The organism is Lysinibacillus sp. FJAT-14745 (assembly GCF_001275675.1).
Classification (GTDB): domain Bacteria; phylum Bacillota; class Bacilli; order Bacillales_A; family Planococcaceae; genus Lysinibacillus.
In genome coordinates, this window is sequence record NZ_LITM01000001.1 from 159,715 (window position 1) to 216,572 (window position 56,858).

The window sequence follows — 56,858 nt, forward strand, 5'->3', positions numbered from 1 at the left end:
ATGTTAAAGATAATTTGCCTCATGCAGTATGGGCATCAGAGAGATGGGCCTACGATTTAGTAATGGAACCATATAGTATTAATAGTGAAAGTAATGAGGATTACGGAATATGGAATAAAGAAATTTACTCACCTGTTTCTGGAGTTGTTATTGCTGTTTCAAATAATGAAGCTGACATTACACCAGGGACGGAAGATTTTAAGTCGATAGAAGGAAATTACGTGTACATAAAAATAAAGGAAACAGGTACGTATCTTTTACTTAATCATTTAAAAAAAGGTAGCGTATCTGTTGAAGTTGGAGATACTGTAGAACCTGGAGATTTCATAGGACGTGTTGGAAATAGCGGTTCATCCTCGGAACCTCACTTGCATATTCACCATCAAAGACAAGATCCAACGAAAGTTATACATCCTATCTTAGCGGAAGGACTGCCTCTATTTTTTCAAGATATAGATGGTGATGTCATGCCAAAAAAAGATACTATTATAAAACCACACCCTTTATCAAAGTAACTATTTCCCTGGTTACTCGTTCTATACATTAAAAGAAGAAAATGACGTATTTTGTTATACTAGCAGTATTAGGAAGTAGCATCGGAGGTGACGCTGTTGATTTTTTTGAAATTTTTAATCCAAATCATTGTTGTGTCAGGGCTTATTTATTTTGTAAGTGGTCGATTAATTGGTTCAAACATTAATTTTATACGTAGGGTTCTTTCTGTAGTCATTAGTGTGACGCTAACGTCCTTTGTTTACTGGTATACCTATTTACGTCATACAGACTTATTGTACGAACCAATGATGCAAACAGTGACAGAGGTTAGTACGCTTGTTTGGATTGGCTGTATGTTACTAATTTCGATGTTGCTCTATCTCGTTTTTGAGCTTTTTGATCCAAGTGGTATGACAGCTAGAGATCGTCGTAATGGCAAAAAAAATTTATTATTGCGCCTTCGTAGCTACTGGCGACAGCAAAAGCGTTTGCGTCAGGTGTTAAAAATAGCGGTGACAAATGGCGTTGTTCAAACGATTAAATACGCAAGACAACGAGAAAATGAAAAGGAGCTTGCCATTGCTTTAAGGGTAACTTTGGAGCAATGTGGTGGGATATTTATTAAATTTGGTCAGGTACTTTCTACTCGTAAGGAACTGTTTTCGCCGATCTTTATTGCCGAGTTAGAGAAGTTACAACATAGTGTGAAGCCACTATCGTCAGAGCAGGTAACACAAATTTTAGAAGAGTCACTTCCGAAGCCTATGAATGAAATATTTGCAAGCTTTCAAATGGAGCCTATTGCGGCAGCATCTATTGGGCAAGTACATAAGGCACGATTGAAAAATTTTGATGAAGTCGTGGTGAAGCTACTACGTCCGGAAGTGAAGGGAATCATGCGAGACGATCTCGATATTTTAGAGGAATTTGCCAATTGGCTTTCAACCAAGTCTACTTGGGCTGAGTCACTTGGTTTTAGAGAGCTTGCTAAAGGATTTGGCGATGGGTTACGCGAGGAAATTCATTTAGATATAGAGGCTCGTAATACAATGCAGGTGACGAATGCTCTTGCCAAAAGCGAATATAAGGTGCGGATTCCTAAAATTTATACAGAATATTGTTGTGAAAATATTATTGTCATGGAATATGTACGGGGGAAAAGTGTTGCAAATGCTGAGGCTGAATTTAATCGATTAGAAAATAGTCGTAGGAAGTTTGCGCAGACTGTTTTATACTCCTTCATTGAACAAATGCTTTTTTCGGGTATATTTCATGCAGATCCACATCCAGGAAATATTCATGTTGATGAGACGGATGGCACACCGATCCTTCTTGATTTTGGGGCTGTTGGCCGTTTGGGAGCTACACAACAAGATGGCTTAAAGCTAATTTTAATGGGGATCCATTTAAATGATTCATGTACTTTATTTGACGGCTTAACATTGTTGGTTGAAAATGCAGATCATGCAGAACGTGCAAAGATAGAGCAAGCAATTGATCAAATTCTCTTGAAAATCTCTTACGTGGATCGAATTCCAACAGAGGAATTAATACATGCGTTATTTAAGGTTGTTCGTGATTTCGGTCTTGTTTTCTATCCAGCAGTAGGTTTAGCGCTGCGTTCATTTGTAACATTGGAGGGGACATTACGAGTAATTGACCCGGATTTTGATATTTTTTCGGAAGCGAAAGATTTTTCATCTGCATATATGCGAGCATCCTTCCTGAAGCCATTTAAAGAACCGATGGCAACAAAGGAACGTTTACAAGAAGAATTAGCAATGCTTATTCCGACATTGCGCAAAATACCAAGACGAGTTGACCAGCTCATTCAACGGGTGGAGGGCGGAAAAATTACCTTACATCACGATGTTTTTTCGGATGAGGATAATGCTCGTTTTATTACACATTTGTTTTCCCGTTTCGTCTTACTTCTCGTAGGTATTACCTTTGGCATTATTTCTGTAGCACTTTTAGCAATTTCACAATTTATTCGTGACGCGTACGCTGTTTACTTAAATACAGCTGCATACTTGGGATTATTTTTATGTGCCATTCTTTTAGTACGCCTTTCTATCCAAGCGCTACGTTCTATGAGGCAATAGGAAGCGCCAACGGAGTGAAAATCATCTTTGTTTATTTTCTATTCTTTTGTCAACAAGCTGAGGTAGGGGAAATGCTCCCTTACCCTTTTTTATTTTAAAAATGCTCTTGAGAAATATTACAAAAACATTACAAAACAAATAATGGGTCTAATGGTAAAGTAGTTAAAAACGTTGTTATGTAGAATAAAACGGTATTTTGTAGAATATACAAGGATATACGTGAATGTTACAAGAATGTTTCGAGTTTTACTAAACGATTAAAAAGACGTGAAATAGTATAAAAGTTATGCTAATAATGCTAAACTTTAAAAGGCTAATAAAATATAAGAATAAACAAAAGAAATCGTTCCAGTGATTACATTAAAATACTAAGAGCGAAATTGACTAGTGAAGGGAAAGAATAACGTGGGTAAGCGCAATAAATGGCGTAAGTCGATGGTGCTAGCATTAGCACTAGCTGGCGGCTTATTATTTAATACGGTTCAACCAACAGTAGTGCATGCAGAAGAAACATCTCAACAAATGATTGATAAGAAAGCTAAAATAGATAAAGAGGTTAAAGAGCTTCAAGACGAATTAACTAAATTACAAAAAGAGATCGATGAAAAAGTAAAAGTATTTAACAAAGTACAAGCAGATATTAAAGAAGTTGACGCAAATATTGTAGATACAAAAAAACGTATTGAGCAACGTTCAGCGATTTTAAGTGATCGTATGGCTGCATACCAAGCTCAAGATAATACTGTGGGTATTTATTTAAGTGCTGTTCTTGAATCAAAAAGCATTGCAGATTTAATGGACCGTGTCGTAGCGGTAAAAACATTAATGGATGCTGACCAAGAATTAGTAGATCAACAAGAAGCAGATAAGACTAACTTAGAGAAACAAAAAACAACATTAGATGAAAAACAAAAAGAGCTTCAAAAGCAATTCCAAGAGCTTCAACAAAAGGAAAGCGAAATGGAAGTAAAAAAAGCTGAAAATGAAGCGAAATCTCTTGCATTAAAAGCACAAATTGCAACGAAACAAGAAGCAGAACGTTTAGAAGCAGAACGTAAAGCAGCAGAGGAAGAAGCAGCTCGTTTACGTGCACTTCAAGCAGCTACTCCAGTTGTACAAGCAACAGACAACAACGGTAACAATAACAATACCGACAATAGCGCTAACAACAGCAGCAATGCGAACAATGGAAAATCACCACAAAAAGTCGTTATCGGTTCTGGAGCAGGCACTGCATCTTCAGGTGATGCTATTTCAACTGCAAAGCAATTCCTAGGCCGTAGCTATGTTTGGGGCGGAAGTAACCCATCAACAGGATTTGACTGTTCAGGTCTTGTACAATGGTCTTACAAACAGGCAGGCGTATCTTTACCACGTACAGCATCACAACAATATTTAGCAACACAACATATTTCAGCAAGTGAAGCAAGTGTAGGTGACCTAGTATTCTTCAGCTATGGTTCAGGCATAGCCCATGTAGGTATTTACTTAGGGAACAACACGATGATCGATGCTCAAAATAAAGGTGTTGTCATTGAATCACTTGATTGGTGGAATCAATATTTAGTAGGCTTCGGTCGTATTCAATAAGCCCTACTATTATATAGACGATTTAAATAGCGAAAAGGTCATCTTTGTGAAAAAATTACAAAGATGACCTTTTTTATTTTGGATGAGTATTAGAGTTTAGCCCATAACCAACTGATTAAAATATTACTTCGTACAATGCTATATTTAAGATCATGAGAGTAAACTCATCACGCAACCGATATGGTAATCCATTAATTTAGGGTCGACTACTCGACGAATAATGAGTAAAATAACATCTAGGATGAATAAATTTACATAAGTAGATATATTTACTACAATAGCCCTAATACTGAAATGACAATAGGGCCGAGAGAAGGAATATCACTAGTTATCCATATAATGATTGCCATCGTAATTGTGTATTTTGGTTGGATTTTAAAAGAAGGCCAATAAGTGTGACACCTCCAATAATAATGCTAACGTGTAAAATGTATCTTTATATAAATGAAAGAAATGTTCCCTTGCATGTTGAGACTCATTTCTGATAATTTTGAAATATACAATACGGGAGCTTGCTTTAAATTAAAATTATTGCGACTTTCATTTCGTAGTAGTGAAGACAACACATATAAGTACACCATTTTTTACGTTCTGAAACAATAAAGGTAGGGATGAATCATGGAAAAAAAGATTTTGCAACTTTTTAGTAATTTAACAGAGCGTGACCTTGATATACAATACAAATCATACGAAGAATTAATGAAAATTATGCAGGAACCAGTTGATTGGACATATTCAGTTTGGGAACAACTTGTTCAGGCTCTTACATACAAAAACGAACATGTGCGTGCAAGTGCTGCGCAATTTTTATGCGCATTGGCAGCAAAAAGTGATCCTGAAGAAAGAGTATTAGAGGACTTCTTAAAGATTTGGGCAGTAACGTATGATGAAAAAACAGTGACTGCGAGGCATACTTTACAGGCAATTTGGAGAATAGGTTTAGCAGGGCAGGTACAAAGAGATTTAGTCGTTTCATATTTGGCGAAAAGATTTCAAATATGCTTAGACGAAAAGCACCCGACATTAATACGCTATGATATTATTGTATCCTTTAAAAAGCTATTCGATGCAACGAATGACCCGAAACTACTAAAAATTGCGGAGCGTTTAATTGAGGAAGAACAAGATGTTAAATGCAAAAGAAAATATATGAAAGCCATCCATTAAAATTCGTGGAATGGCTATTTTTTTGTGAAAATTCTTTCGTTAATAGAGAAATAGTTTATAATATATCCAGGCGTGTTGAGTAGGAAAAAATAGGTTTATTCTTGACCAATAATAGGATTTTTTTGTTGGAATTTCGCTAATGTATGTTGATGCCCTTAGCGGAAAATACTGTCTTCTAAAATGGTTAATAACACACCTGATAATAGTATGAAAAAGGTTCATCACTAAAAGTCGTGGATGACTTTTGATAAAACATATACTATGTAAATAAGTTGATTGGAGTGGAGACTGGGCGACTCCTTGGGGATTAGCGTCACAGATGAGACCCTGGAGCGAGCAGCGCGAGTGAAGCGGCTCATCGGACGCCCCCAGGAAAGCGCCCAGTCGGAACGGAAATCAACCACACGTTTTGGTGATGATCCATGAAAAAGTAAAAGGAGTTAAATAATGAGCATTTATAATTATTTAGTAAAGAAGCCAAATGGTGAAATATTATCAATGGAAACTTATCGAGGGAAAACGCTGTTAATTGTTAATACAGCAAATAAGTGCCGTTTTACATATCAATTCGAAGACTTACAAAAAATGTATGACAAATATGGGAAAGATAATTTTGTCGTATTAGGTTTTCCTTGTGATCAATTTGATCATCAAAATCCTGAAGATGGCGAACAAACTACGCACCTTTGTAAAATCAACTATGGTGTAACATTCCCAATTTTTGAACTGGTGCAGGTAAATGGAAATGCGACACACCCATTATTCAATTATTTAAAGCACGAGATAGATTATCGCGAATTTGGCAAGGCAAGTATGCAGGAAAAAATGTTAGCAGAAGCAATTATCCAAATTGCGCCTAGTTTTTTAGACGGTCGTAATATTCGCTGGAACTTTACGAAATTTTTAATAGATAAAAATGGTAAAACAGTTGCCCGCTATGAACCTACAGATTCACAGCTTGATATTGAGCAAGCTATTGAAAAAATCTTATAAAACCTTGGATCAATGCTAAAATCCGTTTTTGATTAAAAGAGTTGGTTGATAAAAGCATATGGAGGGAGGATTAGACTAAGTTTACGGAAAGCGTCCTCCTATAGTTTATATGTGTAGTCAAGTACATAATTTTGTGAAGAGCAATAACTTTAAAACTCATGAATTCACAAGAAATGGTTTTCTATAGCTATGTAGACAAAGGGCTTACTATTGTTCGTATTCATTTGTCTTCCGTTCATTTCAAAGCTATTTTTTCCTATCAATCTATGTTAAACTGCTTTACAAGTGAATAATTCTTGCAGAATAAGGGTGCTGAACTATAGCATATTCGGGAATTCGGTGAAAAACCGAAGCTGTTTCCGCAACTGTAAGTACAGGAATCATAAAGATATACCACTGTCGAATTATTTGATGGGAAGGTTTTTTTATGACTCACGACGTGATTGAATGAACTGTACAAGCCAGGAGACCGACCTTTGTTTGAACGTATAGATAACTCTTCGGAAGCTAGGAGAATATGCGGCAAATACATAGGCTATGACGTGTCTATACGACACACTATTTATGTTATTTTCGTTGTTTCCTTAGGCGTGGGAACAGCGTTTTTTTATGGGCACCGGATGGGCTATAAAGTAAGAATTTTTCATGAAGGAAAGCGGGGACTTAGATTTGAAAAAAGATGCACGTTATTCTTGTTATCCATTTATGCATGAAAAGGCATCAACGGTAGATTTTGAAATTCGAACGGATAGCCTTACAACACATATTGGCGTCGCTGTGGCAGCGGTAAAAAAGGAAATGGTAGAGGTAGTAGCAGATGATTTACTTGCCATTTTACCAATGGCTTATCATGTAAATGGCTCAGTACGAGGTAAATTAGCGGTAAACGAAGATGATTTGGCTTGGCTAAGTGATCGCTATGATTTCTATGTTAGTCATGTTAAGGATGAAATACAAAACTTTGTCTTACCTCATGGAACAGAGGTCGCTACTGCATTACACTTATGCCGTAGTGAAGCGAAAAAATCATATCGCGTATTGCATAAAGTATCTGAAGAACGCGAAGTACCGGCTATTCTCTTTGATTATTTAGGATTGCTAGCCAATGTATTTTTTGTAATGGCTGTCTATATGAATCAGCATGCTGGTATTGCTGAAATACCGTTTATTAGTAAGTCATACCCGATGAAAAAGAAAAAGGAGAATCAATGAAATGAAGAAAATGTTTAAGCTACAATGGCTTTCTGTGCTGATGCTGGCACTCGTATTAGTTGGCTGTGGCGCAAAAGAAGATACGAATAAAGAGACTACTTCAAAAGAAGATCAACAAGTTGAGAAAACTAGTTATAAAGTTAAAGATGACCGTGGTGTAGAAGTAGAGTTTGCAGCAGTACCTAAAACTATTGTTTCCTTACAACCGAGTAATACAGAAGTTCTATTTGCTCTAGGTGTGGGTGATAAAATTGTTGGTGCAACTGAGTATGATACGTATCCAGAAGAAGCGCAAAAAATTGAGCGCGTTTCTGATTCTGTAAAATTCAATAGTGAGCGTATTTTAGCGTTAAAGCCAGATGTCGTTATTGCCTATACAACTGGAGGCGATGAAGAAAATTTAAATGCCTTAAAAGGTCTCGAAGATGCAGGTATTAAAGTGTTTGCCATTCAATCAGCTAAATCATTTGATGATGTTTATGGGGATATCCAACAAATCGCAACAGTTATGGGAATCAAAGATAAAGGCGACAAGTTAAATGAAGATATTAAAGGTAAAATTGCAGAAGTCCAAGCGAAAGTCAAAGATGTGAAAGAACCAAAAAAAGTCTATTTAGAAATTGGTCCAAAGCCAGACATATATACAGCTGGTTCGGGTACATTCCAACAAGAGATTTTAAATGCTGCAAATGTTAAGAACGTCTTTGCTGACCTCAAAAGCTGGGCAAAGGTATCTGAGGAAGATATTATTGCGAAAAATCCAGATGTCATTTTAACAACAGTAAACTATGTGAAAAACCCAACGGCAGAAATCCTTTCTCGTGACGGATGGAATTCAATCACGGCCATTCAAAATAAAGCGGTTTATTCTATAGATACTGATATTTCAAACCGTCCAGGTCCGCGTATTGGCGAAGCTGTTGAGTTAATAGCAAAAGCAGTATATCCTGAATTATTTAAATAGTTTATATCGAAAAATAGTATTTTGGAGCTGCCCTTTATATCGAGGGCAGTTTTTTTTTGGATAAGAAGGAGACTTACTCCGCTTTGATGAAAAAGTGATCGGGTAAAGCGGAAAACTGCTCGGGTAAACGCTCACCCGCTCCGCCTAGATAAAGAAATGCTCAAATAAATCCCCTTATCGCTCTCTAAGTAGTGTATGACATTACCTAGTGTGAAAATTGGTATTATATCGAATTGTTCTATAAAATAGAAATAAGAATGCTTGCTAACAGAGGGAGGTGCAGTGAGTGAAACAGTTTGATATGAAGATTACTCCATTTGAGGCAGTCTATAATTTTCGGGATATGGGTGGTTATAAGTCGAGAGATGGGCGTGTTATTAAGAATGGTTTGATTTATCGTTCAGCAGCACTTGGTAAAATGACGAAAGCAGATAAGGAGCTATTTGAAACGCTAGGTGTGAAAACAATTTTTGATTATCGAGACAACCATGAGGCTCAAAATAATCCTAATCCGGTATTCCCGTATGCCAAGTATATTCAAATACCAGCAAAGGGAAATCACGCTTTTGAGATGCCTACAAATACTGGTGGAAAAGATTTTTATAAGGTTGTAAGCACGGAGATGTTCAGAGAATTTTATGCACAAATGCCTTTTAATAATGCCTCGTTCAAGGAGTTAATAGTAACGATTCAACATCCTGAAAATTTAGGGCTTGTTCATCATTGTGCAGTCGGGAAGGATCGAACAGGTATTGGCAGTGCACTTATTTTACTTGCTTTAGATGTACCTGAGGAAACGATAATGGAGGACTATCTAGATACAAATGTACATCTACGTCCCTTAGTAGAACGAATGGCTCAGACGATTCAGCAAGATTATAGCGATCGAGAATTACAGCAATTTTATGCCTTAATGTCTGCCCGTGAGGACTATTTACAAGCAGCATTTGACGCAATGGATAACCGATATGGCTCTAAGTCGGCTTTTTTAGAGCAAGAATTTGGCTTAACAACAGAAAAACGTAAGCAATTGCAGGACCATTGCTTACTATGATAAGAAACCAGAAACCCTTTCACATAAATTTGTGAGAGGGATTTTTTTTGCGTATTATACTAGCTTTACGCAATCTTTACTTTACACCCTAAAAATCTATGATAAGATACTATATATTTTCATCCCGTGTTAACAGGCCGTAATTTAACTGCCCGTAAAATCTATCTTTATGAAGCGTAAAGGAGAAGTGAAAAGTATTGGCAGATACATTAAAAGAAAGTGATATACAAGAGACAAATAAGTTAAGTTTGTTCCAATTAACGTGGCCGATATTCTTAGAAGTATTTTTATTTATGTTAATGGGACTAGCCGATACATTTATGCTCAGTGCTTTATCAGACAATGCTGTATCAGGAGTTGGTGCAGCCAATCAATATATTCATATTGCAATTTTAATACTTGAAGTAGTTGGTAATGGTGCTTCCATTGTTGTATCTCAATATTTAGGTTCAAGGCGCATTTTTGAAGCTGCGAAGATTTCCGCTTTAGCAGTAACGATGAATTTGGTCGTTGGACTTATGATGAGTGTCTTATTTTTCTTCTTTTCAAGTCATTTAATGACCATGATGAACTTACAGGGGGAAGTGCTTAAATACGCTCAAAGCTATTTAATAATTATAGGAAGCTTTATTTTTTTACAGGCAATTATAAATTCATTAGCAGCGATTATCCGTGTACATGGATGGACAAAACAAACGATGTATGTATCACTAGGTATGAATGTGCTACACGTTGTATTAAACTACGGTTTAATCTTCGGTAATTTAGGATTACCAGAGTTAGGTGTAAAAGGGGCGGCTATTTCCTCAGTTATAAGTCGTGGATTAGCAATTCTCGTGTTTTTCTGGCTGTTTTATCAAGTCATGGAAGTAAGAGTGAAGCTAGAATATTATTTCGAGTATTCAAAGGAATATGTTCGGAAAATATTAAATATAGGCTTACCGTCAGCATTTGAGCAGGTGCTTTATCAGTTTTGTCAGATTGTTTTCCTTTATTATGCAACGTATTTGGGCTCAGAGACACTTGCTGCAAGACAGTATGCCATGAATATTTCGATGTTTACGTATTTATTTGCGATTGCAATCGGGACAGGCACAGCTATAATCATTGGGCGAAATGTCGGCGCTGGTAAAAAAGATCGAGCTTATCATCAGCTTTGGTCAAGTGTACGAGCCGCTTTCGCTTTTACGATAACTATGGTTGCTGTTGTGACGATATTCCGTAAGCAACTTATGCACGTTTTTACTGATGATCCAGAGGTCATAGCCATCGGAGCATCTGTCCTAGCATTAAGCATTCTGCTTGAAACAGGGCGTACGATGAATATTGTAGTTATTAACTCATTACGTGCCTCAGGGGATGCAAGATTCCCGGTGAAAATCGGTTTCTTATCAATGGTATGTATGAGCCTCCCGCTCGGCTACTTGTTTGTATTTGTTTTACATTGGGGTTTAGTAGGTATTTGGCTAGCGATTTCGGCAGATGAATGGATGCGAGCCATTATTGTATACTTTAGATGGAGAAGTCGTAAGTGGGAGCGTTTCGTACTTGTTTCACCTACAGAACTGAAGGAGGCAAATTAATGGGAGCACTTTCTAAAAGAGCTGCAGGGGCAGCGTTAATGGATAAAAATATAAAGCTTTTTGCTTGTCCGATATGTCAGGAGTCAATGGATGTTTTTGAGCAAGGTAGATTAGTATGTTCCTCGAATCATTCTTTTGATATAGCTAAGCAAGGCTATGTCAATATGCTGACACATGGTGCTGTTTCTAAGTACAGTAAAGATCTCTTTGAATCTCGAAAAGCGGTTATTGATAGTGGAATCTATGATGTAGTAGAAGATAAAATCGGAGAGCTAATTGCTAATGCAGAAACCGTGCTGGATACAGGTTGTGGTGAGGGTTCACATTTAGCCCGTATTATGGAGGGTCAAAAAGGTAACTGTATTGGCATTGGTATTGATATAGCGAAAGAAGGCATACTTGCTGCATCCCGACATTACCCAGAGCAAATTTGGTGTGTTGGTGATTTAGCGAAAAGTCCATTTGCAAGATCAAGCTTCGATGCCATATTAAATATTTTATCGCCCGCCAATTACGAAGAATTTAAACGGCTATTAACTCACAATGGTTGTGTTGTGAAGGTTGTCCCTCAAAGCAGGTACTTACAGGAGCTTCGAGCACAATTATATGCAGATTCTACTAAAGAGTCGTATTCGAATGAACAAATAGTTGCTCGTTTTAAAGAAAGCTTTGCCGATGTTAGTGTGGAGCGTATAACTTATACGGTACCGCTAGCTACAGAGCTTGTACCGGCACTGCTTGAAATGACACCGATGGGCTGGCATAAAAAAGAGGAAGCCAATATCGAGTTAAATGAAATTACGATTGATGTTGATATATTAGTGGGAAGAGTCTAGTTATTTCACATACAATTGCAGTATACTGGTCTTTTCGATTACAATGGGAATAACTATTGAATAAGGTAGGAATGAAACAGTGTATAAATTTATAGCAAATCTTGTAAAAGTGATATTAAAAATAACGGGCTCAAAGGCGCGTGTATATGAGGAGCAAAACTTACCGAAGGAAGGTGGGTTTATTATTGCATGTACACATACGGGTTATGTTGATATTTTAAATCTTGGAGTTTCAATGTTTCCTCGAGAAATTCACTTTATGGCTAAAAAGCAGTTGTTTGATATAAAAGGTCTTGGCTGGCTAATTGAACGATTAAATGCTTTTCCGGTTGATCGTGACAATCCGGGACCAAGTGTTATTAAAATCCCTTCACAGTTATTGAAAGAGGGTAAAATCGTAGGGATTTTCCCATCTGGTACACGAAATGCTGAGGGTTCGGATTTAAAGCAAGGTGCGATTACAATAGCGCAACTGTCAAAAGCGCAAATTGTACCAGCCGCTTATGTTGGTGCGCGTAATGCTGGTGATGTCTTTAAACGTGGAAAGGGTTATCTAATTTATGGCGAGCCATTTTATGTAACGGGTAAGGGTAAAGAAGGGCGCGAGGAATTTACACATCGCCTTGAGCATGAACTGCTGGCTTTAACAGAGGAATTAGAAAAGCGAATTGTAGCAGAAAAGAAATGACTTAGAAAGCACTCAGAATCAAGTTGATTTTGAGTGCTTTATCTTCATGCAACAAATGTTTTCTGTGCGAAAGCGAAGCTAAAGGAATGAATTGTGCTTGCACAATTCAAAATCCGGACGCAATTACTAAGGCGAAATTGATTGTAGGAGGACATAAATATGATTCGAGTGCTTTTTGTATGTTTAGGTAATATTTGTCGCTCGCCAATGGCTGAAGCGGTCATGCGTGATTTAGTAGAGAAAGAGGACTTGAGTAATAAAATTGAAGTGGATTCGGCTGCAACTAGCTCTTGGCATATTGGTGAACCTCCTCACAGAGGTACACAAAATAAGCTAAAAGAATACGGCATCTCAACGGAAGGGATGCAAGGACGACAATTACAAAAGGTCGACTTTGGAAATTTTAATTATATTATTGGTATGGATGAAAGCAATATACGTAATATTCGAACGATGCTTGGCAATCCTGATTCTCCAAAGATTTTTCGCTTTTTAGATTTAACGGACCATCGAAAAGACGTGCCTGATCCATACTATACAGGAGATTTTCAAGAAACCTATGATCTAGCTTTAGAAGGCTGTCATGCACTATTAGAAAAAATCAAAGTAGAAAACCAATTGTAAAGTGGCTCTAAGTGAAACAATATTTTGGGATTATCACTGTTGTTGTTTCCGTTCCGACTTGGGGCGTCCGATGAGACAAATGGCATCCACAACTTTTGGTGATGCAACATTTTTTTACAATTAATGCTTAATAAAGTAACCTTAAACATTGGCATATCTAGCTTTACAAGCATCATTTATGTTATTATTTGCAGAGTAAAGATACGATACGTATTTAATTACCATTTACAGATGTGCAGCTGCGCATCTATGATTTTTATAAACTTATATATTGAAAGAGAGTGGAAACAATGGGTCGTAAGTGGAACAATATTAAAGAAAAGAAAGCGTCTAAAGACCAAAGCACAAGTCGTGTGAATGCAAAATTCGGACGTGAAATTTATGTGGCAGCTAAATCAGGCGAACCAGATCCTGAGTCAAACCGTGCCCTTAAAGTTGTTCTTGAACGAGCAAAAACATACAGTGTTCCTAAACATATTATTGAAAAAGCAATTGATAAAGCGAAGGGTGGCGGCGATGAAAACTTCGACGAATTACGTTATGAAGGTTTCGGTCCAGCTGGTACTATGTTAATCGTTGATGCTTTAACAAATAATGTTAATCGTACTGCTTCTGATGTACGTGCTGCATTTGGTAAAAATAATGGGAACATGGGTGTCAGTGGATCTGTTGCCTACATGTTTGATTCAACAGCGGTTATCGGTTTAGAAGGTAAATCAGCAGATGAAGTTCTTGAAATTTTAATGGAAGCAGATATTGATGCTCGTGATATTCTAGAAGAAGATGAGGCTGTCATTATTTATGCAGAGCCAGACCAATTCTTTGCTGCACAAGAAGCACTAAAAGCAGCTGGCATTCAAGAATTTACAGTAGCAGAGCTTTCAATGCTGCCACAAACAGAAGTAGCATTAACTGGTGACGACATTGCGAAATTTGAAAAATTAATTGATGCATTAGAAGATTTAGAAGATGTTCAAAACGTTTATCATAATGCAGATTTAGGCGAATAATATAAACATATGAAACCAGTAGCAAATAAAGCTACTGGTTTTTTTTATTAGGGCACATTCTATGTATAAGCTGATTGGAGTAGTTGCCATGACACCACAAGGAAAGCGCTCAGCCGGAACGGAAATCCCCCCACGTTATGGTGATGAAGTATATTTGGGTAAAAAGGAGAATAATTAATACTTAAATTACGTTTTACCCATTGTGAAAAGTTTAAAATCATAACATAATATAGATTAATAGTCATGGTTAATGAAGAGAAAAAGGGGGCTAAAGCATGAAGTTTTCACGTTCAATCCAGGGGAAACTAATTATCATTTCATTAGCATTATTAATTATTCCTAGTTTAGTTATAGGTTTGGTTAGTTATAGTAAAGCGAAAAAAGGTATGGAGAATATAGGCGAACAAGTTATCAAAAATAGTGTTCAATCTACTTTGCAATTAATCGAGCTTGCAAATGAGAGTGTTAAAAGGGGCGACGTTCCTTTGGAAGTTGCACAGGAACGGGTGCGGGAGGCACTTCTAGGGCCAAAGGATAGTGAAGGAAAGAGGCCAATTAATTATCCTGGAGACTTAGGGAAGAATGGTTATATATATGTTTTAGATGATAAAGGAACATTAACAACCCATCCGACTCGAGAAGGGGATAGCCTTTGGAACGACAAAGATAGTAGCGGCAATTACTTTATTCGGGAAGTAATCGAAAAAGCACTTGCTGGTGGAGGATTTACACAATATGAGTTTGCGCTACCTGGTCAAGATGTATTAGCTCCAAAAATCATTTATTCTGCAAAGGACCCTAATTGGGGATGGATCGTTGCATCGGGTACATATATGCAAGACTTTAATAAAGAAGCTAATTCATTATTACTCGTTATCGGTATTACATTACTAGGTGCTATCATTATTGGTACAGTAGTTGTCATAATGGTTTCTAGACATTTGGCTTTACCAGTGCAAAAATTATCTAAACGCGTACGTGAGGTAGCGAAGGGGAATTTAACTGTAGAAATTGAAAATCTACAACGCTCGGATGAGATTGGTCAGTTAAATGAAGGCTTTAATGAAATGGTTGATCAACTGAAAACATTAATTACAGATGTAGATGAAGCTATTGTAGAAATTCAATCGACATCTGCAAATTTAACATCTGTGGCAGAGGAAACAAACGCTTATGGAGATGAAATAGTAAAAGCGATAAATGAGGTCTCAGACGGCGCAGTAAAGCAAGCTTCAGATGCTGAGGATACGAATAGAACTGCCATCGATTTTGCACAGCAGATTGAAGTATTGCATGACAAAAATGAAGTAATGCTTGATGCGTCTCAACATATGAAGCGATCAAATCAAGAGGGACTAATAAATTTAAATGGCTTAAAAGAGAAATCACATGAGTCTTCAGAATTGATTAATAATGTTCATGCTGTATTTAATAGCTTAATTGTGAAAGTGAGAGAAATTGAAGGTATTGTTGGTACCATTACCGAGATTTCTGATCAGACGAATCTACTCGCATTGAATGCATCAATAGAGGCAGCTAGAGCTGGTGAGCATGGCAAGGGCTTTGCAGTTGTTGCTGAGGAGGTACGTAAGCTAGCGGATCAAACATCTGTAGCAACTGAGCTAGTTCGTACAACCTTAAAGGGAATTGAAAGTGAAACGAATTTAGTGAACGATGAAATGAAGAAAACAAACGTTATTGTTCGTCAGCAAAATGATTCGGTTGCCATAACAGAGTCATCCTTCAAGGAAATTGAATCGTCCGTAGAGAAAATTATTTCAGTTATTGGGGAAATGACTGCAGGAGTAGAATATTTGAATAGTTCAAAGGATTACATTATGCAATCTATCGAAAGTATTGCAATGATTAGTGAGAAAAATGCTGCTGCATCAGAGGAAGTAACGGCATCCGTTGATGAACAGCAGCGTGCCATTCAGCTTGTAAGTGAATCTTCCAATGATTTAACAGATGAAATAACAGCGTTACAGGAATCTATTAAGCGCTTTATATTAAGATAATCAATCAAGGATGTTTGTACATAATTCCAGTACAGCATCCTTTTTTTTGTCTAAACGTTAATAAAAGGTAAGGGGGGATCAATCGTGAAAAAATGGGTAATAAGATTAGGGGTTATACTACTTGGTATTTGTAGTGTTGTTTATATTTGGCTCGGCGAGGAGATGAAACAAGGTGTCCAGCCGGCTGCAAATGGAACAGCTACAAACATGATCATCCTGGGAGCGAAGGTAAATCCGGGTGGAGTTCCATCGCTTTCTTTGAAAAATAGATTAGAAGAGGCTGTAAAGTATTTGAAAAAGTATCCGCATGTGAACGTAATTGTGTCAGGTGGAAAAGGGGGAGATGAAGATCGGACAGAGGCTTCTGTCATGCTTAAATATTTACAGGACAATGGCATTGATACTAATAGAATATTAGTGGAAGACCAATCTACTTCAACTTATGAGAACTTACTATTTTCTAAAGAACTTTTGCCTAAAGGAACTAAGAAAATCACGATTCTCTCTAATGATTTTCATTTAAAGCGTGCAAAATATTTAGCTGAGTCTTTAGGTTTTGAAGTAGATGTCGTTGCGGCAAAAACGCCAAAATCAGTGGAAATAAAGTTAAATCTACGTGAAAGGGCAGCATTATTAAAAACATATATAATTGGCTATTAAATTGTTTCTTAATAAGATAGATTTGGCATATAATAGAAATATAACGGGGTATATGACAGGAAGAGGGGATTTCTATGAAAACGTTTAAAGACTATGAATACAGCCGTCCGAATATCGAGGCAATGAAAGAGCAACAATTATCCTTAATTGACCAATTTAAAAATGCTCAAACGATGGACGGGCAAAGTGACATAATTGAGAAATTAAATGGATTGAGTAATGACTACGCTACAATGGCGAACTTAGTGTACATTCGTGCTTCGATTGATACGAATGATGAATTTTATCATGCAGAACGCGATTATTTCGACGAGGTAAGCCCTGAGCTAGAAGATGTAACAACAGAATATTATAAAGCACTAATTGCTTCACCATTCCGTGAGCAGTTAGAAGAAAAATGGGGTCAGCAATTATTTGATTTAGCAACTTATCAAATTAAAGGCTTTTCACCAATAGTCATTGATTTAATGCAAAAGGAGAATAAGCTTGTTTCAGAATACAATAAACTAGTTGCTTCTGCGCAAATTGACTTTAATGGTGAAACATTAACACTTGCACAGCTTGGACCATATGCGGAGTCTACTGATCGTGCAATGCGTAAGGCGGCAACAGATGCACGCTTTGGCTTTTTTGCTGACCATGAAGATGAATTTGATCGACTTTATGATGAGCTTGTCAAGGTGCGCCATGAAATCGCTACTAAATTAGGCTATAAAAACTATGTTGAGCTAGGTTATATTCGAATGAATCGCATTGATTATAATGCAGATATGGTAAAGAAATTCCGTGACCAAGTTCGTGATTTAATCGTACCAATTTCCACAAAATTATATGAACGTCAAGCAAAGCGTATTGGTATTGCTGATCTTAAGTTCTATGATGAAGCATTGAACTTTTTATCAGGAAATGCTACACCAAAAGGCGATCCGGAATGGATTGTTGCGAACGGTAAAAAAATGTATGAAGAGCTATCACCTGAGACTGGTGAATTCTTCAATTTTATGATTGACCATGATTTAATGGACTTAGTGGCGAAGAAAGGTAAAGAGAGTGGTGGTTATTGTACATTTATTGAAAACTATCACTCACCATTTATCTTCTCGAACTTTAATGGTACTTCTGGTGATATCGATGTGTTAACACATGAAGCTGGGCATGCTTTCCAAGTCTATTCAAGTCGTAACATCGGCATCCCAGAATATTTATGGCCAACATATGAATCTTGTGAAATTCATTCGATGAGTATGGAATTTTTCACATGGCCATGGATGGAGCTATTCTTTAAGGAAGACACAGAAAAATATAAATTCGCTCACTTAAGTAGTGGCTTGTTATTCCTTCCTTACGGTGTTGCAGTTGATGAGTTCCAGCATGTGATTTATGAAAATCCGAATATGACACCAGCTGAACGTAAAGCTGCGTGGAAAAAAATTGAGGAGACATATTTACCACACCGTGACTATGATCATAATAGCTATCTAGAAGCAGGCGGTATATGGCAACGTCAAGCGCATATTTATGCAAGTCCGTTCTATTATATTGATTACACGTTAGCACAAATTTGTGCATTCCAATTCTGGAAACGTTCACGTGAAGAATTTGAAGCTGCCTGGAAGGACTATACTCATTTATGTGGTTTAGGCGGTTCTATGTCCTTTACGAAGCTTGTAAAAGAAGCAGGCTTAATTTCACCGTTTGAGGACGGCTGTGTTGAATCGGTCATTGGTGATATTGAAGATTACTTAAATTCAGTAGACGATACAAAATTATAGACTACTACGTTATGCAATATTAGTGAAAATTCGCGACACTCCTGTGGGAAGCAATCCGTCCGAGCTTTCTCAGATGCTATAGCATTTGAGGGGCTTGCGGGATTGCCCGTAGGAGGGTTGTGAATTTTTTAAATTTCAAAAACTCTTTTGTTTTGACAATAAATAATAGAATACTTGCGAAATGGTTAATATATAAGTAGTATTTACAGTATCTGTGATAAAAGGAAGTGAAGAAAGTGACGAGGAAGGTTTGGTTTCAAGTAGGCGTAGGGGTTTTACTTGCTCTACTAGTCATTAAATATTTTATAGAGATTCAATGGATTTTTTCGCCCCTTGTTATTATTTTAAAGGCTATTTTTGTACCTTTGTTGCTTGGCGGTGTTTTGTATTATGTTACGGAGCCGATTCAAAGGTTTTTAGAGAAGAAGCTTGAATTTCCGAGATGGGCAAGTATATTAACGATAGTCATTGGACTAATAGCGCTTGTTGGTGGCTTTGGTTGGATCGTGGGTAATCCGATTTCAGTACAGGTAAATAATTTAGTGAAAAATATACCAATGATTAGTGCTAGTATTCAGGACGCAGCTGATTATGTGTTTAAAAACAAGGATAACTTCCCGCCACAGTTGAAAGATTTTATCGACAATATGGCAAATTCTGCGCAGCATTTTGCCGTTGTGGCAAGTAAGGGATTAGTATCGTTTTTACAATCAGTTGTATCAGTTTCTTTATTAGCTATTTTAATTCCATTTTTCTTTATTTTTATGTTGAAGGATCATGAAAAATTTGCGCCGTCAGTTTATAAATATTTTAGTGGTGAACGTCGTGAATGGGTGAAAAAAACGTTAAGTGAAATTGATAGTGTTTTACGTAACTATATTCAAGGGCAGCTGCAAATTAGTTTTTTACTAGCACTCATTATGTATGTCGGGTATTTAATTATAGATCTAGACTATTCGTTGCTACTTGTTATATTCGCGTTCTTTATGAATATGATTCCGTTTATTGGACCATGGATCGCCTTTACCCCAGCACTGATTGTGGCTATTGTTCAGGATCCAGTGTTAGTCATATGGGTATCTGTTGTCACACTCGTGGCGCAGCAAATTGATAGTAACTTTATAACTCCTAATGTAATGGGGAAAACTCTCGATATACATCCGTTAACTGTTATTACAGTTATTTTAGCAGCAGGTAATATTGCAGGCTTCATCGGAATTATCATTGCTGTACCATTTTATGCAGTATTAAAAGTGATCGTATCCAATATTTATGATGAACGTAACGTGATTAAGAAAAAGGTTACGAAGTCAGTATAGGAGTCGGAAAAATGGAACAAGAAATTGTGAAAGTTTTTAATGAACAGCATGAACAGATTGGGACAGCAACGAGAGCAGAGGTACATGAAAAAGGACTATGGCATGAAACATTCCACTGTTGGCTAGTTAATGAGGACTATATCTATTTCCAAATCCGTAGTGCACAAAAAAAGGACTACCCTGGCTTGCTTGATATTACAGCGGCGGGGCATCTATTAGCCGAAGAGACAGTAGAATCAGGAATTCGTGAAGTGAAGGAAGAGCTAGGACTCGATGTCAACGTACACGAATTTGTTAAAATGGGCATGACATCTTGTAGCATCGTTTCGGAAAACATGATAGATAATGAATTTTGCCATGTTTTTATATATCCATTCAAGCATGATTGGGAATCATTTGAACTGCAGTATGAGGAAGTGTCAGGGGTCGTTCGAGCAAAACTTGATGAGGCAGAGGCATTCTTTTTAGGAGAAACAGCTACTCTGAATATTGAAGGCTATGAATATTTCCCAGATGGTCAACGAGCGAAAGTTGTGCGCCCAGTAAGTACAGCACAATTTGTCCCTTACCGCGAACTATACGTTGCCCATGTTATTCAGTTTGTAAAAGATAAAATGTTTAATAAAAGACAATAATTTGTGAGGGGTGTCTGAAAAAGCTCATCATAAGAATTTTAGTATAATTGTAAAAGGTAAAATCCGCTTCTCTTTCTGTGTATAAAGGTATGAGCCGCATCGGTGTGCTCTTGCTTTATCCGCAGGGAGTTTTAAGTGGATTTTTTCACCTTTTATATTAGTTAATTATTAGGCTCTGGCTTTCGTAAATATACTACTATTTTTGTCTCATCATCAAAAGTTAGGGTTATTATTTTTTAAAGCGTATGCTATGTGAATAAGTTGATGGAGAATGGACGCCCCCAGGAAAGCGCCGGAACGGAAATCAACCTACACGTTATGGACATCAAACTTTACCTTTAGTACTACCTATTTTACTTCGATATAACAGGAAAAATAAGTTATACTGTAAGGTAGATTGAATAGAAAAGGAGCATTTTTATATGCTAACATTTGAACAAAAACAAAACATCATTGAATCATTCCCTGGACTTACAAAAAAGGAAATTTCATTAAAACGCTTGAATTATCATTTTATGGATAGTCTTTATGAAAAGACAATTGTTGTGGAAAAGCTACACCCAAATGGTAACGGCTTTGTCTTTGTTGGTGACTTATTGCGCTATGAGGAAGAAGCAAACGATAAAGGCCTAGTGAATATTCGCGACTACGATGAACAACAGCTTCGTGTGATTATTGAAGATGCCATTCAATATTTATCGGAAGAAGAAGAGGAGCAAGGGCCAATCGAAGAGATGTGGCAAAATCGTGAAGGTATTCAATTAATGCTAGCTTGTGAGCAACGTTCTTGGAATGTTTATCATGGTGAAAATTTAGAGGAAGCCTTTGGCACATATGATGCTGCGAAAGAATATTTACTAGAAGAGGGCTTTCGTAAAAAGAAATAAGTAATACGGGGGATCATAACAAATGAATGGGAAAAAAATAGTGGGAATAGTTATTGTTGTTGTTATAGCGGTATGTTTATTTTCAGTATTTTCGATTACGAATTTTTACAAAAACCATAAGGAACAGCCAAATCTAGAAAATCGAGAAATTAATAAGTCAAAGAGCTTGAATTTAATTTTGCCACAGGCTACAATTATCTCGAATTCAAGATAATTGAGAGGTGGACTGTAAATGCAGCACGTTTTTCATAAAGGAACAAATGAAATAAAACCAACTCTTTTACTGTTACATGGTACAGGTGGAAATGAACAAAGCTTAATGGGTCTTGCAAAGGAAATTGATGATACAGCAAGTATTTTAAGTGTCCGTGGAAATGTACTTGAAAATGGTATGCCGCGCTTTTTCCGTCGATTAGCGGAAGGTGTTTTTGATATAGAGGATTTAATTTTCCGTACGAAGGAATTAAATGACTTTTTATTAGAGGCAGCACAGCAGTATGGCTTTGACCGAAATCGAGTTGTTGCTATCGGCTACTCTAATGGCGCGAATATTGCTGCTAGCCTATTATTCCATTATGAGGATGCTCTAGCAGGTGCAATACTGCATCATCCAATGGTGCCTAGACGTGATATTGAATTGCCTAGACTTTCTTCGATCCCTGTCTTTATCGGTGCTGGAACGAATGATCCCATGTGTACCGCTCAGGAATCTGAAGACTTAGAGGCGCTTTTAACGTCAGCGGGGGCAGATGTGACAACTGTGTGGTTTAATTATGGCCATCAGCTTACAATGCCTGAGGTAGGAGCAGCAAAAGAATGGTACGACCGTATTTATTCAAAATAAGAAAAAATCCGCAACCTTTGTGAGGGAGAGTTCACAGAAGGTTGCGGATTCTTTTATTTTTGCTTCTTTGCGAAAGGTAGCCACCAATTCCAATCCCCTAAGAGCTTCATAAGACTTGGAACGAGCATGAGACGAATAATCGTTGCATCGATGGCAACTGCAATAGCTATACCAACCCCAATTTGCTTCACAGGCATCACATCAGTAAAAGCGAATGCCCCTGTTATAACAATCATAATAAGCGCTGCTGACGTAATGATACGGCTTGTAGAGGTAAGACCATCAATCGTGGCACGTGTATTATCCGCCCCTTTTTGATATTCCTCTTGAATACGTGATATTAAAAAGACTTCATAGTCCATACTTAAGCCGAATACAAGACAAAATACAATTACTGGGATTATAAGGACGATTGTACCTGCTTCAATACCCAAATGCCCGTATTGGAAAATATAGACGAGAATACCGAAGGCCGATGAAAGTCCAATGATATTCATAATAATCGCTTTCAGTGGGATTAAAATAGAGCGGAAAGCGAGCATTAAAATAAAGAACGTTGAAACGATAATAATGGCTACAGCCAAGAAAATTTTACTAGAGATTTCATCAAAAATTTCTTGATTGAATTTCGCATGACCTCCGAGAGCGAAGTCGACACCTAAATCTTTATCTTTCCATGTCCGTGCGAATTGTTGAGCAGTAGTTGATGATCCGGCTGCATCCAATGTAATTGGGATAAAGAGTTGTGTGTCCTTTGAAAACGTATTTAAAACTGGCTTTAATTGTTCTGCCACTTGAGGAATTTTCAAAGAAGCCGTCAGTTCCTCAGGAGACTTAATGTTAGCCGTCGTATAAATGGTTGATACATGACTCACTAGAGGGTCATCAAGTAATTTTTCTTGAATATTGTAAATAAGCTCTCTTGCCTCACTATCTTCCCAACCTTCCTTACGCTCTGCTAGTAAATATAAAGTTGAGGTATCACTAAGTCCAAACGTTTTGTCTAATTGATCATAAGCTGTACGTGCATCATATTTTGTCGGTAATGAATCCACCTGAGGAATTGTAAGTTTAATATCCTTCAATGGCATCATACCAATACCTAGTAATAATAAAGCCACAATAATGATGGTCACTGGATGCTTCATGACAAAGCCGGCAAAACCACGCCAACGATTTGCTCCACCAGGCTTTACACGTAATAAACGCCATTTATTTAGGCGATCTCCTAATAGCATCATCGTTGCAGGTAGCAAGGTTAAGCCAGAAAGTACTGCAATTAATACAACAATTGTGCCTCCTAAAGCGATATTGTGAAAAATTTCAACGTCGATGACAATCATCGCACCTAAACCGATCATGACACAAACTGCAGAAAAGATGATAGAACGGCCAGCTGTCTGTATAGCCGTCTGAATAGCCTGTACAATGGATGAATGGGCACGTTCTTCACGATAGCGGTTTATAAACAACAAGGCAAAATCAATGCTTAATGCAAGTCCAAGCATTGGTACTATATTTAACACAAAAATCGATAAATTGACATTACCGCTAAACAAAGTCAAAATTCCAAACGCAGTTACAACAGTAACAACGCCGATAATGATAGGTAAGATTGACGCTACGACAGTACCGAAAGCAAGTAATAGCACTATGATAGCGATTGGTAAGCCTATTGCTTCCGCTGATGCTAAATCCTTTTGACTTGCTGTATTGATGTCTGCTGAAATAACAGGACCGCCTGTAATGCTCACACCGTCATTTTCTATTAATGAACGGATGTCTTTCACAACATCGGGTAGGTGATCAACATTATTTTTAATATGAACCATGGCATAAGCTATACCATTTTTTTGCAAAGAGGGATCATCAAGCGGTGACTGGATGGAATGAATCTCCTTTATTTTTTTTAACTTTTTTAAAGTTTCTTGAATTTTTTTATCGTCAGCTGGATTGAAGACGACCAAAATTGTATCAGAAGGCAAATCAAAGGTTTTTGCTAGTTCATTTGTTACGTAAGTATGATCTCCTTTAACGAAGAAACCGTCTCCATGAAGCTTACTTGGAAGTTGTATGGCGAATATAGCCATGGAAATAAAAATTACGAACCATAAAGCTACGATAGCTTTAACGTGGGTTGTTATAAAAGTTGAAAAACTTTTCATAGTAGGTACGATCCTCCTTTTAAAATAGTGTAAAGGATGTGTCGCATTTTGTCGTGTGACAATGTAAAGACTCCTGTCCAACAAGGAACAGGAGTCTTAGTATGCAATCAAATTAAAAGAATAGGGATAACAAAAAGTAAACAATAGCTGCCATAACTGCTGAAATGGGCATTGTAATAACCCAAGTAGTGACGATTTTACGCGCCATTCCCCAGTTTACACCACGAACACGCTGTGCAGAGCCGACGCCCATGATAGAGGAAGAAATAACATGTGTTGTTGATACTGGTAGGTGAATTAATGTAGCACCGAAGATAATGGATGCAGAAGCTAAATCTGCTGCAACTCCGTTTACAGGACGGATTTTCATGATTTTACCGCCGACTGTTTTAATAATTTTATAGCCACCAATAGAGGTACCAAGCCCCATTGCAGTTGCTGCTGCAGCTCGTATCCAAAAAGGAATTTCATCTCCTGTATGCAAACCACCAGCGATTAACGCCATGGTCATAATCCCCATTGCCTTTTGTGCATCGTTTGTACCGTGTGTAAAAGATTGAATGGCGGCAGTGAAAATTTGCAACGTACGGAAACCTTTATTCGTACGATATAAATTTAAGTTTTTAAACCATAATTTAAACAGCGTCATCATAATAAAGCCAGCGCAAATCGCAAGGATTGGTGATAATACTAGGGCCATGATGATTTTAGTAAAACCGCCATAGTTTAGAACTCCGAAGCCAGCAGATGCAACTGCTGCACCAGCAATGGACCCAATCAGAGTGTGTGAAGAACTCGATGGAATACCGAAATACCATGTTAGTAAGTTCCAAATAATAGCCGAAATTAATGCTGCTAAAATAACGACTGAGCCTGTCGTGTCTCCTTGAAAGGCATTTAAAGCAAATGGATCTACAATATCCTTAGTTAGAGCCTTTGCAACACCGACGAAAGTAATAGCTCCGATAAAGTTCATCGTCGCTGCCATCAAGATAGCTACGCGAGGTTTCAATGCTCTAGTGGAAACTGAAGTTGCGATAGCATTTGCTGTATCATGGAAGCCATTGATAAAGTCAAATGTTAGGGCAAAGATAACGACCAGTACGGTTAGAATAATGATTGTGTTCATTGTAAGTGCCCATCTCCTAATTACGCGTTACGCATGATAATTGTTTCCATTGTATTTGCAACGTTTTGGCAATGATCAGCGATATCTTCAAGTTGTTCATATATATCTTTATATTTAATAAGTCGAATTGGATCTTTTTCATTTAAAAATAGTTGTTTAATAGACGAACGTTGAACTTCATCACATTCACGCTCATAATCTTTAATAAGAATTGCGTGTGGGCGCATGCCAATAAGATTCTTTTTCTTTAACTCTTCTGTTGCTTTAACAATTTCATCAGCACTTTTTGAAATATAGCCTAAGAAAATACGCATTGACTCGTCGACTTCAGTTAGAGAGAACATTTCAAAATGAGCGATACAATGCTCCGTACCATCTAATACGTCGTCCATACGAATGGCAAATTCTAAAATGTCTTCACGTTCGATAGGCGTCATAAATGATTTGTTTAGCATCACGATTAGTTCATGAATAAGCTTATCACCAGCTGTTTCGTAATTTTTCATAGTAATGCTAATCTCTTTTAGGTCAGCTACACTGTTAATACGAAAATCATTTGCGTAATGTACGGCCTCTCTCATATTCTCAGCAATTTTATGCAAAGCTATAAAGAAAGGGTCTTGTTTTTTTGAGTTAAGCATGTAAATCGAATCCTCCTGGATAAAATAAATTGGCCTCTAAACTTTACTATCATAACAAAATCTTTAATTTATCTACATAAAATTCTTCTATTCTACAGTAAACTTTACAATTCTGTAATATACAATTTGTTCACAAAATAATAAAGGTATCGCTGTGTTTGTTTTTATTAATACAGAAAAATGCCTTAAAGATAGGTTTTGTAAAGAAATTCCCCTCTGTTTAATACAAAAAGATACTATTTGGACATAAAATTTTGAATAAAGTTTCGAAATGAATTGTAAAGAGAATGTAAAGAAATTGTTTTGTTAATAGTTTTCCATTTTCTTAAGAATATCTTCATTTTTATCCTTCAACTTTATTAAGAATTCTTGCTTACAATGGAGAAGGCAGAGCTCATAACCATAAGTTTGGCATGACATTTATTAAAATACATGCCTTGTATATAAGTTGATCCGTTATGGTGATGAATCTAAAGAATGGAAAAGGGGCGTTTATTTAAAAATGATTCAAGTCGAGAACTTACAACATACATTTTTAATTGGAAAGAAAGGCAAGGAAAAACAGGTTCCGGTATTAAAAGGTGTTAACTTTGAGGTGAAAAAAGGAGAGATAGTAGCAATTGTCGGGAAAAGTGGATCCGGTAAATCGACCTTATTACAAATATTGGCTGGATTTATGAAATCAGAACAAGGGTCTATTAAGGTAAACGGAAAGGAAATAGCTCATTTCACGGAAGCAGAAAGTGCAGCTTTTCGCTTGCAACAGTTCGGATTTATCTTTCAAAATTTTCAACTGATGCCAGGTTTAACAGCGTTTGAAAACATTGAACTACCTTTGAAGTTGCAAGGTATCAAGAAAGCTGAGCGTACAGAAAAGGTAAAAAAATTAATGGACAAGGTTGGTTTAACGGAGGTGGCTGACCATTACCCAAATGAATTATCGGGTGGTCAGCAACAGCGTGTTAGTATTGCAAGAGCCTTAATTACAAATCCTCCTATTTTGTTGGCAGACGAGCCGACAGGAAGTCTTGACTCGGAAACGGAGCAAGATATATTGCTGCTCATTCAAAGTCTAAACCGTGAGCTTGGTTTAACATTTGTCATCATTACTCACGACGAGGAAGTAGCAACAATAGCTCATCGACGTTTCCGCATGTACGATGGGGAACTTGTAAAGGAGGAAGAGTAACATGTTATTTAAAGATCAATTAGATTTTGTTACACAACATATAAAGAAAAATAAATTACGTGTGTTTATGACAGTACTAGCGGCAACAATGGGTTGTGCATTTTTGATTGTCCTCGCATCAGTTGGGTTTGGGCTTCAGGATTCCATACGTAATGAAATATTATCGGATGAAAAAGTTACGAAAATTCAAGTGCATGGTAATGATCAATTTACAGAGGAACAAATCCATGAAATAAAAAATATAGAACATGTGGAAACAGTACTCGAAACGATTACTGTCAATGCATCCGCACATTCATTTTTGGAGAGTCGTGATACACAATCTGATTTATATGTTGCTAATATGCATGATTTTGAGCAAGTCAATGGCAAGCTTGCGGAAGGAAAGTATCCAACAAAGCCAAATGAAATCGTTGTAGGTTATCATTTTGCTCAAACATTAGTCAATGATGCTGAGCGTAAAATCATTGAAGAAAAGAGTAAAAAAGCTGAATTAGAAGGCACGTTTTATAATGGTAGTGAGGAAGGTTATAAGGACTCATTAATTGGTAAAGAGATCGAATTATCATTAATGCCACGTACTGAAGGGGCAAAAGAGACAGAGAAAAAGAAATATACGATTGTCGGTGTTATGAAGAAGCCCTCTTATGATTGGATGATCAATAACTCCATTTATATGGACACAGAGCAAAAGCCAGTGCTAGCTACAAATTTAGCAGCAACAGGTACTGTTAAAGAGGATGACATGTTTTATTCGGAGTTTAATATTTTTGCTGATAGCATGGAAAATGTAAAGCCGATATTAGACAAACTAAAAGACAAAGGTTATAGCGTTTATTCAATTACTGAACAATTGGATCAAATGAATGTATTTTTCCTAGTGTTAAAAATTGGCTTAATATTTGTAGGAACAATTGCTGTCTTGATCGCCTCAATTGGCATTTTCAATACAATGACAATGGCTGTTACAGAGCGTACTCGTGAAATTGGTGTTTTAAAGGCAATCGGAGCAAGTCCAAAACTAATTCAACGATTGTTCTTAATGGAAAGTACGTTCATTGGTGTTATTGGTACTTTGATAGCTGTAGCTATTTCATATGTTATTAGCTTTGTAGCAAATGCTGCATTGCCTTTAATTCTAAAAGCAGCAACAGGTGAAGATGCATTTAGTAGAAATGAAATTACATTTTCCCTTATTCCTTGGCAGCTCGTGCTTATTGCATCAGCGATTAGTATTGGGGTAGCGATGGTTTCAGGCTATCGTCCAGCACGTAAGGCCACAAAAATTGATGTTATTCAAGCATTAAGACAAGAATTATAATAGAAAGGGCGGTTCAGAAGTTTATTGAACCGCTCTTTTAATTTGATTAAGCAAATTCAGAAATACCCGCGGAAGGAGAGCGAATACCCGCACATCACCATGAAATACCCGCAGAAGGAGCATGAATACCCGCGCATCACCATGAAATACCCGCGGAAGGAGAGCGAATACCGGCGCAACACCATGAAATACCCGCGGAAGGATGACAAATACCCGCGCATCACCATGAAATACCCGCGGAAGGAGAGCGAATACCCGCGCATCACCATGAAATACCCACGGAAGGAGAGCGAATACCCGCACATCACCATGAAATACCAGCAGAAGGAGCATGAATACCCGCGCTTCGCTCACAAATACCGCGGATTTTATAGGTAAGCCTGTAACTCATTCGCTAAAAACGGCTTGGCATTTAGTAACTTTAAAAAGGCATCGTAGCTAGCGCGCTGTTCAGAGCTTGGCTTTTTACCTGTATGATAGGCTCGTATTAAAATGTTTTTTGGTGTATTTTCCATATCTATAAACTCTAGCAATTGTGCCTCATAGCCAACAAGTGATAAAATTTCTGCTCGGATTGCATCCGTTGCAAGCGCTGCAAAACGTTCGCGTACGAGACCGTGTTGAAGCATAATATCCAGTGCTGGTGTGTTAAGCTGGCGATTTAGCTCATGTTGGCAACAAGGGACACTTAAAATAACGCTTGCTCCCCATTTTACAGCGCGGGCTAATGCCATATCAGTAGCAACATCACAAGCGTGTAGCGTCACCACCATGTCTACTGCAGACTCCTCATTATAATCATTAATATCTCCTACTAGAAATTCGAGATGCTCATAGCCTAAATCCTGTGCAATTCGTGAGCATTCTTCAATAACTTCCTTTTTTAAATCCAAACCAGTGACACGAATGTCTAAGCCTTTTTCGATTTTTAAATAATGATATAGGGCGAATGTTAAATAGGATTTGCCTGAACCAAAATCTAAAATACGAACCTGTCGATCCTGTGGCAAATAGGCTAATGCATCATCAATAAATTCGATGAAGCGGTTGATTTGTTTAAATTTATCGTATTTTTGTTTTTTTATTTTTCCTTCTTCTGTTTGTACGCCAAGACGAATTAAAAATGGGTATGGCTGATCCTCTGCCAGTAAATAGTTTTTCTTGCGATTATGTGTTAAATTGACTTGCTTTGGTGCGGAGGATTTATCGGATTTCCATAGTACTTTGTTCTTTTTTGATAGCTGTACTTGTATTTTTTCATCAATAAAATCAACATGCGCTTGACGGTAATCGTTAAAAAATGCTTCTAGCTTCTCAGGGAAATGTTCTAATAGAATATTTTCATGTTTTAAAATACGTTCAAATTGATATTCAATTTGGATATGGTAAGCATCCTTTAGTAATAAAGGCTTTAGCTTTATACGTTTAACTTCGTTTGATTTCATACGTGGTTGACTGATCGTAGCGGTAACGAGTTGTTGCTGTAAAATACGCTCCATAAGCTGAGCTTTCATTTCTTCAAATGTCATATATTTCGCCTACTTTATCGTGTTATAGATGGCACTAGTTTAACACACTTTATGAAGTGCGATGCTAGTATAAATTTCTGAGTTCATGCTTTGAATAATTATAGGTTATCTTGTATGTTTGTGGTACTTTTATTTATAGAGACATTTAACTTCTTTCGGCGAGAAGTCTCTCACCTCTATAGGTGGTGAGATGAATGCGGGGGTTTAAGTTATTTGATTAAAAAGACAAAAGGGGAAATAGGGGGAGAAAGATGTCTGAAAACATGTATCAATTACTTGCGATTATTATTTATATGATCGCCATGCTAGGAATCGGTTGGTATGCATTTGTTAAAACATCAAATTTAACGGATTACATGCTCGGTGGGCGTTCGCTAGGCCCTGCTGTTACAGCGCTAAGCGCAGGTGCAGCAGATATGTCTGGCTGGCTGTTAATGGGTTTACCAGGTGCGATCTATTTAGCTGGACTTTCCAAAGCTTGGATTGCTATTGGTTTAACAATTGGCGCATATTTGAATTGGCTATTGGTAGCACCGAGGTTGCGTGTATATACGCAAGTTTCTAATGACTCAATTACTATCCCGAGTTATTTAGATAATCGTTTACGTGACAACACTAAGCTAATAAGAATTGCGTCAGGTATAATTATTTTAATCTTCTTTACATTTTATGTTTCTTCAGGAATGGTTGCAGGGGGCAAGTTTTTTGAGAGCTCATTTGGCTATGAATACCATACTGGTTTATTAATTGTATCTGCTGTTGTTGTGGCGTACACATTATTTGGAGGGTTTTTAGCGGTTAGTTATACAGACTTTTTACAGGGACTTATTATGTTTTTAGCACTTATAACTGTACCATTATTCGGATTGTTTTTAACAGGTGGAATTGGAGACACAATAGCATCCATTAAAGCTGTAAATCCTGAACACCTAAGCTTATTATCTTCAAATGCAACTGCTGCAGTAATTATTTCATCACTTGCATGGGGACTAGGTTATTTTGGACAACCACATATTATCGTACGCTTTATGGCTATTAGCTCTGTAAAGGAAACAAAGCAGGCTCGTCGTATCGGTATTGGCTGGATGATGTTAAGCTTATTCGGAGCGATTGCGACCGCTTTAGTAGGTGTGGCTTATTTTGAGCAAAATGCAGGAGAGTTAAAGGACTCTGAGACAGTATTTATTGTTCTTGGCCAAATTTTATTCCATCCATTTATTGCAGGTATAATGCTAGCTGCTATTTTAGCCGCAGTAATGAGTACAATTTCATCGCAATTAATTGTTACTTCATCAGCGCTTGTAGAAGACATTTACAAAGCTTTATTTAATAAAACAGCTGATGATAAGCATTATGTCTTTATTGGCCGTGTCGCTGTTTTAGTTGTAGCTATTGTCGGAGGTATTTTAGCATGGAATCCAGATAGTACTATTTTAGACTTAGTGGGCTTTGCTTGGGCTGGCTTCGGTGCAGCGTTCGGTCCTGTAATATTGCTGTCTCTATATTGGAGAAAATTAACGAATTACGGAGCGCTCAGTGGGATGGTAGCAGGTGCAGCAACTGCCTTTGTTTGGGGAAAAATAAAGTTCTTATCTGATACATTATATGAGATTGTTCCAGGCTTCTTAGTATGCTTAATCGTTGCGGTTATTGTCAGCATTTTGACATATAAACCGAATAAAGATATAGAAGAAGAATTCAGTCGCACTGAAGTATTATTAAGAGAAGAACGTAAATAAATAAATGAAGTGCGCCTTTTGCATAGAAGGCGCATTTTTTACAATATATATATTATTAAAGATAAGAGTTAACATCCGCCGGAGGCTTTAACTTCTTTCAGCGGTGTTTGGATACCTGCTGAAAGAAGTTAAACAACACGAATTAGGGCATTATATGGTAAGATGAAGAAAATTTGTCGTAATAGCACCAAGGCTTGGTGGGAGGTTTGTGGATGGATAGAATTAAAGAAGTAGATATATTGTTGGAAAAAGCTATTTTAGTTGGCGTAAATTTACGGAATGATGAGCATTTCGAGTATTCAATTGAGGAGCTAAAAAATTTAGCTGAAGCTTTAAATGTTGAAGTTGCCGGCATTGTCACACAAAATTTAGAGCGCATTACGCCATCTCATTATGTTGGTACTGGAAAAATTGAAGAAATAAAAAACTTTTATGATGAAGCACAAGCAAATTTAGTGATTTTTAATGATGAATTATCACCTTCACAAATTCGTAATTTAGAGCGTGATTTAGAGACGAAAGTTATTGATAGAACGATGTTGATTTTGGATATTTTTGGACGTCGCGCTAAAACACGTGAAGCACAGATGCAAGTCGAGTTAGCACAATTACAATATATGCTACCTCGCTTAGTCGGCTTGCATGCATCTCTCAGCCGTCAAGGTGGTGGCACAGGAGGTGGCTTTAAAAACCGTGGTGCTGGTGAGACAAAGCTTGAGCTTGACCGTCGAAAAATTGAGGATCAGATTTCGAAAATAAAGAAGGAGCTAGAGCTTGTAAAGGAGCAACGAGAGACGCAGCGTAAACAACGACGCAAAAATGCTGTTCCTGTCGTTTCTATTGTTGGCTATACGAATGCTGGTAAGTCAACGATTATGAATCAGTTACTTACGAAAATAGGGCAGGAAGATCATAAACAAGTGTTTGAGAAGGATATGCTTTTTGCTACACTTGAAACATCTGTCCGTCAAATAGAATTACCTGATAAAAAGACATTCTTATTAACAGATACAGTTGGTTTCGTTAGCAAATTACCGCATCATTTAGTGAAGGCATTCCGCTCAACATTGGAAGAGGCTCGAGATGCCGACTTATTACTCCATGTTGTAGATGTTTCCAATTCTGAGCACGGCTTTATGATGGAAGTAACAAATGAAACGCTCAAGGCAGTTGGCGTTGAAGGGATTCCGACAATTTATGTGTATAATAAAGCGGATATAGCAAACGTTCCTTACCCTGTTATAAGCGGTGATAATATTTGGATTTCAGCGAAGCAGGGGATTGGATTAGAGGAATTATTGCAAATGATACGTCAGCATATTTTCTCTAATTATGTAACATGTAAAATGCTTATTCCGTATGAACAGGGAAATATCGTTTCTTATTTAAATGAATATGCCTCTGTCCATGAAACAGCATACGAAGAAAATGGTACATTGCTAACAATAGAGATAAAAGAAGCGGATTATGCAAAATTCCAACAATATGTAATTAAATAATCGATCACAGCATTGTTTTAAGGGCATGCTAGAAGCACTTCGTGTTTCTAGCGTGCTTTTTTGTAATCGAAAAAGCGAATTTATACCACTGTGAATGAAATTTTGGATAATATTAGCTTATTTATAAAAAAGTAAATAATCCGATTATAAAATATTTTAGAATAATTTAATGGTGGTTAATAATTTAGTGGATATTAAATAGTAAGAAAACTTAGGAATATCAATGGGTTTGGTATAATTAAAGTAAAATCAATCTGAATTTAGAGAAAAGTAATAAATTTCTAACATTTTTTAAAACTCTTGAAAAACTCTTGAAAACGCTTTAGTATGATGAAACAAAGTTTTTTTCCATTACTAATGGGGAATAATATTTTTATTGAATAATGAAATCGGGAGAGGATATTTTTATGTCTACTAAAGATGAAATTGTAAAATCCGTCCCTCAAAATGGCTTTGTCGGACACCCTAAAGGGCTCTTTACATTATTTTTCACTGAATTTTGGGAACGTTTCTCGTACTACGGTATGCGAGCAATTCTGATTTTCTTTATGTATTATGAATTGAATGAAGGCGGTTTAGGCCTAGATCGTGGAACAGCGAACTCAATTATGGCTATCTACGGATCAATGGTTTACATGTCAGGGATTCTCGGTGGTTGGATTGCTGACCGAATACTAGGTACACGTAGAACCATTTTCTATGGTGGCGTGTTCATTATGTTTGGTCATTTACTGCTAGCGTTACCTGGCGGCGTGAGCATGTTATTTGTTTCAATGGCCTTTATTGTTATTGGGACAGGCTTATTAAAACCGAACATTTCAAGCGTTGTCGGAGATATTTATGCTGAAACAGATAGTCGCCGTGATGCAGGTTTTTCAATTTTCTACATGGGTATTAATATGGGATCATTCCTTGCACCTTTAATTGTCGGAACAATTGGACAAAAGTATAATTTCCACCTAGGCTTTGGTCTAGCGGGGATCGGAATGTTTATTGGTTTAATTATTTATAAATTAACAGAAAAAAAATATTTAGGGATAGCAGGGTTACAGGTAAACAACCCGTTATTACCTGAAGAACGTAAAAAAGTCTTTACACGATTTGGGATTATAGCTTTACTTATTATTATTGTTGGGGCAATTGGTATCAAAACAGGCGTACTAACAATGAATGTTTTTAGTTTAATTATTACGACACTAGGTGTTTTAATTCCGACGGTGTTCTTTATTTATATGTATCGCAGTGAGAAAACAACGAAGGATGAGAAGTCTCGTTTGCTTGCTTATATTCCTTTGTTTATATCGGCTGTAATGTTTTGGGCAATCCAAGAACAAGGGGCAACTATTTTAGCAACGTTTGCAGATAAACGTACACAATTAGATATTGGTGGTTTCCATATTGAATCTTCTTGGTTCCAATCGTTAAACCCTTTATTCGTCGTTACGATGGCTCCGTTATTTGCTACGTTATGGTTGAAGTGGGGAGATAAACAACCATCTACACCACGTAAATTTTCTTATGCATTATTCTTTGCAGGATTGTCATTCATAGTGATGATGCTTCCAGCGTATTTATCTGGTGGTACAGATTTAGTAAGTCCATGGTGGTTAGTATTATCATTCTTTTTAGTTGTAGTTGGGGAGTTATTATTATCGCCAGTAGGTTTATCAGCAACTACAAAATTGGCTCCAAAGGCTTTTGCTGCACAAACAATGTCACTGTGGTTCTTAACAAGTGCAGCAGCGCAAGCGATCAACGCACAACTTGTAAAAGTCTATGAAGTTGTAAGTGAATTCACATACTTCGGTTTCTTAGGCGCATTATCCATTGTATTAGGGATTATAATATTAGTACTTTCGCCAATTATTTCAAAAGCAATGCGAGGTATTAATTAATCAAAAGATGCAAGTACAGTTATTCAAATAACTGTACTTGCATTTTTTTGTATTAAGAGATATTTTGTTGATACTTTTCACATAACGTGTGGTTGATTTCCATTCCGGCTGGGCGCTTTGCCGCTGACGCTTCGCTTTCGCGCAGAGCAGAGCTTCCTGGGGGCGTCCGATGAGCCGCTTCGCTGCGCTGCAGGGTCTCGGGCCAACACGATGTTGGTCACGAAGGCGTTATCACAGGATGTGATGATTTTAGCCTTCGTTCCTCTATTCGCTGATCCCCGAGGAGTCGCCCAGCCTCCACTCCAATCAACTATTATGCTTTAACAAATGTTATCCCAAACTTTTGAGGATAAGTCTGATCCTTTACTTATTATATGCATATTTTTAGCTCGATGTAGCATTTAGCGGAAATCAGCATCTTTCTAATCAATAAAAATGAATAAGAGGTGGTTATTCAACCAACCTAGTTCTTATGCTTCGATATGAAAATTATCTCCAATCTGAAAGTGAAAAGCTGTAACATGCAGTTAATTTGCTGAATGCGGGACGTTTCTATGTAGAAAAGTTTTCATTTTCATTTATAATAATCTTAATAGTATGAAAATTTAAGGAGCTAGATGCTATGAAGGAAGCTTTGAGTCGTTTGAGACCAAGATTAATGGAGATTTTCACGTATTTGCACGCGCATCCAGAAATAAGCTGGGATGAGGTAGAAACAACAAATTATATTGTTGATTTATTAACACGTGAAGGTTTTTCACCAATACGCTTTAAAAACAGTACAGGGCTTTATGTTGACGTAGGAAATGGTAGTCCTAAAGTCGGTTTGCGTACGGACATGGATGCGTTATGGCAGGAAGTAGATGGTGAATTTCGTGCGAATCACTCCTGTGGCCATGACGGTCATATGACGATGGCAATCGGTACTCTATTACTTTTGAAAGAGCTTGCTCCATCATTCAACGGTACAATTCGTGTGATTTTTCAACCGGCTGAAGAAAAAGGAACAGGTGCTTTATCAGTTTTAAAAGAAGGAATCATTGATGATTTAGACTTTTTATTTGGTGTCCATGTAAGACCGGTCCATGAGCTTGAAGACGGTACATATTGTGCCGCGTTGCATCATGGAGCCTCTCGATTACTTGAGGGGGAAATCATTGGAGAAGATGCCCATGCTGCTAGACCGCATCTCGGCGTAAACGCCATTGAAGTAGGAGCGACTATTATCGAAGATTTAAGAACGCTTCATACAGACCCAATGATTCCTGTATCAATTAAGATGACAAAATTCCATGCAGGAGGAGAATCCGGCAATATTATTCCTGGAAGTGCATCGTTCACCATTGATATACGAGCTCAACAAAATGATGTAATGGGTGCACTTGCACAGGGAGTAAAAAGGGTTATTGACTCTTCTAAGATTTTGCATAAAGTGCAGATTGAATTACGTACAGTAGCAAATATAGTAGCTGCTGAGGTAGATCCAACTGCTCAATATATTATGGAGCAGGCGATCGTGCAAGCGACGGGGTTGTCGAATTTAAGAAAGCCAATTCATACACCTGGAGGCGAAGATTTTCATCACTATGCTGTTCAACGCCCGCATTTAAAATCTACGATGTTAGGTTTAGGCTGTGGGGTAACACCAGGCCTACATCATCCGAAGATGAAATTTAAGCAGGCGAGGCTTGTGACGGGGGTTGAAATTCTTACAAGAGCGGTATTGTTAGCATTAGAGTCGGGGGATACAAAGGAGGGATCAGCATAATGTTAGAGAGAGTGCGTATTCAAAATATAATGGCACCTACAGAGATTGCAGAAGTACAAATTTTGAACGAAAGTATTTGGGGGAGTCAGGCTATTCCCTCGCATCAATTGTTAGCGGCTGTACAAAATGGTGGATTAGTCCTTGGGGCGTATTTAGATGAAAAGCTGATTGGCTTTAACTACTGCTTTGTTGGTTATCGACATGGAAAAATGTATTTACACTCACACATGATTGGTGTGGAGAAAACATATCGTGAACAAGGTGTAGGTGAATTATTAAAGCATGCCCAACAGGAATATGCAAAAGAACATGGGTTTCAGCTTGTGATTTGGCTATTTGATCCGCTAGAAGTATGTATGGCTAATTTATCATTTTTGAAGCTCAATGCCTTTAGTTTTCAGTATGAAAATGATTATTATGGTCCGCTCAAGGATGATTTTAACGATGGGTTACCTTCAGATCGAATTGTTGTAGAATGGTGGATTGAAAGCGATCGAGTGGAGGATTCCTTGGATGAACTGGAAGAAGGAGCTGAAGAAATTGTACCGTGGTCTTTAACGGTAGATGGCTTACCAGTGCTCGATATTGATGGTGAATTTCAGCGCGAGCAATTATATGATAAGGACGCCTATTTATTGCCCGTTCCTCAATTTTTACAAAAGATGAAAGTGGAGAGTCCTAGGCTTGCAGAGGACTGGCGTTATAAAGTACGTACTATTTTAACGACATTGTTTGAACAAAATTATGCCATTGTTCGAGTAAAAAAGAATAAGGAATATGTTCATAGCTATCTATTAGTCAGACGCTCCTTATTAGCTTTATAATAAGGATAAGGAGTGAAATCTTGTGAAACTAGAACAGATTACAGTTAGACATATAAAAATGCCTATGAAAGCACCGTTTACAACGAGTTTTGGCACAATTGATGAAAAAGAACTTTTACTTATAGAAGCGATAGATCAATCAGGAACTGTAGGATGGGGAGAAGCTGTAGCCTTTGTAGCGCCTTGGTATACAGAGGAGACAGTAAAAACAACATGGCATATGCTTGAAGACTTCTTAATCCCCATCTTGTTACATAAAGAGATAGGGCATCCAGATGAAGTTAGTGCTTTGTTCTCCTCTATTCGTCGTAATTGCATGGCGAAGTCCTCTATTGAAGGAGCTATATGGGATATTTATGCTCAACAAACGAAACAATCACTTGCTCAAGCGTTAGGCGGAGATAAGGAGCAAATAGAGGTAGGCGTTAGCGTAGGTATTCAATCTTCTACAGAAGCATTAATTGATTTATTAAAAGGCCATGTAAATAAAGGATATAAACGAGTAAAAGTGAAAATTAAGCCTGGCCACGATGTAGAAGTTATTCGTGCTATTCGAGCTGAAATGCCAGATCTGCCATTGATGGTAGATGCTAATTCTGCTTATTCAATGAATGATATGGATGTATTGCAGCAACTTGATGCATTCAATTTATTAATGATTGAGCAGCCATTAGTTGTAGATGATATTGTCGATCATGCAAAGCTACAGCGAAAGTTAAAGACGCCTATTTGCTTAGATGAAAGCATCACCTCTTATGAAGATGCACGAAAAGCGATAGAGCTTGGTAGTTGTGGTGTTATTAATATAAAAATAGGACGTGTTGGCGGGTTAACAGAAGCAAGAAGAATTCATGATTTGTGTAAGGAAAATAATATTCCCGTTTGGTGTGGCGGTATGTTAGAGGCCGGAATCGGACGAGCACATAATATTGCATTAACGTCGCTCTCTAATTTTGTGTTGCCTGGGGATACTGCAGGCTCTAGTCATTATTGGTATGAGGATATCATTACACCTGAAGTAGTTGTAGAGGATGGGTATATTCGTGTGCCACAAACGGCCGGAATCGGATATACACCTAATATGAAGGTAATTGATAAGCTAACAATCAGTAAGAAGGTCTATCAATAATAGGTTCATCACTAAATGTTGTGGATGACTTCTGGTAAAACGTCTACTATGTAAATAAGTTGATTGGAGTGGAGGCTGGGCGACTCCTTGGGGATTAGCGATATAGAGGAACGAAGGCTAAAACCATCACGTCCTGTGATAACGCCTTCGTGACCAACATCCTGTTGCCCCAAGCGGCTCATCGGACGCCCCCAGGAAGCTTTGCTCTGTGCGAAAGCGTAGTGCTAACGTAGCGGCAGCAAATGTTTTATCTATGCGAAAGCGAAGCGACAGCAACAACAAAGCGCCCAGTCGGAACGGAAATCAACCACACGTTTTGGTAATGATCCCGATAATAGGATAAACAGGGAGAGAACTGATTGAAAAAAAGTTTGCAAATCGGTGGTGCCTATGTAGGAATTATCGTCGGTGCGGGATTTGCATCAGGACAGGAAATCGTACTATATTTTACGAGCTATGGCTTTCATGGGATTTATGGTGCACTTATTGCTACAGTTGGATTTGCTTTAGTAGGAATGTGCATTGCTCAAATTAGCTCAAGGTTGCGTACGACATCGCACAAGGATTTAATTTATCAAATTTCAGGTAATACTGTTGGCTTTGTGATGGATTATTTACTGTCGCTCTTCTTATTCGGTGTTGCAGTAATCATGTTTGCAGGAGCAGGTGCTACGTTTCATCAAATGTTTGGACTACCAGTTTGGCTGGGGAGCATTTGTATGATTGCACTTACTATTGCGACAGTTATGATGAATGTGAAGAGTATTATTAACGTTATTGCAATTGCTACACCCTATCTGTTAGCAATTGTCTCGATAATAGCTGTCTATTCATTAGCCACGATGGATTTAACCTTTGTCGAACAAGCTGTTATTGCACGACAAGCACAGGTAAGTTCTAAAAGCTGGTGGGTTACTGCTTTACTGTATTTGTCTTTTAATATCGGTGTGTGTTTTTCGCTTTTAACTGTTATGTGTGGATCTATTCGTAATGAAAAAGTGGCAGGGATGGGAGGTATAATTGGTGGGGTTTTGCTTGGAGCTTTAATTCTACTTATTAACCTATCTCTTCTTGCAAAAATGAACGTAATCGTTGGCATAGATATACCGATGCTAGCTTTAGCAAATGAAATTCATCCTCTAATCGGTCTACTGATGTCCATTTCTTTATTAGGGATGATTTATAATACAGCGGTGGGGATGTTCTATTCATTTATGGTAAGATTTTTAAAACCTAATAAGACCAGTTTTAAGGTAACTGCCGTTTTTATCGGTGGTTTGGCATTTTTAGCAAGTCTTGTTGGTTTTACGACGCTCGTAGCCAAGCTATATGCTGTGATGGGTTATGTCGGTTTTATATTAATCGTTTTAATTATTTTTGCATGGCTAAAAGGCGTTCGACGAATAGCATAACTGATAAGGTGATTGAGAAAAAATTGTATTTTATTCTCAATTACCTTTTTTTGTGTGTAAAAAGAGTAGGGGAAATTAACTTCGGAAGTAATGCAAAATGTAGATATTCTATTGAGAATGCTTATTTTACAAAGATTCATAAATAAAACGAGAATAATTCTCAATTGAAGGTTGACTGAGAATGGAAACACACTTATAATGAGAATCGTAAGTAATGATAATCATTTTCAATGAACATTGCGAGCAAAAATGAATCTACCGGGGATTACAATGAAAAAAAGATATCTTTTAACAGCAACTGTTGTGCTGTCTATAGTTTCACTATTTATCGGAGTAGTTGATATAAAACCGAGTGATCTATTAGACTTCGAATCAGAAGAAACTAGACTATTTTTTCTTAGTCGTATACCGAGACTTGTAGCCATTTTGTTAGCAGGTGCAGGTATGAGTATTGCTGGTTTAATTATGCAAAGCTTAAGTAGGAATAAGTTCGTGTCACCAACGACAGCAGGTACGTTAGATGCTACAAAGTTGGGGATATTGATTTCGATGATGTTTTTCACAAATGTCACGTACTTTCAAAAAATTTCCTTCGCTTTCATATTTGCTTTAGCCGGCACATTATTGTTTATGCAAATATTAAATCGAATAAAGTTTAAAGATGCGATCTTTATACCGCTTATTGGCTTAATGTTTGGGAATATCCTTTCTTCAATTACGACGTTCTTTGCGTATAAGGCGGATATTATCCAAAACATTTCTGCATGGTTACAAGGAGATTTCTCATTAATGATGAAAGGTCGTTATGAGCTTTTATACATAAGTGTGCCCGTGCTGATTTTAGCTTACATTTATGCGAACCGCTTCACAGTGGCAGGAATGGGTGAGGATTTTGCAAAAAATCTGGGTCTTTCCTATAAATTCATTGTGAATTTAGGTTTAGTGTTAGTAGCGCTTATTTCGACGACGGTGGTGCTAACAGTTGGTGTGATACCGTTCCTTGGTTTAATCATTCCAAATATAGTTTCGCTGTTCAAAGGGGATAACCTTGCTAAGACATTGCCTCATACAGCATTACTAGGTATGTCGTTCTTATTATTGTGCGACATTATTGGGCGTGTACTTATTTTCCCTTATGAAATTCCGATTAGTATGACGGTCGGTGTCATCGGAAGTGCGATCTTCCTCATTATGTTGTTTAGGGGGAAAGCATATGCGTAACCGTACAAAAATGTTGATTTTACTAGGGTTGGCTGTAGCATCTATTTTACTGTATGTATTTTATGAACTTAATGGTAACTATCATTATGCGTTCCCGCGCCGTCTTATTAAAGTGTTTGCTATGTCGTTAACGGGGATTGCGATTGCTTATTCAACTGTTGTGTTCCAAACGATTACACATAACCGTATTTTAACGCCAAGTGTAATGGGACTTGATGCATTATATATGATGGTTCAAACGTTCATCTTTTACTTCTTTGGCTCTATGTCGATATTCGTTATTAATGCCAAATACAATTTCTTACTAGCTGTCTCAGCTATGGTTATTTTTGCGTTAATTTTTTATCGTGTATTGTTCAAGGAAGGAAAACGTCCGATTTATTTCTTGCTGCTCGTTGGTATGATTGTCGGAACATTTTTAGGAAGCGTAACTACGTTCTTCCAAGTATTGATTGACCCAAATGAATTTTTAAACTTACAAAGTAAAATGTTTGCAAGCTTTAACAATGTCAATTCAGATTTAGTATGGCTTGCAGCTGTTGTTATAATCATTGCCTTTATTTATGGCTGGCGTCATATGAACCAATTAGACGTAATGTCTCTTGGACGTGATACAGCCATTAACTTAGGGGTGCCATATGACAAGCTTGTACAGCGTATGCTCATCTTATCTTCAGTATTAATTGCCGTTTCTACAGCTCTTGTTGGGCCTATTACGTTCTTTGGCTTAATCGTAGCAAATTTATCGTATCAATTTTTCAAGACGTACAAGCACTCTGTGATAATCGCAGGTTCTTGTGTAATGAGTATTGTAGCTTTAGTCGGTGGACAGTGGATGGTCGAACATATTTTTAATTTCGATACAACACTAAGCGTTATTATAAACTTCGTAGGTGGCGTGTACTTCATCTACTTATTATTGAAGGAAAGTAGGTCAGCAGGATGATCCAAGTAAAAGAAATCTCTAAGTTTTTTGGGAAAAAACCGGTCATTCAAGATGTTAGTGTCGACGTTGCACCAGGAAAAATTACGTCTTTTATCGGACCAAATGGTGCAGGAAAATCAACATTGCTTTCAATGGTAAGCCGTTTACTTAATGCAGACACTGGAGAAGTATTACTTGATAAATCAGATGTACGTCGTTGGAAATCAGATGATTTTGCGAAGCGTGTATCCATTTTAAAACAGTCAAACTATATGAATGTACGCCTAACAATTCGTGAGCTTGTGTCATTCGGTCGCTTCCCTTATTCAAAAGGAAATTTAAAGTCTGAAGATGAGCTAAAGATAGATGAAGCCATTCAATATATGAATTTAGAAGATATTCAGCACAATTATTTGGATGAATTATCGGGTGGTCAACGTCAACGTGCATTTATCGCTATGGTTATTGCACAGGACACAGACTATATTTTACTTGATGAGCCGCTCAATAATTTGGACATGAAGCACTCTGTACAAATTATGAAAATTTTGCGTAAGCTCGTGGATGAGCTAGGAAAGACGGTTGTCATCGTATTACACGATATAAACTTTGCTTCCGTATACTCCGATCATATTGTCGCATTAAAAAATGGTCGTGTTGTCAAAGACGGTCCAACAAATGACATCATCAACCGTGATGCGCTTAAAGAAATCTATGATATGGATATTCCTGTTCAAGAACAGAATGGTTGTCGTATTTGTGTGTATTTTAACTCTTAAAAAGGTAATAGATGGAAATGTTCATCTAAAAAATAAATTTAAAGGAGCAATTTACTAATGAAAAATTGGAAATTACTTACTGTATTAATGGCGATGATGCTATTAGTATTAGCTGCTTGCGGTTCTAAGGACGAAGCAAAAAAAGAAGATAAAGGTTCTTCGGATAACAAGACTGCTGAAGAGCAAAAAGGAGAAGCTACATCTTATCCACTTACAATTCCAGGTAGCACAGATGGTGAGGAGACTTTTAAAGAAGTAACTCTTGATAAAATGCCAGAAAAAGTTGTTGTATTTGATTATGGTTTCCTTGATACTTTAGATGTCTTAGGTGTTAAAGTTGCAGGTGTTTCACAAAAATCACTTCCAAAATACTTAAGCAAATATTCTGGTAAAGATTATGTAAATGTTGGTGCTTTAAAAGAGCCTGATTTTGAAGCGATCTCTTCAATGAATCCAGACGTTATTTTCATCTCTGGTCGTCAAGCAGCTGCTTACGATGAACTATCTAAAATTGCACCGACAGTATATGTTGGAACAGACTATACTAATTTCTTACAATCATTCAAAACAAACACAGAATTAGCTGGTAAGATTTTTGGCAAAGAAAAAGAAGCTGCTGATGCCATGACGGCATATGAAGCAAAAGTAAAAGAAATTCAAGCAAAAACGGCTAAATCGGAAGATAAAGCTTTAATCGTATTAGGTGGCGAAGGTGCGCTATCTGCCTATGGTAAAGGTTCACGTTTTGGTGTAATTCATGATATTTACGGTGTGAAAGCTGCTGATGACACGATTAAACCATCTACACATGGTGATAGTGTAAGCTTTGAATATGTACGTGACACAAATCCAGATATTTTATTCGTAGTGGATAGCGATGCAGTTAGAAATCCAAATGGTGAATCTGGTACAAAAGCGGCAATTGAAAACGAAATCGTTGGCGCAACAAATGCTGCGAAAAACGGCAAAGTGTTCTACTTAAATCCAGAAACTTGGTATCTTGCTAATGGCGGTATCACTTCTGAAACGCAAAAAATTGACGATGTGTTAAAGGCGTTTAACTAATATGTTTGTACAAATTAAACGTATTGTCGTTACGGAAGGGAATTCGGATAAAGTAGTTGAGCATTTTGGTGCCAAAAAAGATGGTCCATCATTGCTTGAACAACAGCCAGGCTTTATTGATAAGCAAGTACTTGTAAAAAAAGTACGACGTGGTGATGAAGAAGTGCTAATTATGGTTCGATGGGAATCAGAGGAAGCGTGGAAAAACTGGGAGAAGTCCCCTGAGCATGTTGCTGGTCATAAAGCAAATGCTGGTAAACCGAAGCCTGATCATATCATTGAAAGTGGCCAAGAAGTTTATTATGTAAAAGGTTAATAATTTAGAGGTGTCTCAAAGTTCATTTGAGGCACCTTTTTTCTTATAAATAGAACATGAAGCTTCGTATTGTCCGATAGAGATGCAATGATAGATAGTCAAAGTGGGGGATAGAGGAGCGAAGGTGGCGGATAGAAGTCAGAGTGACGGAAAGAACCATCAAAACGACCTAATAGAACTATACCTGTGCCATACCCAGTCTAGTATTAATGTTTAATGGACGTTCTATTCCATGCATTAAATGCTTTTGTAATATTAAAAGAAATACCATTGTCACTGATGGCAACCCCTGTAAAATAAGCAGTTGATTGTTTGGGTGACCAATTTGCTTCATTTACAGCAGTAAATTTCCTTAAAGAGGACATTTGCATTGCTGAATTATAAAGATAGATAGGTAAACCGACTATTTCTCCAATCTTAACTGCATTTTCCATAGATGAAGTGTTAGAGCAATTGCCTCTTGCATTTATAATACTAAAGCTTGGTGACGTATAGATTATAGGTGTATGTATATTTAATTCTGAGGTGAATGGACTTACTAATGGCAACATAGACAGACTTTCTTCAGATACTCTTATAATTCCATATTGTTCAATAAAACTGTCTAGCTTTTGCTGAAAAGTATCTTCAAATCCAGGAATATTGCAAATGAAATTTGAAAATGTAGATGTGCTTTTATACGCTGCTAATGTTTCTTGAAAAGCCTGTTGTTCGGCATCAATAATAATTTGCTCAATATATTGCTGTTCTTTTGAAGGTTTTTTAATAATGATTTCTTCTTCAGAGACAAAAATTGCACAGGAAAAATTAGCTGTAAGTATTAAAACGTTTCCATGTACTTCATTTTTCATTTCAATCACTCCCAGTGTTTCGAGAATTTCCTTGTTAATAGATTTAAATGATTCCTATACAAAATGACTCAACACGATAACGTAGGGGATTTCTATTCTGAATCGGCGTTAGTGTGACTTTAATTCCCAAAAATAGCCCAGCCTTTATTTCTAATTTTTGACGATAAACTTTATAGCTTTGAATTAATCAAAAATTAGTGTACGAACAGAATACAAATTTATTCTAGCTTAGTTTAAGCGTATCATCAGTGAGGACGCCATTTCAATGCTGAGTTTACGCCAAAAAATGGCGGTCAATAATATAACACCGCCACTTATTTTACTATCCCTAAATAAAGAAATGGCGTGCTTCCCACAAATACCGCCACTTTTTGGCGGTATGTTGTCTAATAATATAGTGTAAAATATTCCCTTATAATTTCGATTTCTAGTATTATTTCCCATTAATATGTATACTATTTAATAACAAACTTAAGGGAGGAGAGGACTATTGCAGGAGCTTGATGAACAAATTAATGAATCATTGGACATTCTGATTGAGAACGAGGCATTAGTAGGTCATGAACTACGGTCAATGCTAAAAAGTTTTAAGGAAGAAAAAAAAGCAGTTGGCTATTCATTTGGTAAGCTATGTTATTTGCATTATGAGGCATTTACAGATTGTTTGAACGAGGACATCTATAAAGTTGCCGCAGCTATCGAACTGTTAATTTTATCGTTTGATATTATTGATGACTTGCAGGACAAGGATTCAGACTACATTTGGACTAAAACACCTGAATTATCATTAAATGCTGCTTTAGCTATGCTAGTTATGGCTTCTAAAATTATACGTGAGACTTCCTTTGAACACAAAAATACTGCTATTCAAATACTAGAGGATTATGCATTACGAAGCATAAACGGTCAGCAACTGGATTTACTTAATACTTGTAGGGATGAACAATCATATATACAAATGATTGAACTAAAATCGGGTTCTTTAACAGCGATGGGTTGCTTAATTGGTGAAGTGCTTGCAAAAGGTGAGATATCTTCGGAGGTTGAAGAGTATGGGAGATTCATAGGTATTATCCAACAAATTAAAAACGATATTCAAAGTTTAAAAACTTGGGGACCTAAAAATGATTTGCTAAATAAAAGATACTCATTGCCTATTATTTATCTTTTATCACAGGAAAATGATGTTTCAAAGTCTGTTGTAAGCTATTATAATGATGATATAGATGCATTTTTAGATAATAATGCTACGGAAAACGAGTTGACAAATGGTGGTGCGATACGTTATGCAATTACTATGAAAAATGTTTACAAGTTTAAAGCGTTAAATACTCTTGAAAATGTAGCTATGAATGAGGTAGGTAAAGACTACTTAAAAAAACTAATGAAATGAGGGTATATATATGATGAATGTAATTCAATATCTAGAAAAAAACCCAGACCTAGTTGCTCTATTAAAAACACAAAAAGCATCATTGATTGGAATATCATCTTTAGAACAAAAAGCAGTTTTAGATGCGTTTAGTAGTGAAATAGAGTTGAAAAGTGAAGCTTGGGAGTAAAATTGTTGAGTAAAAAGTTGTTTTGGCCCGCTATAACGCTCTATTTAGTGATTGGACTTTATCTGAATTATATGAATTATAGTGGGCCGTTATTAGAAATTGGGGTAGAAAAAGAGAATGGCAAGTGGGGAGTAACGCAACCTTATTTTAAAGACTGGACAGGATGGAAGAACATTTCATCATCTGATGTTATTTTAAGTGTAGATGATGTGCCAATGGATCATCTAAATCAGGTGAAATATAAATCTAAAATAGTAGCTGCTAATAAAATAACCATATTGAAGCCTAATGGTGAAATAAAAGACATACATATCAAACAATTGGATGTACCGAACCAATTTTATTCTATATTACTATTTCCGGCTTGTTATTATTTATTAACTCTATTTATTACTATCTATCTACATTTTAACCAAAAGAATACAAAGCTTACTAACTTACTTATTCTTTTTATGTTAACTGTTGCGTTAGCTTATGTAAGCAGTGGAGTAGCTAGTAGATTAAATGGAATTGGAATCATAGTAAATCGCAGTAGTATGGTATTGTGTTTAGTTATATTATTACATTTTTTAAGAGATTATTATTCATTTGTAAAAATATATTGGGTGTTTACAAACAATATTAAATTCTTTTATATATTTCCAGTGATCTCTTTTTTACTGGGCTGTATTAGTACTTTCTATCCTGCTTCGTATCATTTTTTGGCTGATGTAGTATTAGTCCTTTTCTTCATTCTCCTTATTACCATACTTAGTATTTTATTGCTAAGTTATTTCAAATATAAATCACCTCAGTTAAAAATATTGTTAAGTAGTATAATGATACCGTTTCTGCCATTTCTTTTTTTATTTGCACTCCCTAACCTTTTTTTTGATAAGTATATTCTTTCAGGTGAAGTCAGTTCTTTCTTTTTATTGCTTATTCCTTTTAGCTTTATCTTTACACAGTTAGCAGAACGATTATTTGATATCGAATATCATATTACTAGATTACGTTATTATGTAATCTTTTCATCGTTTTTTACTTTGTGGTTTATGGTTGGATTGTATTGGATTGCTGGAAAATATTTGACGATGGCTGTAATGTCAGGTGTTTCATTTTTTACCTTTACATCGTTAATTATTCTTTTTTACATAAAAGAGAAGGTCGATTACCGAAAACGAAAAATCTTATTTTCTACAAAAGGGGATTATATACATCAATTATATACGGCGGTAGATAAGATTGGTAAAACAATAAAAATAGATGAACTTCTAGAGAGGTTTGCTCAGGAGGTTTCTTTACATCTTGAGCTCGAACACGTATTTGTATTAACTTATGACTATGACACAAAGCAATTCACATCAACGATTGAGGGAAGTCTTCCGATTAATCCAATGGTAATGGAAGATTTAAAATTGGGGGAAATTAAAAAATTTGACCAAGTCTATCTAGCCTTCCTCCATCAAGATGCTCATTATAAAAGAGCTTTAGTTTTGGGACATAATAATTCGATTCATTTGAAAGACGAAGAGCTTCTATGGCTTGAATTGCTCTTATTATATGTAAATAATTTTATTGAGAATACCAAGATGGTAGAAGAACTATTAGAGGAACTAATGCATATGAGGCAAGCAGATGATAGTCAATTACCTTGGTTAAACAAATTATTATGGTTAAGGTTTGAAGAGGAAAAATATCAATTAGCTCAAGAATTACATGATACAAATTTGCAAGAGCAGCTCCATATTGCCCGGGAGGTTGATGTCCTAGTTAATATGAAGGATGCAACAGATATCCAGCCAAAACTTGCAGAAATTCATCAGCATATGGTGACATCTCTACATGATTTAAGAGCTTATTGCGAAAATTTGAAGCCCCCATTATTAGATACCTTAGGACTGAATGCGGCATTAGAAAAGCTAATTCGCAAAGTAATAGAAAGAGCTAGTTTTGTGTTAATTTATACGATCGATCGCCTTTATTTAGAGGATGAGCGTATGAATTTAATGATTTATCGATTATTTCAAGAATTACTCAACAATGCTTTAAAACATTCCTATGCAACAACAGTTGAAATTCATCTACAGGAAATGGACGATGGTTTCGAAATCATCTACAAGGATGATGGTGTAGGCTGTAATATGAATGATATTATTGTCGGAGAATCAATGGGAATTCAAGGTATGCAAGAGCGTGTAAAGGCCTTTAACGGGCAACTTTACATCGATTCGCAGATTAATGAAGGAATGTCTATTAGAATTACAGTAAAAGAAGGAAGTGATACACTTGATTACGATGCTCATAGTGGATGATCACCCTATTGTGTTAGAAGGGACGAAAAATTTATTTCAAGAAAACGAAGATATTATAGTTGATACAGAAAGTGATGCAACTCATGTCATCCAGAGAATAAAAAACAAACCATATGATATCTACTTAATTGATATAAATATGCCGTTAGAAAATGGCATTAATTTAGGACGAAACATTAAAGCTATCCAGTCAAATGCTTCAATTATCCTTTATACTGGTGATGATATTACTGATTATTATCCACTTATTTTAGAACGGAAAATAGAAGGTATTTTAGCTAAAACGGCATCTAAGGAACAAATTTTACGAACTGTTCGGGCCATTGCAAATGGTGAAATTGTTTTACCTCAAGATTTCTTGGATTTTCTTGATAATAAATTTAAATTGCAAGATGCAAAACTCGATATTCACTTAAATGAAAAAGAAAAGAAAATTTTAAGACTAATTGCGGAAGGACATACGAATAAAGCGATTGCTATAGAGTTAAATATTCCTCAGCGAACAACCGAAAGATATTTAACACAACTGTTTTCTTTATTGAATGTAGATTCACGGACAGAGGCTGTAAATCTTGCAGAAAGAATGAATTTACTATAGATTGTCTGTATGTTATACTAACTTCTGTTGGTATATTTTTCAATAAAAAGGGAGACTTTAGGTGATTGTATAATACCATATTTTAACTTAGTTAATTACACCTAAATTCCGATTCTAAATACCTATAATTTTTTTGTGACACCGCCAAATTTTGGCGGTGTTTTTTGTATGTCCGCCAAATCACGCCAAAAATCGGGCCGAGGACCGCCAAAAAATTGGCGTAAACCCAACATTGAAATATCGGTGTAAGTACTGGTACGCTTAAGTTAATCGTGGTTAAGTAGATTTTGCTATAGTAAGTAATACTATATAAGATTTCATTTAAAATAAGAGCCTGGCTATCTATGAAGAAAGTAGAGATTGTAGATTTTTTTAAAGTTACTAGCTAGTCAACGTACTTCACCATAAAACTTTATATAAAGGTAGGCGTGTATTTTGAAAGTAGAACTTGAAAATTTATTTTCTATAGATGAATCTAGTCAAGATCAAGTTATTAATGTTTATAATCGCTATGGTATTTTTATCGGTGCACCTAAAATAAGAAAAAGAAATTTAAAGGCATCTTTTAATCCTATTTTTACATTAAATGAAGACGTAACATATGAACATGTAGCAGCACTATATAAATCATTGGAACACGAATTAGGAATTGTTTCAATCGGAGAACGTTTTTACTTTGACTTTTCGGATAGCGAATATGAGCAAGCACCATTGTTCACACTAAACTCAACTGGTAACTCACCTGATATGTTTATAGATGATAGAGGAACTTTATTTTCTATAAACACTCATTGCCAGCATTGCGGACTAATGGAAAAAGAACAGCTTTCGCCATTAGTGATAGATACAACAGAAATGAAAGACCGTCATCTAGTCCATGTAAGTGGATATTGGGTGGCTTCACAGGAATTAGTGAATTTAATGAAGCAAGAGGATATTAAAGGCTATGAACTTTTAGAGGTTATTCATCGAGGACCGGAAGAAGGGAAGCAAAAAGCTTTTCAAATTTTTCCGACACAAGTATTACCAGAAGGTAGCACTGAAAGAGTTAAATTGTATTTTGCGACAGAACAACCGCCATGTCGTTGCGGATTAAGTGGAGCAATCAATGGTCCTGATATTTATAAGCGTAAAGATTTAACCAATATAAAAAATGATGTATTCTTCTCAGCAGAATGGAGCCATGACGGAAGATATTTATATCGAAAAACTTTGTTTAGTAGAAAGTTTAGAGAATTAATTATTAAAAAAAATATATCTCGTGAGGTAAGAGGAGAGAAGGATAAAAACTTCGGGCCAAAAGATTGGTTATTCGATCCAGTACTATTAAAATAATTCAGACTGAAGATGAGGAAGTGTATATTTTGTTTAGAAAAATAATACCTATCGTTGCAATCTTATTTATCGTTGCATTAGCTCTTTCAAATTATTTTAATAAGGCAGAAGAAAAAACATTTGTCATTCCCCAGGAAAGAGGGGGCACATTGGGTTAGTTTTCACCAATCCCCTCGTACCTTAAAAAGCAAATTCACCTCTAACTGACTTAAATATGATATGATGTGAAAAATATAACAGCATATAGTTTTGAGGTGAAGTATTAAATGAAAAAATGGGCTTATCCTTTAGCGGCATTAACGCTCATTATCTTTTTTGTGTTACGAGTTACTTTTCAAAGTAAATTAATCAATACTTTTGATACAAAAATGGCTGATTTATTTTTCGGTAATCGTTTTATAGAATTTTTTCACTATATTGGTGAACCAGCATTTGTAGTGTCTGTAGCTTTAGTCTTAATAGTGTATTTAGCATGGAAGGTAAAAAATAACCGAGGTATACTATTTGTTTTGTTAACAATTGCAGGTGGGAATGTACTTAACCAATTATTGAAAAAATGGGTACACCGACCAAGACCTGAGATTGAAGATCAATTAACATCCTTTAGCTTTCCATCTGGACATGCTATGGCCGGTATTTTGTATTTATTTACAATAGCCTATATTTTTTCGGAGAACAATAGCAAGGAACGTAAGACATTGCTTTGGCTTGGGGCAATTGTTCTAACTGTACTTATTGGTTTGTCTCGAGTTGCGGGAGCCCGTCATTTTGCTTCAGATGTAGTGGCCGGATGGAGTATGGGTTATACGTGGTTTATCATTTGTGTAATTTGGTATGAACGTCGAAAGAGACTTTTTAAGGCGGAAAATAAATTATGAATTTGGAAAGGGAGCCATCTAATTGAAGGTGGCTCCCTTTGTTATGTAGAAACATACTTCTAAACATACCGCCCTTATTTCACAAAGCGTTTCAATTACATTGAAACAGCTTTTTCTGCTTCCATAAGCTTTTTTACAACTTCTAAGCAATCATAGAATGTTTCAAAGGGCTCATAAGGAAGCTGAAGGTCTTTACAGCGTTTAATAAGATGATCTCTAGCAAGTACTAAATTTGCCTGTTTTGCTGCCTCAAAATCAGAAAGTGAATCTCCAATCACGATTTTAAAATGATTGCTCTGTGTAACTTTTCGCATAACGCTTGGCTTGCAGCAACCACAACCCTGTGTCTCAAATTTCGCACATTCTTCATCACAGCTATTTGGAAAGATGAGTTTAATGTGCTGTCCTGAAAAATCAGCGCTGTTACAATATATACCAGAAAATGGACCGTATTTTTTTAATAGTGGCTCAATGAAAAAATCGACACCCCCACTAACAATATAAAACGGAATATGTTTCTCTTGTGCAAAACGAACGAAATCGCCAAACCCCTCACGTACAATAGCCGTATCCAATAAATATTGGATCACAGCATCCTTTTGTTTAGTTGATAATAGCTCGAACATTGCTGAAACACCATCTTTAAAGGTTATAGTTTGTTCCATCATTGCTTTTGCAATTTTCTCAGATTCCTCTGGAACGAATTGAGTCATTAGAGAGACGATATTATCTGTTTCTGTTATAGTGCCATCAAAATCACAGAAAATAATTGGTTTCAAGCTACTTCCCCCTTTAAGAAAAAACGTCTACTTTTGCAGTAGACGTCCGAATTTTACCTTTACACCATTTTCATCGGCTTTTGTTAAGATAATTTGATGATCTGGAAATTGATTTTTCATGGAATTTACGAAATCTTGTGCAATAGCAGTAGGGATGATGGAAATCAGTGTTGGTCCGGCACCGCTTAAAGCCGTTCCAAATGCACCATTAGCCTTTGCGGCAGTATGAATTTCTGTATATTGTGGAATTAATTTGGCGCGGAAAGGTTCATGGAATAAATCAGCTTCCATATAACGACCTGCACGCTCAAAATCATGAACCATTAATGATGCTGCTAGCATATTTGCATTTGCAGAGGCCCTCACTGCATATGCACGGTCAAATTGTTCTGGTAAAACTGACCGAGATTCACTTGTTTTTAGTTCGACATCGGGCACATACACAACAAAGAAAGCATCAATATCACTGACATGAAATGTATCAACAACGCCATTTTCATCCATTGAGGAAATTGTTAATCCTCCTAATACCGAGGCTGTTGCATTGTCTGGATGTCCTTCGATTTGTGAGGATAAATTGAGTTTATCCTGTACAGTTAAGCCTAGGTCACAGACTTGGTTAGCTAATTCAATTCCTGCAACGATGACTGCTGCACTACTCCCCAAACCACGGGCTAATGGAAGCTCACTCGCCATTTCAACACGGCAGGCAGGTAGCTGCTTACCGTATTGATCCGCAATATTTTTGGCAATCACGTATAGTAAGTGCTCTTCCAGCTCAAACTCTTTAGGACCATTATCATCGAGGTGGATAATTTCCCAACTATCCTGTAAAGACACAGTTAACTTTAAGTAAAGAGACAAGCCAAGTCCTATTGAATCAAAGCCCGGCCCTAGATTTGCTGTGCTCCCAGGAACTGAGATTTCCCACATATTACTCATAGTACGCCCTCGATGTATTTTCGAATTTCTTCTTCATCGTTTTTAAGTGAGACAACATCTACAGTTGAGACATTCATTGCAGTTTCAGGATCTTTTAATCCATTACCCGTGAAAATTGTCACAACTTTAGAGCCCTTGGCAATCTTGCCATTTTTAACGGATTTAATAACGCCTGCTAATGATGCAGCTGAACCTGGTTCGACGAAAATTCCTTCAGTGCCAGCAATTAATTTGTAAGCAGCTAAAATTTCTTCATCTGTAACCGAATCAATAATTCCACCAGACTCATCGCGAGCTGCTTCTGCAAATTTCCAGCTTGCAGGATTGCCGATACGAATAGCTGTCGCCACTGTCTCAGGATTAGCAATAGGTTCACCTTTGACAATTGCAGCTGCACCTTCAGCTTCAAAGCCGAACATCTTTGGTAAACCAGAGCCTTTTGCAGCATCATATTCTTTAAAGCCTTTCCAGTACGCAGTAATGTTACCTGCGTTACCAACAGGGATACAAAGATAATCTGGAGCTGTTCCTAAAGCATCTACAATTTCAAATGATGCTGTTTTTTGACCTTCGATGCGGTATGGATTCACAGAGTTTACAAGTGCGACTGGAGTTGTTTCACTTACTTGACGAACAATATTTAATGCATCATCAAAATTACCGTCGATCTCGATAATTTTTGCACCATACATTGTCGCTTGGGCTAGTTTACCTAGGGCCACTTTTCCTTTAGGGATAACGACTATGGACTGGATTCCAGCACGTGTTGCATAAGCTGCCGCTGCGGCTGATGTGTTACCAGTTGAAGCGCAAATAACACATTTGCTACCATCTTCAATCGCTTTTGCAACGGCAAACACCATACCACGGTCTTTAAAAGAACCGGTTGGATTTGCACCTTCGATTTTTCCATAAAGCTCAATGCCAAGTTTTTTAGATAAATTTACTAAATGTATAAGAGGCGTATTGCCTTCGTTTAAAGTTAGAGCAGGTGTATTTTCTGTTACGGGTAAAAATTGTTTATATTCTTCAATTAGGCCTTTCCACATAACGTTTACGATCTCCTTTTGTTCTTATAGAAAGAACAGTTGTTTTTGTATAAAAGACATTTTAACGCAAATTGCCCCATGTTTTCAATAGCATTTCAGAAATTGTCGAAACAATTCGGTAATTTGAATTTTTGCTTGTCACTTTCTTGAAACAACTGTATAGTAAACTTACGATTGTATAGTCAAGTGTAAAGACAGGTGATTAAAATGACGATAAATACAGTAACAACGAGTAAGTCTCAACAATCTATTTCTCGTAATAAGCTTTTAGGGATAGCAGGCGTTGGCTGGCTTTTTGATGCAATGGATGTAGGAATATTATCATTCGTTATTGCAGCATTAGCAGTTGAGTGGGGATTAACGCCAAGTCAATCGGGCTGGATAGGTAGCATAAACTCAATTGGGATGGCTGTAGGAGCTCTTATTTTCGGCGTGCTTGCCGATAAAGTGGGACGCAAGCAAATCTTTATGTGGACGCTTGTATTATTTTCGATTGCAAGTGGCTTGTCTGCATTTACAACTACATTAGCTGCTTTTATGGCACTACGCTTTTTAGTAGGCATGGGACTAGGGGGAGAATTGCCAGTCGCATCGACGCTAGTTTCTGAGAGTGTAGAAGCCAAAGAGCGTGGGCGAGTGGTTGTTTTACTGGAAAGCTTCTGGGCGGTGGGCTGGTTAATCGCAGCATTGATTTCGTATTTTGTTATTCCATCATGGGGATGGCGTATAGCTTTATTGTTAACGGCAATTCCAGCAATATATGCAATTTATCTTCGCTGGCACTTACCAGATTCACCACAATTTGTCGTGAAGGCAGAGTCTAAGAAACGTAGTGTTGTGCAAAATATTCGAGAAGTATGGTCAAAAAAATATGTACGCTCGACACTTATGTTATGGGTGCTATGGTTTACGGTCGTTTTCTCGTATTACGGTATGTTTTTATGGCTACCAAGTGTCATGGTTGGTAAAGGCTTTGATATGATTACGAGCTTTAAATATGTTCTTATTATGACGCTTGCGCAGCTACCAGGTTATTTTACAGCTGCATGGTTTATAGAAAAATTCGGACGAAAATTTGTACTTGTTTCTTATTTAATTGGTACAGCTGTAAGTGCTTTCATTTTTGGTAATGCTGAAACAATAGTAGTGCTATTAACTTCTGGGATGTTTTTATCGTTCTTTAACTTAGGGGCTTGGGGTGCACTTTATGCGTATACACCAGAGCAGTATCCAGCTATTATTCGTGGAACGGGTGTAGGAATGGCAGCAGCTATTGGGCGCATCGGTGGTATTTTTGGACCTCTGTTAGTAGGCTTTTTGTTAACAGCAGGTTATGATATCGGCTACATCTTTGCTATTTTCTGCGGAGCGATTATTATCGGTGTTGTTGGGGTCATATTTTTAGGTCAAGAAACGAAACAAATTGAATTAGAATAACAAAAAGAATCATGTCTTGGATGAACTATAGTCCAAGACATTTTTTATAATTTTACACTACCGTCGCATGAATTTTAACTGAAATTTCAGATTTATTATTCCGCCTTTTTAGAGTAAAAACGAAGACATGT

52 protein-coding genes and 1 riboswitch (1 of these 53 running past the window's edge) are annotated in these 56,858 nt (G+C 36.9%); of the genes, 44 read left to right on the forward strand and 8 right to left on the reverse strand.

What is annotated here, in order from left to right; translation table 11 throughout:
- From AMS59_RS00855 to AMS59_RS00955, 20 genes are all read left to right on the forward strand, one after another.
- On the forward strand, positions 1-515 hold the 3' portion of the coding sequence (locus AMS59_RS00855) for a M23 family metallopeptidase (protein ID WP_234007649.1). Its footprint begins 319 nt before the window's first position; only the last 515 of its 834 coding nucleotides appear in the window; its start codon lies off the left edge, out of view; the stop codon is at positions 513-515.
- A 96-nt stretch (positions 516-611) separates the two neighbouring features.
- A complete protein-coding gene (locus AMS59_RS00860; protein WP_053481878.1) occupies positions 612-2,600 on the forward strand; it encodes an AarF/ABC1/UbiB kinase family protein in 1,989 nt (662 codons plus the stop codon).
- Between the two features lie 405 nt (positions 2,601-3,005).
- Positions 3,006-4,190 (forward strand): C40 family peptidase, encoded by a 1,185-nt coding sequence (locus tag AMS59_RS00865; RefSeq protein WP_304438244.1) that lies wholly within the window; start codon positions 3,006-3,008, stop codon positions 4,188-4,190.
- A 618-nt stretch (positions 4,191-4,808) separates the two neighbouring features.
- A complete protein-coding gene (locus AMS59_RS00870) occupies positions 4,809-5,357 on the forward strand; it encodes a hypothetical protein (RefSeq protein ID WP_053481880.1) in 549 nt (182 codons plus the stop codon).
- Between the two features lie 447 nt (positions 5,358-5,804).
- Complete coding sequence (locus AMS59_RS00875) at positions 5,805-6,350, forward strand: glutathione peroxidase (RefSeq protein WP_053481881.1); 546 nt, start codon at positions 5,805-5,807, stop codon at positions 6,348-6,350.
- Between the two features lie 290 nt (positions 6,351-6,640).
- Positions 6,641-6,843: riboswitch (cobalamin riboswitch) on the forward strand.
- A gap of 176 nt (positions 6,844-7,019) precedes the next feature.
- Positions 7,020-7,562, forward strand: coding sequence for a hypothetical protein (locus AMS59_RS00880; protein WP_053481988.1), 543 nt, complete (start codon positions 7,020-7,022; stop codon positions 7,560-7,562).
- 1 nt (position 7,563) lies between these two features.
- Positions 7,564-8,526: a cobalamin-binding protein gene (locus AMS59_RS00885; RefSeq protein WP_053481882.1), complete on the forward strand. Its 963-nt coding sequence runs from the start codon at positions 7,564-7,566 to the stop codon at positions 8,524-8,526.
- 286 nt (positions 8,527-8,812) lie between these two features.
- A complete protein-coding gene (locus tag AMS59_RS00890; RefSeq protein ID WP_082337334.1) occupies positions 8,813-9,580 on the forward strand; it encodes a tyrosine-protein phosphatase in 768 nt (255 codons plus the stop codon).
- A gap of 197 nt (positions 9,581-9,777) precedes the next feature.
- The gene (locus AMS59_RS00895) at positions 9,778-11,163 is read left to right on the forward strand and encodes an MATE family efflux transporter (RefSeq protein ID WP_053481883.1); all 1,386 of its coding nucleotides are present in this window, start codon (positions 9,778-9,780) and stop codon (positions 11,161-11,163) included.
- Positions 11,163-11,999, forward strand: coding sequence for a putative RNA methyltransferase (locus AMS59_RS00900; protein ID WP_053481884.1), 837 nt, complete (start codon positions 11,163-11,165; stop codon positions 11,997-11,999). The genes AMS59_RS00895 and AMS59_RS00900 overlap by 1 nt, the downstream gene beginning before the upstream one ends.
- Before the next feature lie 79 nt (positions 12,000-12,078).
- A complete protein-coding gene (locus AMS59_RS00905; RefSeq protein ID WP_053481885.1) occupies positions 12,079-12,687 on the forward strand; it encodes a 1-acyl-sn-glycerol-3-phosphate acyltransferase in 609 nt (202 codons plus the stop codon).
- 159 nt (positions 12,688-12,846) lie between these two features.
- Entirely contained in the window at positions 12,847-13,311 is a 465-nt protein-coding gene (locus AMS59_RS00910; protein ID WP_053481886.1) for a low molecular weight protein-tyrosine-phosphatase, read from the forward strand.
- A gap of 290 nt (positions 13,312-13,601) precedes the next feature.
- Entirely contained in the window at positions 13,602-14,321 is a 720-nt protein-coding gene (locus tag AMS59_RS00915; RefSeq protein ID WP_053481887.1) for a YebC/PmpR family DNA-binding transcriptional regulator, read from the forward strand.
- Positions 14,322-14,596: 275 nt separating this feature from the next.
- Positions 14,597-16,339, forward strand: coding sequence for a methyl-accepting chemotaxis protein (locus AMS59_RS00920; RefSeq protein ID WP_053481888.1), 1,743 nt, complete (start codon positions 14,597-14,599; stop codon positions 16,337-16,339).
- A gap of 84 nt (positions 16,340-16,423) precedes the next feature.
- A complete protein-coding gene (locus AMS59_RS00925) occupies positions 16,424-16,999 on the forward strand; it encodes a YdcF family protein (protein WP_053481889.1) in 576 nt (191 codons plus the stop codon).
- Between the two features lie 74 nt (positions 17,000-17,073).
- On the forward strand, positions 17,074-18,771 hold the full coding sequence (locus AMS59_RS00930) for a M3 family oligoendopeptidase (protein ID WP_053481890.1): 1,698 nt from the start codon (positions 17,074-17,076) through the stop codon (positions 18,769-18,771).
- Between the two features lie 236 nt (positions 18,772-19,007).
- Positions 19,008-20,090, forward strand: a complete 1,083-nt coding sequence (locus AMS59_RS00935) for an AI-2E family transporter (RefSeq protein WP_053481891.1) — start codon at positions 19,008-19,010, stop codon at positions 20,088-20,090.
- An 11-nt stretch (positions 20,091-20,101) separates the two neighbouring features.
- Complete coding sequence (locus AMS59_RS00940; protein ID WP_053481892.1) at positions 20,102-20,725, forward strand: NUDIX domain-containing protein; 624 nt, start codon at positions 20,102-20,104, stop codon at positions 20,723-20,725.
- Positions 20,726-21,147: 422 nt separating this feature from the next.
- On the forward strand, positions 21,148-21,612 hold the full coding sequence (locus tag AMS59_RS00945; RefSeq protein WP_053481893.1) for a hypothetical protein: 465 nt from the start codon (positions 21,148-21,150) through the stop codon (positions 21,610-21,612).
- 232 nt (positions 21,613-21,844) lie between these two features.
- Positions 21,845-22,456, forward strand: coding sequence for an alpha/beta hydrolase (locus AMS59_RS00955; protein ID WP_053481895.1), 612 nt, complete (start codon positions 21,845-21,847; stop codon positions 22,454-22,456).
- A gap of 53 nt (positions 22,457-22,509) precedes the next feature.
- Here the strand turns inward: AMS59_RS00955 and AMS59_RS00960 are convergent, their stop codons facing one another.
- The 3 genes from AMS59_RS00960 to AMS59_RS00970 all read right to left on the reverse strand — a co-directional run bounded on the left by AMS59_RS00960 (position 22,510) and on the right by AMS59_RS00970 (position 26,391).
- Positions 22,510-24,621: an MMPL family transporter gene (locus AMS59_RS00960; RefSeq protein ID WP_053481896.1), complete on the reverse strand. Its 2,112-nt coding sequence runs from the start codon at positions 24,619-24,621 to the stop codon at positions 22,510-22,512.
- 112 nt (positions 24,622-24,733) lie between these two features.
- Positions 24,734-25,750: an inorganic phosphate transporter gene (locus tag AMS59_RS00965; RefSeq protein WP_053481897.1), complete on the reverse strand. Its 1,017-nt coding sequence runs from the start codon at positions 25,748-25,750 to the stop codon at positions 24,734-24,736.
- Between the two features lie 20 nt (positions 25,751-25,770).
- Positions 25,771-26,391 (reverse strand): DUF47 domain-containing protein, encoded by a 621-nt coding sequence (locus AMS59_RS00970; RefSeq protein ID WP_053481898.1) that lies wholly within the window; start codon positions 26,389-26,391, stop codon positions 25,771-25,773.
- Positions 26,392-26,893: 502 nt separating this feature from the next.
- On the opposite strand from AMS59_RS00970, the gene AMS59_RS00975 reads away from it, so the two are divergent.
- From AMS59_RS00975 to AMS59_RS24700, 3 genes are read left to right on the forward strand one after another with little or no spacing between them, the layout of a single operon-like run.
- Positions 26,894-27,580: an ABC transporter ATP-binding protein gene (locus AMS59_RS00975; protein ID WP_053481899.1), complete on the forward strand. Its 687-nt coding sequence runs from the start codon at positions 26,894-26,896 to the stop codon at positions 27,578-27,580.
- Position 27,581: 1 nt separating this feature from the next.
- Complete coding sequence (locus AMS59_RS00980; protein WP_053481900.1) at positions 27,582-28,901, forward strand: ABC transporter permease; 1,320 nt, start codon at positions 27,582-27,584, stop codon at positions 28,899-28,901.
- Between the two features lie 24 nt (positions 28,902-28,925).
- Positions 28,926-29,279 (forward strand): hypothetical protein, encoded by a 354-nt coding sequence (locus AMS59_RS24700; protein ID WP_234007650.1) that lies wholly within the window; start codon positions 28,926-28,928, stop codon positions 29,277-29,279.
- Here the strand turns inward: AMS59_RS24700 and AMS59_RS00990 are convergent.
- Complete coding sequence (locus AMS59_RS00990; protein ID WP_053481902.1) at positions 29,270-30,430, reverse strand: SAM-dependent methyltransferase; 1,161 nt, start codon at positions 30,428-30,430, stop codon at positions 29,270-29,272. The two genes, AMS59_RS24700 and AMS59_RS00990, sit on opposite strands and share 10 nt — an antisense overlap.
- A gap of 251 nt (positions 30,431-30,681) precedes the next feature.
- On the opposite strand from AMS59_RS00990, the gene putP reads away from it, so the two are divergent.
- The 12 genes from putP to AMS59_RS01050 all read left to right on the forward strand — a co-directional run bounded on the left by putP (position 30,682) and on the right by AMS59_RS01050 (position 45,002).
- A complete protein-coding gene (gene putP, locus AMS59_RS00995; protein WP_053481903.1) occupies positions 30,682-32,169 on the forward strand; it encodes a sodium/proline symporter PutP in 1,488 nt (495 codons plus the stop codon).
- A 212-nt stretch (positions 32,170-32,381) separates the two neighbouring features.
- Entirely contained in the window at positions 32,382-33,668 is a 1,287-nt protein-coding gene (gene hflX, locus AMS59_RS01000) for a GTPase HflX (RefSeq protein WP_053481904.1), read from the forward strand.
- Positions 33,669-34,075: 407 nt separating this feature from the next.
- A complete protein-coding gene (locus AMS59_RS01005; protein ID WP_053481905.1) occupies positions 34,076-35,563 on the forward strand; it encodes a peptide MFS transporter in 1,488 nt (495 codons plus the stop codon).
- Positions 35,564-36,185: 622 nt separating this feature from the next.
- Positions 36,186-37,331, forward strand: a complete 1,146-nt coding sequence (locus AMS59_RS01010) for a M20 peptidase aminoacylase family protein (RefSeq protein ID WP_053481906.1) — start codon at positions 36,186-36,188, stop codon at positions 37,329-37,331.
- Positions 37,331-38,155, forward strand: a complete 825-nt coding sequence (locus AMS59_RS01015; RefSeq protein WP_053481907.1) for a GNAT family N-acetyltransferase — start codon at positions 37,331-37,333, stop codon at positions 38,153-38,155. Before AMS59_RS01010 ends, AMS59_RS01015 begins: the two co-directional genes overlap by 1 nt.
- A 22-nt stretch (positions 38,156-38,177) precedes the next feature.
- On the forward strand, positions 38,178-39,284 hold the full coding sequence (menC, locus tag AMS59_RS01020) for an o-succinylbenzoate synthase (protein ID WP_053481908.1): 1,107 nt from the start codon (positions 38,178-38,180) through the stop codon (positions 39,282-39,284).
- A gap of 359 nt (positions 39,285-39,643) precedes the next feature.
- The gene (locus AMS59_RS01025; protein ID WP_053481909.1) at positions 39,644-40,696 is read left to right on the forward strand and encodes a hypothetical protein; all 1,053 of its coding nucleotides are present in this window, start codon (positions 39,644-39,646) and stop codon (positions 40,694-40,696) included.
- A 270-nt stretch (positions 40,697-40,966) separates the two neighbouring features.
- Positions 40,967-41,917 (forward strand): ABC transporter permease, encoded by a 951-nt coding sequence (locus tag AMS59_RS01030; protein ID WP_053481910.1) that lies wholly within the window; start codon positions 40,967-40,969, stop codon positions 41,915-41,917.
- Positions 41,910-42,863, forward strand: a complete 954-nt coding sequence (locus tag AMS59_RS01035; RefSeq protein WP_053481911.1) for an iron chelate uptake ABC transporter family permease subunit — start codon at positions 41,910-41,912, stop codon at positions 42,861-42,863. Before AMS59_RS01030 ends, AMS59_RS01035 begins: the two co-directional genes overlap by 8 nt.
- Complete coding sequence (locus AMS59_RS01040; RefSeq protein WP_053481912.1) at positions 42,860-43,621, forward strand: ABC transporter ATP-binding protein; 762 nt, start codon at positions 42,860-42,862, stop codon at positions 43,619-43,621. The genes AMS59_RS01035 and AMS59_RS01040 overlap by 4 nt, the downstream gene beginning before the upstream one ends.
- Before the next feature lie 57 nt (positions 43,622-43,678).
- Complete coding sequence (locus AMS59_RS01045) at positions 43,679-44,686, forward strand: siderophore ABC transporter substrate-binding protein (protein WP_053481913.1); 1,008 nt, start codon at positions 43,679-43,681, stop codon at positions 44,684-44,686.
- A gap of 1 nt (position 44,687) precedes the next feature.
- Positions 44,688-45,002 carry an antibiotic biosynthesis monooxygenase gene (locus AMS59_RS01050; protein ID WP_053481914.1) on the forward strand — a complete coding sequence of 105 codons (315 nt, stop codon included), beginning with the start codon at positions 44,688-44,690 and terminating at the stop codon, positions 45,000-45,002.
- Between the two features lie 206 nt (positions 45,003-45,208).
- Here the strand turns inward: AMS59_RS01050 and AMS59_RS01055 are convergent, their stop codons facing one another.
- Complete coding sequence (locus AMS59_RS01055; protein ID WP_053481915.1) at positions 45,209-45,853, reverse strand: hypothetical protein; 645 nt, start codon at positions 45,851-45,853, stop codon at positions 45,209-45,211.
- A 265-nt stretch (positions 45,854-46,118) separates the two neighbouring features.
- On the opposite strand from AMS59_RS01055, the gene AMS59_RS24705 reads away from it, so the two are divergent.
- The 8 genes from AMS59_RS24705 (at position 46,119) to AMS59_RS01090 (ending at position 52,520) form a co-directional block, all read left to right on the forward strand.
- Positions 46,119-46,256 carry a hypothetical protein gene (locus AMS59_RS24705; RefSeq protein ID WP_156304521.1) on the forward strand — a complete coding sequence of 46 codons (138 nt, stop codon included), beginning with the start codon at positions 46,119-46,121 and terminating at the stop codon, positions 46,254-46,256.
- A gap of 87 nt (positions 46,257-46,343) precedes the next feature.
- Positions 46,344-47,246, forward strand: coding sequence for a polyprenyl synthetase family protein (locus AMS59_RS01060; RefSeq protein WP_053481916.1), 903 nt, complete (start codon positions 46,344-46,346; stop codon positions 47,244-47,246).
- A gap of 10 nt (positions 47,247-47,256) precedes the next feature.
- Complete coding sequence (gene comX, locus AMS59_RS01065) at positions 47,257-47,415, forward strand: competence pheromone ComX (protein WP_053481917.1); 159 nt, start codon at positions 47,257-47,259, stop codon at positions 47,413-47,415.
- Positions 47,416-47,486: 71 nt separating this feature from the next.
- On the forward strand, positions 47,487-49,709 hold the full coding sequence (locus AMS59_RS01070; protein WP_053481990.1) for a sensor histidine kinase: 2,223 nt from the start codon (positions 47,487-47,489) through the stop codon (positions 49,707-49,709).
- A complete protein-coding gene (locus AMS59_RS01075) occupies positions 49,693-50,307 on the forward strand; it encodes a response regulator transcription factor (protein ID WP_234007654.1) in 615 nt (204 codons plus the stop codon). The genes AMS59_RS01070 and AMS59_RS01075 overlap by 17 nt, the downstream gene beginning before the upstream one ends.
- A 435-nt stretch (positions 50,308-50,742) precedes the next feature.
- Positions 50,743-51,642 carry a hypothetical protein gene (locus AMS59_RS01080; RefSeq protein WP_053481919.1) on the forward strand — a complete coding sequence of 300 codons (900 nt, stop codon included), beginning with the start codon at positions 50,743-50,745 and terminating at the stop codon, positions 51,640-51,642.
- Between the two features lie 29 nt (positions 51,643-51,671).
- Entirely contained in the window at positions 51,672-51,800 is a 129-nt protein-coding gene (locus AMS59_RS26600; protein WP_255349992.1) for a hypothetical protein, read from the forward strand.
- 108 nt (positions 51,801-51,908) lie between these two features.
- A complete protein-coding gene (locus AMS59_RS01090) occupies positions 51,909-52,520 on the forward strand; it encodes a phosphatase PAP2 family protein (protein ID WP_053481921.1) in 612 nt (203 codons plus the stop codon).
- Between the two features lie 95 nt (positions 52,521-52,615).
- Here AMS59_RS01090 and AMS59_RS01095 read toward each other — a convergent pair whose 3' ends face one another.
- From AMS59_RS01095 to thrC, 3 genes are read right to left on the reverse strand one after another with little or no spacing between them, the layout of a single operon-like run.
- The gene (locus AMS59_RS01095; RefSeq protein ID WP_053481922.1) at positions 52,616-53,299 is read right to left on the reverse strand and encodes an MtnX-like HAD-IB family phosphatase; all 684 of its coding nucleotides are present in this window, start codon (positions 53,297-53,299) and stop codon (positions 52,616-52,618) included.
- A gap of 27 nt (positions 53,300-53,326) precedes the next feature.
- Positions 53,327-54,241 (reverse strand): homoserine kinase, encoded by a 915-nt coding sequence (thrB, locus tag AMS59_RS01100; RefSeq protein WP_053481923.1) that lies wholly within the window; start codon positions 54,239-54,241, stop codon positions 53,327-53,329.
- Positions 54,238-55,290, reverse strand: coding sequence for a threonine synthase (gene thrC, locus AMS59_RS01105; protein ID WP_053481924.1), 1,053 nt, complete (start codon positions 55,288-55,290; stop codon positions 54,238-54,240). The genes thrB and thrC overlap by 4 nt, the downstream gene beginning before the upstream one ends.
- A gap of 207 nt (positions 55,291-55,497) precedes the next feature.
- Here thrC and AMS59_RS01110 point away from each other — a divergent pair, with 207 nt between their 5' ends.
- Entirely contained in the window at positions 55,498-56,727 is a 1,230-nt protein-coding gene (locus tag AMS59_RS01110) for an MFS transporter (protein ID WP_053481925.1), read from the forward strand.
- Positions 56,728-56,858 lie beyond the last annotated feature (131 nt).

What these genes read in the sequence shown, in the direction of transcription:
- AMS59_RS01090 (WP_053481921.1), top strand. Translation starts at nt 51,909, where the DNA reads ATGAAAAAATGGGCTTATCCTTTAGCGGCATTAACGCTCATTATCTTT.
- AMS59_RS00940 (WP_053481892.1), top strand. Translation starts at nt 20,102, where the DNA reads ATGGAACAAGAAATTGTGAAAGTTTTTAATGAACAGCATGAACAGATT.
- AMS59_RS01030 (WP_053481910.1), top strand. Translation starts at nt 40,967, where the DNA reads ATGAAAAAAAGATATCTTTTAACAGCAACTGTTGTGCTGTCTATAGTT.
- AMS59_RS01015 (WP_053481907.1), top strand. Translation starts at nt 37,331, where the DNA reads ATGTTAGAGAGAGTGCGTATTCAAAATATAATGGCACCTACAGAGATT.
- hflX (WP_053481904.1), top strand. Translation starts at nt 32,382, where the DNA reads ATGGATAGAATTAAAGAAGTAGATATATTGTTGGAAAAAGCTATTTTA.
- AMS59_RS01075 (WP_234007654.1), top strand. Translation starts at nt 49,693, where the DNA reads ATGCTCATAGTGGATGATCACCCTATTGTGTTAGAAGGGACGAAAAAT.
- thrB (WP_053481923.1), bottom strand. Translation starts at nt 54,241, where the DNA reads ATGAGTAATATGTGGGAAATCTCAGTTCCTGGGAGCACAGCAAATCTA.
- thrC (WP_053481924.1), bottom strand. Translation starts at nt 55,290, where the DNA reads ATGTGGAAAGGCCTAATTGAAGAATATAAACAATTTTTACCCGTAACA.
- AMS59_RS01040 (WP_053481912.1), top strand. Translation starts at nt 42,860, where the DNA reads ATGATCCAAGTAAAAGAAATCTCTAAGTTTTTTGGGAAAAAACCGGTC.
- AMS59_RS00885 (WP_053481882.1), top strand. Translation starts at nt 7,564, where the DNA reads ATGAAGAAAATGTTTAAGCTACAATGGCTTTCTGTGCTGATGCTGGCA.
- comX (WP_053481917.1), top strand. Translation starts at nt 47,257, where the DNA reads ATGATGAATGTAATTCAATATCTAGAAAAAAACCCAGACCTAGTTGCT.
- AMS59_RS00920 (WP_053481888.1), top strand. Translation starts at nt 14,597, where the DNA reads ATGAAGTTTTCACGTTCAATCCAGGGGAAACTAATTATCATTTCATTA.
- AMS59_RS01050 (WP_053481914.1), top strand. Translation starts at nt 44,688, where the DNA reads ATGTTTGTACAAATTAAACGTATTGTCGTTACGGAAGGGAATTCGGAT.
- AMS59_RS00930 (WP_053481890.1), top strand. Translation starts at nt 17,074, where the DNA reads ATGAAAACGTTTAAAGACTATGAATACAGCCGTCCGAATATCGAGGCA.
- AMS59_RS00965 (WP_053481897.1), bottom strand. Translation starts at nt 25,750, where the DNA reads ATGAACACAATCATTATTCTAACCGTACTGGTCGTTATCTTTGCCCTA.
- AMS59_RS00875 (WP_053481881.1), top strand. Translation starts at nt 5,805, where the DNA reads ATGAGCATTTATAATTATTTAGTAAAGAAGCCAAATGGTGAAATATTA.
- AMS59_RS00960 (WP_053481896.1), bottom strand. Translation starts at nt 24,621, where the DNA reads ATGAAAAGTTTTTCAACTTTTATAACAACCCACGTTAAAGCTATCGTA.
- AMS59_RS00870 (WP_053481880.1), top strand. Translation starts at nt 4,809, where the DNA reads ATGGAAAAAAAGATTTTGCAACTTTTTAGTAATTTAACAGAGCGTGAC.
- AMS59_RS24705 (WP_156304521.1), top strand. Translation starts at nt 46,119, where the DNA reads ATGCTGAGTTTACGCCAAAAAATGGCGGTCAATAATATAACACCGCCA.
- AMS59_RS00900 (WP_053481884.1), top strand. Translation starts at nt 11,163, where the DNA reads ATGGGAGCACTTTCTAAAAGAGCTGCAGGGGCAGCGTTAATGGATAAA.
- AMS59_RS00970 (WP_053481898.1), bottom strand. Translation starts at nt 26,391, where the DNA reads ATGCTTAACTCAAAAAAACAAGACCCTTTCTTTATAGCTTTGCATAAA.
- AMS59_RS01055 (WP_053481915.1), bottom strand. Translation starts at nt 45,853, where the DNA reads ATGAAAAATGAAGTACATGGAAACGTTTTAATACTTACAGCTAATTTT.
- putP (WP_053481903.1), top strand. Translation starts at nt 30,682, where the DNA reads ATGTCTGAAAACATGTATCAATTACTTGCGATTATTATTTATATGATC.
- AMS59_RS00980 (WP_053481900.1), top strand. Translation starts at nt 27,582, where the DNA reads ATGTTATTTAAAGATCAATTAGATTTTGTTACACAACATATAAAGAAA.
- AMS59_RS01070 (WP_053481990.1), top strand. Translation starts at nt 47,487, where the DNA reads ATGAATTATAGTGGGCCGTTATTAGAAATTGGGGTAGAAAAAGAGAAT.
- AMS59_RS00955 (WP_053481895.1), top strand. Translation starts at nt 21,845, where the DNA reads ATGCAGCACGTTTTTCATAAAGGAACAAATGAAATAAAACCAACTCTT.
- AMS59_RS01110 (WP_053481925.1), top strand. Translation starts at nt 55,498, where the DNA reads ATGACGATAAATACAGTAACAACGAGTAAGTCTCAACAATCTATTTCT.
- AMS59_RS00915 (WP_053481887.1), top strand. Translation starts at nt 13,602, where the DNA reads ATGGGTCGTAAGTGGAACAATATTAAAGAAAAGAAAGCGTCTAAAGAC.
- AMS59_RS01005 (WP_053481905.1), top strand. Translation starts at nt 34,076, where the DNA reads ATGTCTACTAAAGATGAAATTGTAAAATCCGTCCCTCAAAATGGCTTT.
- AMS59_RS01035 (WP_053481911.1), top strand. Translation starts at nt 41,910, where the DNA reads ATGCGTAACCGTACAAAAATGTTGATTTTACTAGGGTTGGCTGTAGCA.
- AMS59_RS00975 (WP_053481899.1), top strand. Translation starts at nt 26,894, where the DNA reads ATGATTCAAGTCGAGAACTTACAACATACATTTTTAATTGGAAAGAAA.
- AMS59_RS01045 (WP_053481913.1), top strand. Translation starts at nt 43,679, where the DNA reads ATGAAAAATTGGAAATTACTTACTGTATTAATGGCGATGATGCTATTA.
- AMS59_RS01010 (WP_053481906.1), top strand. Translation starts at nt 36,186, where the DNA reads ATGAAGGAAGCTTTGAGTCGTTTGAGACCAAGATTAATGGAGATTTTC.
- AMS59_RS00945 (WP_053481893.1), top strand. Translation starts at nt 21,148, where the DNA reads ATGCTAACATTTGAACAAAAACAAAACATCATTGAATCATTCCCTGGA.
- AMS59_RS00910 (WP_053481886.1), top strand. Translation starts at nt 12,847, where the DNA reads ATGATTCGAGTGCTTTTTGTATGTTTAGGTAATATTTGTCGCTCGCCA.
- AMS59_RS00990 (WP_053481902.1), bottom strand. Translation starts at nt 30,430, where the DNA reads ATGACATTTGAAGAAATGAAAGCTCAGCTTATGGAGCGTATTTTACAG.